The sequence below is a fragment of the Streptomyces sp. NPDC047042 genome, from assembly GCF_040644035.1.
Classification (GTDB): domain Bacteria; phylum Actinomycetota; class Actinomycetes; order Streptomycetales; family Streptomycetaceae; genus Streptomyces.
In genome coordinates this window covers 1-43,533 of the sequence record NZ_JBEYVP010000038.1, presented here as the reverse complement: position 1 = coordinate 43,533, position 43,533 = coordinate 1, and the positions used below count along the sequence as shown (strand labels likewise).

General features: G+C 68.5%; 43 protein-coding genes and 2 pseudogenes. 28 read left to right on the top strand and 17 right to left on the bottom strand.

Features of this window, described 5'->3' with window-relative positions:
• Positions 1-219 precede the first annotated feature (219 nt).
• From ABZ855_RS36355 to ABZ855_RS36335, 5 genes are all read left to right on the top strand, one after another.
• The gene (locus ABZ855_RS36355; protein ID WP_360814244.1) at positions 220-510 is read left to right on the top strand and encodes a hypothetical protein; all 291 of its coding nucleotides are present in this window, start codon (positions 220-222) and stop codon (positions 508-510) included.
• A 151-nt stretch (positions 511-661) separates the two neighbouring features.
• Positions 662-1,156 carry a DUF5949 family protein gene (locus ABZ855_RS36350; protein ID WP_360814242.1) on the top strand — a complete coding sequence of 165 codons (495 nt, stop codon included), beginning with the start codon at positions 662-664 and terminating at the stop codon, positions 1,154-1,156.
• 143 nt (positions 1,157-1,299) lie between these two features.
• Positions 1,300-1,809: a hypothetical protein gene (locus ABZ855_RS36345; RefSeq protein ID WP_360814240.1), complete on the top strand. Its 510-nt coding sequence runs from the start codon at positions 1,300-1,302 to the stop codon at positions 1,807-1,809.
• 136 nt (positions 1,810-1,945) lie between these two features.
• Positions 1,946-2,419, top strand: a complete 474-nt coding sequence (locus ABZ855_RS36340) for a tyrosinase family oxidase copper chaperone (protein ID WP_360814238.1) — start codon at positions 1,946-1,948, stop codon at positions 2,417-2,419.
• Positions 2,403-3,272, top strand: a complete 870-nt coding sequence (locus tag ABZ855_RS36335) for a tyrosinase family protein (protein ID WP_360814236.1) — start codon at positions 2,403-2,405, stop codon at positions 3,270-3,272. Before ABZ855_RS36340 ends, ABZ855_RS36335 begins: the two co-directional genes overlap by 17 nt.
• Positions 3,273-3,357: 85 nt before the next feature.
• Here ABZ855_RS36335 and ABZ855_RS36330 read toward each other — a convergent pair whose 3' ends face one another.
• Positions 3,358-3,645, bottom strand: coding sequence for a chaplin (locus ABZ855_RS36330; RefSeq protein ID WP_360814234.1), 288 nt, complete (start codon positions 3,643-3,645; stop codon positions 3,358-3,360).
• A 238-nt stretch (positions 3,646-3,883) separates the two neighbouring features.
• On the opposite strand from ABZ855_RS36330, the pseudogene ABZ855_RS36325 reads away from it, so the two are divergent.
• From ABZ855_RS36325 to ABZ855_RS36300, 6 genes and pseudogenes are all read left to right on the top strand, one after another.
• Positions 3,884-4,174: pseudogene (locus ABZ855_RS36325) on the top strand (DUF2087 domain-containing protein); the annotation flags it as partial.
• 376 nt (positions 4,175-4,550) lie between these two features.
• Complete coding sequence (locus tag ABZ855_RS36320) at positions 4,551-5,759, top strand: ATP-binding protein (RefSeq protein WP_360814232.1); 1,209 nt, start codon at positions 4,551-4,553, stop codon at positions 5,757-5,759.
• A complete protein-coding gene (locus ABZ855_RS36315; protein WP_319207328.1) occupies positions 5,756-6,157 on the top strand; it encodes a roadblock/LC7 domain-containing protein in 402 nt (133 codons plus the stop codon). Before ABZ855_RS36320 ends, ABZ855_RS36315 begins: the two co-directional genes overlap by 4 nt.
• Positions 6,154-6,534 carry a DUF742 domain-containing protein gene (locus tag ABZ855_RS36310; protein ID WP_360814230.1) on the top strand — a complete coding sequence of 127 codons (381 nt, stop codon included), beginning with the start codon at positions 6,154-6,156 and terminating at the stop codon, positions 6,532-6,534. Before ABZ855_RS36315 ends, ABZ855_RS36310 begins: the two co-directional genes overlap by 4 nt.
• Positions 6,509-7,099, top strand: a complete 591-nt coding sequence (locus ABZ855_RS36305) for an ATP/GTP-binding protein (protein ID WP_360814228.1) — start codon at positions 6,509-6,511, stop codon at positions 7,097-7,099. Before ABZ855_RS36310 ends, ABZ855_RS36305 begins: the two co-directional genes overlap by 26 nt.
• A gap of 191 nt (positions 7,100-7,290) precedes the next feature.
• Complete coding sequence (locus ABZ855_RS36300; protein WP_360814358.1) at positions 7,291-8,607, top strand: cytochrome P450; 1,317 nt, start codon at positions 7,291-7,293, stop codon at positions 8,605-8,607.
• A 106-nt stretch (positions 8,608-8,713) separates the two neighbouring features.
• Here the strand turns inward: ABZ855_RS36300 and ABZ855_RS36295 are convergent, their stop codons facing one another.
• Both ABZ855_RS36295 and ABZ855_RS36290 read right to left on the bottom strand, forming a co-directional pair.
• Entirely contained in the window at positions 8,714-9,274 is a 561-nt protein-coding gene (locus ABZ855_RS36295) for a PadR family transcriptional regulator (RefSeq protein WP_360814226.1), read from the bottom strand.
• A gap of 59 nt (positions 9,275-9,333) precedes the next feature.
• The gene (locus tag ABZ855_RS36290) at positions 9,334-11,349 is read right to left on the bottom strand and encodes an NADPH-dependent 2,4-dienoyl-CoA reductase (RefSeq protein ID WP_360814224.1); all 2,016 of its coding nucleotides are present in this window, start codon (positions 11,347-11,349) and stop codon (positions 9,334-9,336) included.
• A 367-nt stretch (positions 11,350-11,716) separates the two neighbouring features.
• Between ABZ855_RS36290 and icmF the strand changes: the two genes are divergently transcribed.
• From icmF to ABZ855_RS36260, 6 genes are all read left to right on the top strand, one after another.
• Positions 11,717-14,944, top strand: a complete 3,228-nt coding sequence (gene icmF, locus ABZ855_RS36285; RefSeq protein ID WP_360814356.1) for a fused isobutyryl-CoA mutase/GTPase IcmF — start codon at positions 11,717-11,719, stop codon at positions 14,942-14,944.
• Positions 14,945-15,135: 191 nt separating this feature from the next.
• Entirely contained in the window at positions 15,136-16,221 is a 1,086-nt protein-coding gene (locus ABZ855_RS36280) for an S-(hydroxymethyl)mycothiol dehydrogenase (RefSeq protein WP_360814222.1), read from the top strand.
• Entirely contained in the window at positions 16,221-16,856 is a 636-nt protein-coding gene (locus tag ABZ855_RS36275) for an MBL fold metallo-hydrolase (protein WP_360814220.1), read from the top strand. The genes ABZ855_RS36280 and ABZ855_RS36275 overlap by 1 nt, the downstream gene beginning before the upstream one ends.
• A gap of 280 nt (positions 16,857-17,136) precedes the next feature.
• On the top strand, positions 17,137-17,499 hold the full coding sequence (locus ABZ855_RS36270; protein ID WP_327695012.1) for a bifunctional 3-phenylpropionate/cinnamic acid dioxygenase ferredoxin subunit: 363 nt from the start codon (positions 17,137-17,139) through the stop codon (positions 17,497-17,499).
• Positions 17,496-18,665: an FAD-dependent oxidoreductase gene (locus tag ABZ855_RS36265; protein ID WP_360814217.1), complete on the top strand. Its 1,170-nt coding sequence runs from the start codon at positions 17,496-17,498 to the stop codon at positions 18,663-18,665. The genes ABZ855_RS36270 and ABZ855_RS36265 overlap by 4 nt, the downstream gene beginning before the upstream one ends.
• 145 nt (positions 18,666-18,810) lie before the next feature.
• Positions 18,811-19,944, top strand: a complete 1,134-nt coding sequence (locus ABZ855_RS36260) for an aromatic ring-hydroxylating dioxygenase subunit alpha (protein ID WP_319207353.1) — start codon at positions 18,811-18,813, stop codon at positions 19,942-19,944.
• 30 nt (positions 19,945-19,974) lie between these two features.
• Here ABZ855_RS36260 and ABZ855_RS36255 read toward each other — a convergent pair whose 3' ends face one another.
• The 3 genes from ABZ855_RS36255 to ABZ855_RS36245 all read right to left on the bottom strand — a co-directional run bounded on the left by ABZ855_RS36255 (position 19,975) and on the right by ABZ855_RS36245 (position 22,519).
• A complete protein-coding gene (locus tag ABZ855_RS36255) occupies positions 19,975-20,538 on the bottom strand; it encodes an isochorismatase family cysteine hydrolase (RefSeq protein WP_360814215.1) in 564 nt (187 codons plus the stop codon).
• Between the two features lie 50 nt (positions 20,539-20,588).
• Positions 20,589-21,617, bottom strand: coding sequence for a S66 peptidase family protein (locus ABZ855_RS36250; protein ID WP_360814213.1), 1,029 nt, complete (start codon positions 21,615-21,617; stop codon positions 20,589-20,591).
• A 155-nt stretch (positions 21,618-21,772) separates the two neighbouring features.
• The gene (locus ABZ855_RS36245) at positions 21,773-22,519 is read right to left on the bottom strand and encodes an IclR family transcriptional regulator (protein WP_360814354.1); all 747 of its coding nucleotides are present in this window, start codon (positions 22,517-22,519) and stop codon (positions 21,773-21,775) included.
• Between the two features lie 201 nt (positions 22,520-22,720).
• On the opposite strand from ABZ855_RS36245, the gene betA reads away from it, so the two are divergent.
• Both betA and ABZ855_RS36235 read left to right on the top strand, forming a co-directional pair.
• Entirely contained in the window at positions 22,721-24,394 is a 1,674-nt protein-coding gene (gene betA, locus ABZ855_RS36240; RefSeq protein ID WP_360814211.1) for a choline dehydrogenase, read from the top strand.
• A 3-nt stretch (positions 24,395-24,397) separates the two neighbouring features.
• Positions 24,398-25,243, top strand: coding sequence for a methylenetetrahydrofolate reductase (locus ABZ855_RS36235; protein ID WP_360814209.1), 846 nt, complete (start codon positions 24,398-24,400; stop codon positions 25,241-25,243).
• 344 nt (positions 25,244-25,587) lie between these two features.
• Here ABZ855_RS36235 and ABZ855_RS36230 read toward each other — a convergent pair whose 3' ends face one another.
• The gene (locus tag ABZ855_RS36230) at positions 25,588-26,541 is read right to left on the bottom strand and encodes a class I SAM-dependent methyltransferase (protein ID WP_360814207.1); all 954 of its coding nucleotides are present in this window, start codon (positions 26,539-26,541) and stop codon (positions 25,588-25,590) included.
• A gap of 415 nt (positions 26,542-26,956) precedes the next feature.
• On the opposite strand from ABZ855_RS36230, the gene ABZ855_RS36225 reads away from it, so the two are divergent.
• Complete coding sequence (locus tag ABZ855_RS36225; protein WP_360814205.1) at positions 26,957-27,211, top strand: type II toxin-antitoxin system VapB family antitoxin; 255 nt, start codon at positions 26,957-26,959, stop codon at positions 27,209-27,211.
• Positions 27,211-27,630 carry a PIN domain nuclease gene (locus ABZ855_RS36220; RefSeq protein WP_360814203.1) on the top strand — a complete coding sequence of 140 codons (420 nt, stop codon included), beginning with the start codon at positions 27,211-27,213 and terminating at the stop codon, positions 27,628-27,630. Before ABZ855_RS36225 ends, ABZ855_RS36220 begins: the two co-directional genes overlap by 1 nt.
• Before the next feature lie 394 nt (positions 27,631-28,024).
• Here the strand turns inward: ABZ855_RS36220 and ABZ855_RS36215 are convergent, their stop codons facing one another.
• Entirely contained in the window at positions 28,025-29,356 is a 1,332-nt protein-coding gene (locus ABZ855_RS36215) for a helix-turn-helix transcriptional regulator (protein WP_360814201.1), read from the bottom strand.
• A gap of 191 nt (positions 29,357-29,547) precedes the next feature.
• On the opposite strand from ABZ855_RS36215, the gene ABZ855_RS36210 reads away from it, so the two are divergent.
• Positions 29,548-30,024, top strand: a complete 477-nt coding sequence (locus ABZ855_RS36210) for a hypothetical protein (protein ID WP_360814199.1) — start codon at positions 29,548-29,550, stop codon at positions 30,022-30,024.
• A gap of 127 nt (positions 30,025-30,151) precedes the next feature.
• Entirely contained in the window at positions 30,152-30,832 is a 681-nt protein-coding gene (locus ABZ855_RS36205; protein ID WP_360814197.1) for a class I SAM-dependent methyltransferase, read from the top strand.
• A 254-nt stretch (positions 30,833-31,086) separates the two neighbouring features.
• Here the strand turns inward: ABZ855_RS36205 and ABZ855_RS36200 are convergent, their stop codons facing one another.
• Positions 31,087-31,296, bottom strand: a complete 210-nt coding sequence (locus tag ABZ855_RS36200) for a DUF397 domain-containing protein (protein WP_360814195.1) — start codon at positions 31,294-31,296, stop codon at positions 31,087-31,089.
• Complete coding sequence (locus ABZ855_RS36195) at positions 31,293-32,120, bottom strand: helix-turn-helix transcriptional regulator (protein ID WP_360814193.1); 828 nt, start codon at positions 32,118-32,120, stop codon at positions 31,293-31,295. The genes ABZ855_RS36200 and ABZ855_RS36195 overlap by 4 nt, the downstream gene beginning before the upstream one ends.
• A gap of 106 nt (positions 32,121-32,226) precedes the next feature.
• On the opposite strand from ABZ855_RS36195, the gene ABZ855_RS36190 reads away from it, so the two are divergent.
• Entirely contained in the window at positions 32,227-32,487 is a 261-nt protein-coding gene (locus ABZ855_RS36190; protein ID WP_360814191.1) for a hypothetical protein, read from the top strand.
• Positions 32,484-32,684, top strand: a complete 201-nt coding sequence (locus tag ABZ855_RS36185; protein WP_360814189.1) for a hypothetical protein — start codon at positions 32,484-32,486, stop codon at positions 32,682-32,684. The genes ABZ855_RS36190 and ABZ855_RS36185 overlap by 4 nt, the downstream gene beginning before the upstream one ends.
• A gap of 249 nt (positions 32,685-32,933) precedes the next feature.
• Here ABZ855_RS36185 and murJ read toward each other — a convergent pair whose 3' ends face one another.
• Complete coding sequence (gene murJ, locus ABZ855_RS36180) at positions 32,934-34,520, bottom strand: murein biosynthesis integral membrane protein MurJ (RefSeq protein WP_360814188.1); 1,587 nt, start codon at positions 34,518-34,520, stop codon at positions 32,934-32,936.
• A gap of 258 nt (positions 34,521-34,778) precedes the next feature.
• Between murJ and ABZ855_RS36175 the strand changes: the two are divergent.
• Positions 34,779-36,752: pseudogene (locus tag ABZ855_RS36175) on the top strand (Tn3 family transposase); the annotation flags it as partial.
• 296 nt (positions 36,753-37,048) lie between these two features.
• Here ABZ855_RS36175 and ABZ855_RS36170 read toward each other — a convergent pair.
• From ABZ855_RS36170 to ABZ855_RS36150, 5 genes are all read right to left on the bottom strand, one after another.
• Positions 37,049-38,257 carry a DUF4241 domain-containing protein gene (locus ABZ855_RS36170; protein WP_360814186.1) on the bottom strand — a complete coding sequence of 403 codons (1,209 nt, stop codon included), beginning with the start codon at positions 38,255-38,257 and terminating at the stop codon, positions 37,049-37,051.
• A 528-nt stretch (positions 38,258-38,785) separates the two neighbouring features.
• Positions 38,786-39,415, bottom strand: coding sequence for a DUF6461 domain-containing protein (locus ABZ855_RS36165; RefSeq protein ID WP_360814184.1), 630 nt, complete (start codon positions 39,413-39,415; stop codon positions 38,786-38,788).
• Between the two features lie 254 nt (positions 39,416-39,669).
• Complete coding sequence (locus ABZ855_RS36160) at positions 39,670-40,611, bottom strand: transposase (RefSeq protein ID WP_360814182.1); 942 nt, start codon at positions 40,609-40,611, stop codon at positions 39,670-39,672.
• Positions 40,584-40,784 carry a hypothetical protein gene (locus ABZ855_RS36155; protein ID WP_360814180.1) on the bottom strand — a complete coding sequence of 67 codons (201 nt, stop codon included), beginning with the start codon at positions 40,782-40,784 and terminating at the stop codon, positions 40,584-40,586. The genes ABZ855_RS36160 and ABZ855_RS36155 overlap by 28 nt, the downstream gene beginning before the upstream one ends.
• A gap of 473 nt (positions 40,785-41,257) precedes the next feature.
• The gene (locus ABZ855_RS36150) at positions 41,258-41,683 is read right to left on the bottom strand and encodes a hypothetical protein (protein WP_360814178.1); all 426 of its coding nucleotides are present in this window, start codon (positions 41,681-41,683) and stop codon (positions 41,258-41,260) included.
• Between the two features lie 514 nt (positions 41,684-42,197).
• Here ABZ855_RS36150 and ABZ855_RS36145 point away from each other — a divergent pair.
• Positions 42,198-42,401, top strand: coding sequence for a hypothetical protein (locus ABZ855_RS36145; RefSeq protein ID WP_360814176.1), 204 nt, complete (start codon positions 42,198-42,200; stop codon positions 42,399-42,401).
• 1 nt (position 42,402) lies between these two features.
• A complete protein-coding gene (locus ABZ855_RS36140; protein WP_360814175.1) occupies positions 42,403-43,113 on the top strand; it encodes a hypothetical protein in 711 nt (236 codons plus the stop codon).
• Between the two features lie 183 nt (positions 43,114-43,296).
• Here ABZ855_RS36140 and ABZ855_RS36135 read toward each other — a convergent pair whose 3' ends face one another.
• On the bottom strand, positions 43,297-43,422 hold the full coding sequence (locus ABZ855_RS36135; RefSeq protein WP_360814173.1) for a hypothetical protein: 126 nt from the start codon (positions 43,420-43,422) through the stop codon (positions 43,297-43,299).
• Between the last annotated feature and the right edge of the window lie 111 nt (positions 43,423-43,533).

The window sequence follows — 43,533 nt, the reverse complement described above, 5'->3', positions numbered from 1 at the left end:
CCGACGGGAGCGCCGCCGCCCCTACCCCACGCCCCCGGGGCCGCGGTGCCGGGCCCACCCCCCCCCCCCCCCCCCACGGCTGTTCCTTTTCTCCGCGTGTCAATTTCGTTTGCGGGCCGCAGAAATTTCTGCGTACGGGGTTTCCGCCGGGACCGGGGCTCGTTAGGCACGGCGACAGAATTCCCTCTGGTGACATGAGTTGCCGAAGAAAGGAACACGATGAAGTCCCTGAAGGCTGCCGCTGTTGTTGCCGGATCCCTGGTCATCGCCGGAGCCGCCGCGCCCGCGTTCGCCCAGGACGCCGCCGACCTCACGCCCACCAGCCTCAACGGCGCCGTCGACACACTCGCCAAGGGCCCCATCGACGTCCAGCAGTTGATGCCGCTCCAGCAGCAGTCGAACGCTCTCGACACCGAGAACAAGGATTCGGTGCTCAACACGGTGAAGGGCGCGACGACCGCCCTCAACTCGAACGGCGGGCTGCTCGGCGGCCTTCCCCTCCAGGGCTGACACGAGTGGTGAAAGGACCGGTTCCGCCGCGCGGAATCGGTCCTTCGTGTTGTTCGACCCCGTCCCTCTTTCGTGTGGCTACCGGCGGGAAATCCCCCGGTCGAGTGAGAATGCGGCCGGGCGGGTCGAATACCGTCGATAAGGTTCCGCGGTGACCTCAACCTCAAGCGAAACGCGCCCTTTCCGCATCGCCGACCTGGGCACGCTCGTCGTGATGGCCTGGAGCGGTGAGGCCCCCGACGGCGACATGCCCTACCTCCTCGCCTACTCCCTCGGCGACGGCGAGGGCGGCCCGGAGGCCTCGGCCGTCGCCGTCGGGCAGCTCCTCGCCAACACCGGTCTGCCGGTCGGCGGCGACATCGTCGACGGCTCCACCCGGCCGAGCCTGCCGGTCAGCCTGCTCGTCCAGGCCGGTTCGGCCGTCGTCACCATGCCGCAGCTCAACGCCCAGTGCATTCCGCCCGCCGAGTGGCTCACCGCGGTCGCCGAACGCGGCTTCGCCTACCTCGTGTTCACCACCCGCCCCTGGCCCGAGGCCCAGCCCGGCCGGCCCATCGAGCCGGAGGCGCTGGCCGCCTTCGCGGGCGCCGAGGAGACCCTGACCGCCGCGGCCCACGTCATCCTCCCGGCCCGCAGCCTGCGCTGACGGCCGAGGGCACGAGGCGCGAAGTCCGGGCTGATCGGACGACTAATGCACCACTTGGGGGAATCTTCAGCTGATGCGGTTCCCAGGATCGTTACGCGGTACGGACGAACACCCCCCGATTCCTGAAAAGGACCGTACTTGCCATGAAGTCGACCACTCGAACCCTTGCCGCCGCTGTTCTCACCGGCGTGGCGGCTGCGGTGGGCGCCGCGGCCCCAGCCGTCGCGGCCGACACGGTCCCCGTGCCCGTCCCGCTGGACGGCGTCGAGAAGTCCCTCAACGTGAGCCTGCCCAAGGTCGGCGGCGAACTGCCGCTGCTGACGCCGGGCGTACCCGAGGGGCCCCGGTACGTCGAGGGGCAGATGATCCCGGCCAGCGCGCTGCCGCAGGTGCCGATGGGGGCCGCGCTGCCCGGTCTGTCGGCCGACGCGCCGCTGCCGCAGCTGCTCGGCAAGGGCTTCGACGAGGCGGGCGTCAGCGTCCCCGCGGCCGACCTGCGGACCCTGACCCCCGGTCTGTCCGTGGACACCCCGCTGACCGCGCCGAACTCGGACGTGTTCGGCCTGCCGACGCTCAAGGAGCCGCAGGCCGCCGTCCTCACGCCGCTGCTCCAGACGGCCCCCACCGGCGCCCTGGGCCTGGGATCGATGTAGCACCGCGGGGACACCGGCCGAGCACCGGACCTGACGAACTCGACTCTCCGGGCCCGGCGTCGACACCCGGGCCCGGCCCGGTCACCGGGCGGTCGGCGCATCCGAACGAACCGAACGAGGAGATGGGGAGAGAGAGTTGTTCGTCAGCGGAGAACCGCGGGGCCCGGGAGGGCCCCGTCCCTGTTCCGGAACACGGCGGGACGCGCTGCGCGCCCTGTGCGTGTCGGCCCTTGCCCTGGCCGTCGTCCCGGTCGTCGCCGCCGCGTGGCCCCGGCACGGGCGGGGCGAGGACGAGACACCGACCTTCGACGAGACGTACCGGGGCCGCCGGCTGCGCGGTATGAGGACCGACGCCGTCGGCGCGGAGCACCTCGACCACATGGCCCAGGCCCTGCGCGCGAGCGGCGACGGGCGGTGGCACGTCACCGTGGACGGGCGGCCACTGCATCTGATGCGGCGCGCGGACGGGACGTATCTGAGCATGGTCGACCACTACCGCTCGTACCCCACGGCCCTGGAGGCGGCGCGTGCCGCGGTCGACGAGCTGGGGCCGGGGCGGCAGTTGACGGTCGTCGGCAGCGAAGGGGGCGGTCGTGGCGTACACGCGTAAAGACGTCAGCACGCTGACGCGCGGTGAGCGGCGGCGGTTCGTCGGGGCGCTGCTGGAGGTCAAACGCCGGGGCGAGTACGACGAGTTCGTGCGCACGCACATCGAGTACTACGTCTCCGACGGCGAGAAGGGGCTGCGTACGGCCCACATGGCGCCCTCCTTCCTGCCCTGGCACCGGCGGTTCCTGCTCGACCTGGAGCAGGCGTTGCAGCGTGTCGACCCGTCGGTGACGCTGCCGTACTGGGACTGGACCCGGGACCGTACGACGGCCGGGGCGCCCTGGAGCGAGGATCTGCTCGGGGGTACCGGGCGACCCCTCGACCAGCGGGTGATGACCGGGCCGTTCGCCTACGACCAGGGTGACTGGACCATCAAGGAGAGCGTGACGGACGGCGAGTTCCTCACCCGGGACCTCGGCCGCATCCGCGACCCGCTCACGCTGCCGACCCGGCAGGACCTGGACGCGGCTCTCGACGATCCCGTCTATGACGTGTCGCCGTGGGACTCGACGTCGGCGAAGGGGTTCCGCAACCGGCTCGAGGGGTGGGGGAGCGGGCGGGGGCCCGTTTCCTGGCGCAACCACAACCGTGTTCACCGCTGGGTCGGCGGGCACATGGTCGGCGGTGCCTCCGTCAACGACCCGGTCTTCTGGCTGCACCACGCCTTCGTCGATCTGTGCTGGTCGCGCTGGCAGCTTCGGCACGGGGCCGGGGCCCGCTATCTGCCCGACCGGCCGCCGCGCGTCGGCGACCCGCAGCGCGGCCGGGTCGTCGCCCGGCACGAGACGCTGCCGCCGTGGGACGTGACGCCGGACCAGCTGGAGGACCACAGCGGGGTCTACCGGTACGCGTAGTACGGCGGACCAGGTGAGGTACGGATACGGAAGAGCCCCGACGGTGGGTCCGTCGGGGCTCTTCCGGTGCTTGCCGTACGGCGTGTCAGCTGCCGTAACCGCCGGGGCCGGGGTTGCCCTTGTGGTCGTCGTGGCTGACGTTGGCGCAGGTGTTGCCGAAGGCGGGGTTCAGCAGACCGATCACGCTGATCGAGTTCCCGCACACGTTGACGGGCACGTGGACCGGGACCTGCAGGACGTTGCCGGACAGGACGCCGGGCGAGCCGATGGCCTCGGCCTGGGCACCCGCGTCGGCCGTGGCCATACCGGCACCGCCGAGGACGACGGCACCGGTGCCGAGAGCGGCGACGGCTGCCTTCGCGATGCGAGACATCACGTTCTCCTTTGGTTCGATGAGTGCGGGCGCTCGACTCGCGCCCGCACTTCCCCTACAACGCGCCCGCTCACGCCTGGTAACGGCGTTCAGCCGGTCGTCACCCTTTTCGAAGAGCGTCCCGGCCCGACGGTGACGAAAAGTGGTGGGCGGTTCCTCGCGCACCGGTTAGCCTCCGGTCATGGCATCCGACCGAGCCGAGCAGAACGAGCGGCAGCAGAACGAGCGGCAACTGACCGAGAACGTGTTGCGGACCTTCGTACGGGAGGGGGGCTCACTCGTGCGGCTGCCCGCCCGCTGGAGCCGGAAGCTGATCGTGCTCCGGCACATCACCGAGGAGACCTTCGAGCCCGGGGTGGAGTACGCCGAGCGGCTCGTCGACGAGCGGCTGCGGGTGTGGTGCGAGGGCGCGAGCCGGATCGACCATGTGACGCTGCGGCGGTATCTGGTGGACCTGGGGCATCTGCGGCGCAGCGGGGGCGTCTACTGGCGGCCCGCCGAGTCGGACCTGAGCGCCGGCGCCGCCTGAGAGTTCGCGGTACACGCCCGTTTCCCGGTAGGCGGAAAGCCAGGGGGGCGGGCTTTCGCGTGTTCGCGTCCGGAGGACGGCAGCGGTCGACGGTAGCGGTCGATGAATGGCGTGGGTTCTTTCGCGGATCCTGTGTGAAGGTCTGCAAGTAACCGTAAGCGGAACCTTTTTGACGCCCACTTGACTGTTAAGATCATCCCACTTTCAGTAGGCTGAGGCGCGTCAAGCGCACGGGGGCAGTCTCTAAGGGCCCCACGCGAAGGAGTGGCTGAGTTGGTCCGCCGGTAAGGTTCGCCACCGGGCAAGGCCCGAGTTCCAGGCCAGGACCCAACGGACTGCAACTGCTCCTGTCGCAAGGCGACTTGAAGAGAGTCTCATGACGTCATTGATCCAGGATCCACTGCTGTGGATCTTGCTCGTGGTCTTGGTCGCTGCGGTCGTCGCAGTGATGCGGGCCCGTAGAACCAACATGGCGCTCCGCAGGAAGACCAACGACCTGCAGAGCGCCCGCGAAGCCGCCCAGAGCGAACGCGACCGCCTCTATGCGGAATACACCCAGCTGAACGCACAGCACGCGGGCGACCTCGCGGCGGTGCGCAAGGATGCGGAGGAAGACACCAAGGCCGTACTGAAGTCCGCCATGCGGACGCTGCAGGTACTCGCCGACGAACAGCAGCTCATCATCGAGAAGTCGCAGCGCCGCTACGGCGACGACGAACAGGTCCTCGGGGACCTGATGATGATCGACCACACCAACAGCCAGTTCGGCCGCCGGGCGCAGGGCATCGCCGTGCTGTGCGGTGGCTGGCTCGGCCGGCGCGAGAACACCGCCTCCGTGTACGACGTGGCCCGCAGTGCCCAGGGCCGCATCAAGCACTTCGACCGGGTCACCATCAACACCCAGGTCAACGTCTCGGTGGCCAGCCGGGCCGTCGAGCCCGTCGCGGTCGTCCTCGCCGAACTGCTGGCCAACGCCACCAACTACAGCGCGCCCGGCACCCGCGTCGACATCAACATCCAGGCCGTACCCACCGGGGTCTGTCTGATCGTCGACGACGCCGGCCTCGGTATGAACACGGAGGAGAAGGCGCGCGCCGGCGCCCTGCTCTCCCCCCAGGCACCGGTCGACATCACGAGCCTCGGCGACCCGCCGAAGTTCGGCTTCGCCGTGTCCGGGATGCTCGCCACCCGGTACGGCTTCAAGGTCTCGGTCGATTCGGTGTCCCCCTACGGCGGCGTACGGGCGGTGATTCTCTTGCCTGAGAACCTGTTGACCACGGACGTTCCCGAGCCCGAGGGCGGGCGTGCGAAGGCGGAACCCCAGGCCGAGGCACCTGCCGCGGCCCCGCAGCGGCTGACCCCGGTGGCCACGCCGGGCGGCCCGCCGCGACCGATCGGAACGACCGCCGGCGGCCTGCCCAAGCGGCGGCGCCGCGGCAGCCCGGTCGCGGTCGTGCCACCGCCCCCGGAACCGGCCCAGCCGGAGCACAACACACAGGTGACGGCCTCACGCATCGGCGCGTTCCAGCGCGGAACGCTGCTCGGGCGGGACACGACGACCATGGAAGGACCACAGGACCAGTGAATCCCGATCTGTCGTGGGTGCTGAACGATGTGCTGCAGGTGCGCGGCGCCCGTCACGCGATCCTCGTCTCGGCCGACGGCCTCCTCCTGGAGCGGTCCAGCGACATCGAACGCGACGAGGCCGAGACCAACGCCGCCGCGATGAGCTCGATGCAGTCCCTCAGCCGGGCCGTCGCCCCCTTCGTCGGCTACGGACAGGGTCTGTGGAAGCAGACACTGATCGAGTACGACGGCGGCTGGATCTTCCTCATAGCCGCGGGCAGCGGCGCCTACCTCGCCGTGTCGGCCGCACTGGACGTCGACATGGAGGCCATGTCGTTCCGGATGCAGCAGCAGGTGGGGGCGCTCGGCAAGGCGATGACCACCCCGCCGCGCCAGAACGCCGGTGCCGACGCATGAACGCGCACGGCGAGGACACACCGGTCACGGTCACCAGCGACTTCGTCCGGTCGTACGTCATCACGGGCGGGCGGACGCTGCCGACCGCCGATGAACTGTCGCTGCACACCCTGGTCACGCTGGCCCCCGACCGGGAGGTGCCGCTCGGCGCCAGCCCCGAGGTACGGGCCATCTGGGACCTGTGCGGGGGTGGCTACCTCTCCGTCGCGGAGGTCGCCGCACACCTCTCGCTGCCGGTGGGAGTCGCCCGGCTCCTCCTCACCGATTTATTCGAACAGGGTCATCTCCTGCGCCGTGCCGCGCCCCCACGCGCCCAGTCCGTCGACAGAGGAATCATCGAAAAGGTGCTGCATGGACTCGAATCGCTCTACGGCTGAGACGATCTACGTCTCAGACGCGGTCACCACCACCGCGAAGATCCTGGTCGTAGGGCACTTCGCCGTGGGCAAGACCACGTACATCGGCTCGCTGTCGGAGATCGCCCCACTGCGCACCGAGGAGAAGATGACCCAGGCGTCCGCCCACGTGGACGACCTGAAGGGCGCCCCGGACAAGGTGACCACCACGGTCGCGCTGGACTTCGGCCGGCTCACGCTCAGCGACGAACTGGTGCTGTACCTGTTCGGTACGCCCGGTCAGCAGCGCTTCATGCAGCTGTGGGAGGACATGGCCCGCGGCGCCCTCGGAGCGCTGCTCCTGGTCGACCCCTCCCGGCTGGCGGAAACGTTTCCGGTGATCGACCTGGTCGAGAAGTACGGCCTCGAGTACGCCATCGCCGTCAACACCTTCGACGCGGCGAACGAGTTCGACGAGGACGAGATCCGCGAGGCCCTCGACCTGCTGCCCGACACCCCGGTCGTCTACTGCGACGCCCGGGACCAGACGTCCTCGGCGATGGCCCTGATCGCCCTCGTCCAGCACCTGCTCACCCGCGCGGCCTGAGCCCCCGTCCCACCCTTTCGGGCCCCTCCCCGCACAGGGGGTCCGGACAGGGGACCGGGACCGGAGCCGGGCAGCGCGACAAGGTTTTTCCTCACCCCCGTCCCCCGCCCCCGAGGCGCGGGGAACCCTAAGGAACCTCCATGGACACACAGCACGCGGGTGCCACGCCGAGCGCTCCCGCCAGATGCCCCATGCACGGCGCCGACTTCGCCGCCGAACCGCACCGTATCTACGACCAGTTGCGCGCCCACGGCCCGGCGGCCCCCGTCGAGCTCGCCCCGGGCGTGGACGCCACGCTCGTCGTACAGCACGAGATGGCCCTCAGGGTGCTCCAGAACACCACCCTGTTCGCGCGTGACTCGCGCCGCTGGACCGCGCTGAACGAGGGCCGGATCTCCCTCGACAGCCCCGTGCTGCCGATGATGGCGTACCGGCCCAACGTCCTGTTCACGGACGGCGCGGTGCACCTGCGGCTGCGCAAGGCCGTCACCGAGAGCCTCGCCAAGCTGAACATCAGCCGGATCCGGCGGGACGTCGAGCCCATCGCCGACTATCTGATCGACCAGTTCAGCGAGCGCGGGCGGGCGGACGTTCTCAGCGACTACGCCAAGCTGATCCCGCTGCTCCTCTTCAACAAGCTGTTCGGCTGCCCGGCCGACATCGGCGACCGCCTCACCACCGGTATGTCCGCCATGTTCGACGGCCAGGACGACGCCCTCAAGGGCATCGAGATCGTCGCCACCTGCCTCCAGGAGCTGATCACCCTCAAGCGCCGCGAGCCCGGCGAGGACGTGACCTCCTGGCTCATCCAGCATCCCGCGGGCCTCAACGATGAGGAACTCAGGGACCAGCTGATCGTGCTGATGGGCGCGGGCCTCGAACCTCAGCGCAACCTCATAGCCAGCGCCCTGCTCCTGCTGCTGTCCGACGGCCAGTCGGGGCGCGACAGCGGCATGCTGGTCGAGGAGGCCATCGAGCACGTGCTGTGGAACAACCCGCCCATCGCCAACTACGCGACGCACTACCCGTTGCAGGACGTCGACCTCGGCGGCGTACCCGTCGACGCGAACACCCCGGTCGTCATCAGCTTCGCCGCCGCCAACAGCGACCCGGCCCTCAACGAGGCCCGGCAGATGGCGAGCAAGGGCGCGCACCTGGCCTTCGGCGCGGGACCGCACGCCTGCCCCGCCAAGGACCCGGCGCAGGTCATCGCGCTCACGGCGATCGAGAAGATCCTCAACGCGCTGCCCGACCTGACCCTCGCCGTCCCGCAGGAGAGCCTGCTGTGGCGCCCCGGCCCCTTCCACCGCGCGCTGGCCTCGCTCCCGGTGCGGTTCAGCCCGACGCCGGCCACCCGGATAGCGGCGGCCCTGCGCAACCAGGCGCCGCTGCCGGCGGCCGAACCGGTGCACCGCCCGGCCCCGCAGCCGACGCCGGCTCCGGCGGCCCGTCAGGAACAGCGCAAGAAGGGATTCTGGAGCTCATTCCTTGACGTCTTCCGGCTCTGACGGTCAACTGCCCACCCATTTACGTGAATTGAGCCGGCCGGACGGAACCGGGTTCTGCCGACCGGCGTGAGCGCCCTGTGTCCGAGCCGGCCTCGGGACGGGGCGCTCACGTGGTTTCGTCGGGCAGTTCCGCGAACTCCGTCAGGGCGTGCGTGAGCCACTGGGTCCAGAAGGTCTCCAGGTCGATGCCCGCGCGCAGGACCAGGTGCTGGAGACGGTCCTGCCGGTTTCGCGGGGCGTCGCCGCCGGGCTGGAAATCGCGCTTCTCGATCTCCTCGTACTCCGCCAACTGGCGTTGGTGCAGGGCGAGATGGCGGCGCAGGTCGGTCTCGATGCCCTCGGTGCCGACGACCGCCGAGGCGCGCAGGCGCAGCAGCATCGTGTCCCGGTGGGGCTTCGGGTCCTGGGACGCGGCGGTCCAGCGGGCCAGTTCGGCGCGGCCCGCCGGCAGGACCTCGTAGCTCTTCTTCTGTCCCCGGGTCGGCTGCTCGGGGGCGGGCAGGGCGCGGATGTGTCCCTCGGTCTCCAGTTTTCCCAGCTCGCGATAGATCTGCTGGTGCGTCGCCGACCAGAAGTAGCCGATCGACCTGTCGAACCGGCGGGTCAACTCCAGCCCCGAGGACGGCTTTTCGAGCAGGGCGGTGAGGATCGCGTGCGGGAGGGACATGGCTCAATCCTAGGGACGGGTGGGCGTGAGAGGCCTGTGCCGGCGGGCTCGTACGGCCGTCAGAGTGCCGCCGCCAGTTCGGTGCCCTGCTTGATGGCCCGCTTGGCGTCCAGTTCGGCGGCCACGTCGGCGCCGCCGATCAGGTGCACATTGCGGCCGGCGGCCAGCAGCTCGTCGTACAGGTCGCGGCGCGAATCCTGGCCGGTGCACAGGACGACCGTGTCGACCGGCAGCACGGTGGAGGTGCCGTCGACGGTGACATGCAGACCGGCGTCGTCGATCCTGTCGTACCGCACGCCCGGGACCATGGTGACGCCCCGGTGCTTGAGCTCGGTGCGGTGGATCCAGCCGGTGGTCTTGCCGAGCCCGGCGCCGACCTTGGACTCCTTGCGCTGGAGCAGGTGGACGCTGCGGGGAGGGGTGGGGCGCTCGGGTGCGGCCAGTCCGCCCGGGGCGCGGTAGTCCATGTCGACGCCCCAGGCGCGGAAGTACGCCGCCGGGTCCTCGCTCGTCTTGTCGCCGCCGTCGGTGAGGAACTCGGCGACGTCGAAGCCGATGCCGCCCGCGCCGAGGATCGCGACACGGTCGCCGACGGGCGCGTTGTCGCGCAGCACGTCGAGGTAGCCGACGACGCTCGGGTGGTCGATGCCGGGGATGTCGGGGGTGCGGGGGGTGACGCCGGTGGCGACCACGACCTCGTCGTAGGCGGTCAGATCGGCCGCGGCCGCGTGGGTGTCGAGGCGTACGTCCACGCCGTGCGCGTCGAGTTGGTGGCGGAAGTAGCGCAGGGTCTCGTCGAACTCCTGCTTGCCGGGGACCTTGCGGGCGACGTTCAGCTGGCCGCCGATCTCGGGGGCGGCGTCGAAGAGGGTGACCTCGTGGCCGCGTTCGGCGGCGGAGACGGCACAGGCGAGGCCGGCGGGACCGGCGCCCACGACGGCAACTCGCTTGCGCAGCTTGGTCGGTGAGAGGACCAGCTCCGTCTCGTGGCAGGCGCGCGGGTTGACCAGGCAGGAGGTGATCTTCCCGCTGAAGGTGTGGTCCAGGCAGGCCTGGTTGCAGCCGATGCAGGTGTTGATCGCCTCGGGGCGCCCCTCGCCTGCCTTGTTGACGAAGTCGGGGTCGGCGAGCATCGGGCGAGCCATCGACACCATGTCCGCGTACCCGTCGGCGAGCAACTGCTCGGCGATTTCAGGGGTGTTGATGCGGTTGGTGGTCACCAGGGGGATGCCGACCTCGCCCATGAGCCTCTTCGTCACCCACGTGTACGCGCCGCGCGGCACCGAGGTGGCGATGGTGGGGATACGGGCCTCGTGCCAGCCGATGCCGGTGTTGATGATGGTCGCGCCGGCCGACTCGACGGCCTTCGCGAGGGTGACCACCTCGTCGAGGGTGGAGCCGCCGGGGACGAGGTCCAGCATCGACAGACGGTAGATGAGGATGAAGTCGTCGCCGACGGCTTCGCGTACGCGGCGGACTATTTCGAGGGGGAAGCGGGTGCGGTTCTCGTAGGAGCCGCCCCAGCGGTCGGTGCGGTGGTTGGTGCGGGCGGCGATGAACTCGTTGATCAGGTAGCCCTCGGAGCCCATGATCTCGACGCCGTCGTAGCCGGCGCGGCGGGCGAGGACCGCTGCGCGGGCGTAGTCGTCGATGGTCTGCTCGATCTCGGCGTCGGTGAGTTCGTGCGGGGGGTAGGGGCTGATGGGGGCCTGGAGGGGGCTGGGGGCTACCAGGTCGGGGTGGTAGGCGTAGCGGCCGAAGTGCAGGATCTGCATCGCGATCTTGCCGCCTGCCTGGTGGACGGCGGTGGTGATGGTCCTGTGCTGGTCGGCTTCGTCGTCGGTGGTGAGTTTGGCGCCGCCTTCGGCTGGGCGGCCGGCGTTGTTGGGGGAGATGCCGCCGGTGACGATCAGGCCTACGCCGCCTCGGGCTCGGGTGGCGTAGAACTCGGCCATGCGTTCGAAGCCGGCGTCTGCTTCTTCGAGGCCTATGTGCATGGAGCCCATGAGTACGCGGTTGGGGAGGGTGGTGAAGCCGAGGTTCAGGGGGCGTAGGAGGTGGGGGTACTGGGTCATGGGGGTTCCTCCGGGGGCGGGGTCGGTTCTGTCTTTGTAGGGGATGGGTGAGGGGTTGTGCAACTAGTTGCATAATGGCGTGCGGCACAGTGGTGTGCGGGTGGGTTGTTTTCGCCCCCGCCGCCCCTACCCGTCCCATCCCGTTCCTGGGGGCTGCGCCCCCAGGCCCCCCTTTCGGCCCTGAAGGGGCCTCGTCCTCAAACGCCGGACGGGCTGGGGGTGCGGGGCGGCGTCGGAGGGGTGTCGGGCGGGCTGGACCAGTGCGCCTTTCGGCATTTACTTGGACGTCCTAGTATCCTGTTTACTAGGACGTCCTAGTAAATCTGCAGCCCGCGCTCCGATGCTCTTCGGGAAGGCCTCCATGACCGTGAACGAGCTTCATCGTCCCGTGCATCCTGTCCGTCTGGTCACCGCCTCCGCGTTGTTCGACGGGCATGACGCGTCGATCAACATCATGCGGCGGATCTTCCAGTCCCAGGGTGCCGAGGTGATCCATCTGGGGCACAACAGGTCCGTGCGGGAGGTGGTGGACGCCGCGTTGGAGGAGGACGCGCACGGTGTGGCCGTCTCCTCCTACCAGGGCGGGCATGTCGAGTACTTCGAGTACCTCGTCGAGTCGCTGCGCGGGCAGGGGGCCGAGCACATCCAGGTGGTCGGGGGCGGTGGCGGGGTCATCGTGCCCGAGGAGATCGCCCGGCTGCGCCGCAACGGCGTGACCATTTTCTCGCCCGAGGACGGGCAGCGGATGGGGCTTGCCGGGATGGTCAACTCCGTGGTGAAGGACTGCGACTTCGATCTCTGGGAGAGCAAGGCCGTCGATGCCGCCGCCGTGCTGACCGGTGACCGGTTCGCCATCGCCCGTGCCATCACCGGTGCGGAGCTGGGCAAGCTGCCCCCCGAGCTGCTGGAGCAGGTGCGGACAGCTGCGTCGGCGCGGGTCACGCCCGTTCTCGGCATCACCGGTACCGGCGGCTCGGGCAAGTCGTCGCTGACCGACGAGCTGGTCCGGCGGTTCCGGGTCGACCAGCAGGACAAGCTGCGGATCGCGGTGATCGCCGTCGACCCGACCCGGCGGCGGGGCGGCGGAGCGCTGCTCGGCGACCGGATCCGGATGAACTCGCTCGACGGCAGCCGTGTCTTCTTCCGGAGCCTCGCCACCCGCGGCAGCCATGAGCTGCCCGAGCACCTGGCCGACGTGATCGACGTCGTGAAGGCGGCCGGGTTCGACCTGGTGATCGTGGAGACGCCGGGCATCGGGCAGGGCGACGCGGCGATCGTGCCGTACGTCGACACCTCGATGTATGTGATGACGCCGGAGTTCGGCGCCGCCTCGCAGCTGGAGAAGATCGACATGCTCGACTTCGCCGATGTCGTGGCGATCAACAAGTTCGAGCGGCGCGGCGCCAAGGACGCGATGCGTGACGTGGGCCGGCAGCTGGTCCGTAACCGCGAGGCCTTCGGTATGCGGCCCGAGGAGATGCCGGTGTTCGGCACCTCCGCCGCCACCTTCAACGACGACGGCGTCACCGCGCTGTACCAGCACCTGCGCGACGGTCTGGCCGAGCGGGGGCTCCCGCTGTCCGAGGGCGACCTGGCGCCGGTCTCCGTACGGCACTCCTCCGGCATCCGGCGTGTCGTGCCCGCCGAGCGGGTGCGCTACCTCGCCGAGATCACGGAGGTGGTCCGCAACTACCACGCCCGTACCGAGGAGCTGGCGGAGGCGGCTCGGCGGGTGCAGCGGCTGGACGCCGTCAAGGGCGAGCTTGTCGAGGCCGGGGCGGAGGTGGGGGGTGTCGAGGGGTTGCTCGCCGATGCCCGCCGGAACCTTCCGCACGAGGTTGGGGACCAGATTCTGAACTGGCCCGCGGTCGTGGCCTCGTACAGCGGTGACGAGCAGGTGGTGAAGGTACGGGACCGGGAGATCCGTACGCGGCTGAACCGTGAGTCGCTGTCGGGGAACCGGATTCCGCGTGTCGCGCTGCCCGCCTTCACCGACCACGGCGAGCTGGTGCGGTTCTGGCGCCGGGAGAACCTGCCCGGGCTTTTTCCGTTCACCGCCGGGGTGTTCCCCTTCAAGCGTGACGGTGAGGACCCGGCGCGGATGTTCGCCGGGGAGGGCGACCCGTTCCGTACCAATCGACGGTTCAAGCTGCTGTCCGAGGGGCAGCCGGCGACCCGGCTGTCCACCGCGTTCGACTCGGTGACGCTGTACGGCCGGGACCCCGACGAACGTCCCGACATCTACGGCAAGGTCGGCACGTCCGGCGTCTCCGTGGCCACCCTGGAGGACATGAAGGCGCTGTACGACGGGTTCGATCTCGTCGCGCCGACCACCTCCGTGTCCATGACGATCAACGGACCGGCGCCGACCGTCCTCGCCTTCTTCCTCAACACCGTCATCGACCAGCAGCTCGAGAAGTTCCGGGCGGCGGAGGGGCGGGATCCGTCGGTGGAGGAGGCCGCCGAGCTGCGCGCCCACGCGCTCGCGAACGTGCGCGGCACCGTCCAGGCCGACATCCTCAAGGAGGACCAGGGGCAGAACACCTGCCTGTTCTCCACCGAGTTCAGCCTGCGGATGATGGCCGACATCCAGGAATGGTTCATCCAGCAGAAGGTCCGCAACTTCTACTCGGTGTCCATCTCCGGCTACCACATCGCCGAGGCCGGGGCGAACCCGATCAGCCAGCTCGCCTTCACCCTCGCCAACGGATTCACCTACGTCGAGGCCTACTTGGCGCGCGGGATGCACATCGACGACTTCGCGCCCAACCTGTCCTTCTTCTTTTCGAACGGGATGGATCCGGAGTACTCCGTGCTCGGCCGGGTCGCTCGGCGTATCTGGGCCGTCGCCATGAAGGAGCGGTACGGGGCGGGGGAGCGGAGCCAGAAGCTGAAGTACCACGTCCAGACCTCCGGGCGCTCGCTGCACGCCCAGGAGATGGACTTCAACGACATCCGCACCACCCTGCAGGGCCTGATCGCCATCTACGACAACGCCAACTCCCTGCACACCAACGCCTACGACGAGGCCGTCACCACCCCGTCCGAGGAGTCGGTGCGGCGGGCGCTGGCGATCCAGCTGATCATCAACCGCGAGTGGGGTCTCGCCATGAACGAGAACCCGCTCCAGGGGTCGTTCATCATCGACCAGCTCACCGACCTGGTCGAGGAGGCCGTGCTCGCCGAGTTCGACAGGATCAACGAACGGGGTGGTGTGCTGGGCGCCATGGAGACCGGCTACCAGCGCGGACGCATCCAGGACGAGTCGATGCTGTACGAGCAGCGCAAGCACGACGGCACGCTGCCCATCATCGGCGTCAACACCTTCCGGCGGCCCGGAGGCGAGGGCGCGCCCCAGGAGGTCGAGCTCGCCCGCGCCACGGAGACGGAGAAGGAGTCCCAGCTCGCGCGCGTCCGCGACTTCCAGAACACGCACGGAGCGGAGGCCGCCCAGGCGCTCGCCCGGCTGAAGGAGGCCGCCGTCAGCGGCGACAACGCCTTCGAGGCGCTGATGGCCGCGGCCAGGGTGTGCACACTGCGCCAGGTCACCGAGGCGTTCTTCGAGATCGGGGGCCAGTACCGGAGGAACGTCTGAGGGACGGAATGTCTGAGCGGGCGGAACGTCTGAGCGGACGGTTCCAGGACCTCCCCCGGGAACCGTCCAGAAAACCTCCACAACCTTGACCCTCGCTCGGCACTCCCGGATGCTGTGTTGCGGCACATGAGATGTGTGCCGCAATGAGCAACATCGCACCATCCGGGTTCTGTATCAGCCGAGGAGTGGCCATGACTCACCAGGTCCGTGCTGTCGTCGCGCGGGGGAAGGGCGCCCCTGTCAGCCTGGAGACGATCCTCGTGCCGGACCCCGGTCCGGGCGAGGCGCTGGTCAAGATCCAGGCCTGCGGGGTCTGCCACACCGACCTGCACTATCGCGAGGGCGGGATCAACGACGAGTTCCCCTTCCTGCTCGGCCATGAGGCGGCCGGTGTCGTGGAGTCGGTGGGGGAGGGGGTCACCGATGTGGCTCCCGGGGACTTCGTGATCCTCAACTGGCGTGCGGTGTGCGGGAATTGTCGGGCGTGTCTGCGTGGGCGCCCGTGGTACTGCTTCAACACGCACAACGCCAAGCAGAAGATGACCCTGCTCGACGGGACGGAACTCTCGCCGGCGCTCGGGATCGGCGCCTTCGCCGAGAAGACCCTCGTCGCGGCCGGCCAGTGCACCAAGGTCGACCCGGCCGCTTCGCCCGCTGTCGCCGGGCTGCTGGGGTGTGGCGTGATGGCCGGTATCGGTGCCGCCATCAACACCGGGAACGTCGGTCGCGGTGACACGGTCGCCGTCATCGGCTGTGGGGGCGTGGGCGACGCGGCGGTGGTCGGGTCGAACCTGGCCGGCGCCGCGAAGATCATCGCCGTCGACATCGACGACAACAAGCTCGCGACCGCGCGCACGCTGGGCGCGACCCACACGGTCAACTCCAGGGAGACCGACGCCGTCGAGGCGATCCGGGAGCTGACCGGCGGCTTCGGCGCCGATGTCGTCATCGAGGCGGTGGGCCGCCCGGAGACGTACAAGCAGGCCTTCTACGGCCGTGACCTCGCCGGGACCGTGGTCCTGGTCGGGGTCCCGACGCCGGACATGAAGCTCGAGCTGCCGCTGATCGACGTCTTCGGGCGTGGCGGCTCGCTGAAGTCGTCCTGGTACGGCGACTGCCTGCCCTCCCGCGACTTCCCGATGCTCATCGACCTCTACCTCCAGGGCCGCCTGCCCCTGGACGCCTTCGTGACGGAGACCATCGCGCTCGACGAGGTGGAGAAGGCGTTCGAGCGGATGCACGGTGGCGACGTACTGCGCTCGGTGGTGGTGCTGTGATGGCCGGCGGTGTCCGTATCGAACGGCTGGTCACCTCGGGCACCTTCTCGCTCGACGGCGGCACCTGGGACGTCGACAACAACGTGTGGATCATCGGTGACGAGAGCGAGGCGGTCGTCATCGACGCCGCCCACGACGCCGACGCCATCGCGACGGCCGTCGGAGACCGGCGCCTGACCGCCATCGTGTGCACCCACGCTCACAACGACCACATCGACGCCGCCCCCGCACTCGCAGCGCGCACCGGCGCCCCGATCCTGCTCCACGGCGACGACCTGCCGCTGTGGAAGCAGACCCACCCGGACCGGGAACCCGACGCGACGCTGGCCGACGGCCAGGTGATCGAGGTCGCGGGCGTCGCGCTGACGGTTCTGCACACGCCAGGCCATGCCCCGGGCGCGGTCTGCCTGTACGCCCAGGGGCTGGGTGCCGTCTTCGCGGGCGACACCCTCTTCAACGGGGGCCCGGGTGCCACCGGGCGCTCCTACTCCCACTTCCCGACCATCGTCGACTCGATCCGGGACCGGCTGCTGACCCTGCCGGGCGACACCGTCGTATACACCGGGCACGGGGACACGACCACGGTCGCCGCCGAGGCGCCGCATCTCCAGGAGTGGATCGACCGCGGTTTCTGACCGCCGCCTGGCTGTCGGATGCCTGCCTGGTGCTTGCCTGGTGCCTGCCTGCTCAATGCCTGCTCAATGCCTGCCCGATGCCCCCTGAGCTGCTTCGACATGCTCGGGCGGGCATCGGGCTCGCTTGGTTTCTCGTTGTGCAATGTGATGTTGGTTGTGCAGGGCGCAACCCGAGGGGATGGCTCATCCCGCTCCCTGGACTTCTTGACAAGGGTTCAGGGCGCCCTCAGACTGGCGTTGCGCTTACCGCAATCCGTTTCGCTATACGCACCGAGGTGTCATGATGATTCCCGCGTGCCGACTCGCGGATCTTCCGCGAGGTGAGGCCTTCCGGCTCGACATCGACCCGCCCGTCTCGGTGTTCCACACCGACGACGGCGAGGTCTTCGCCATCGACGACACCTGCACCCACCAGGATGCCTCGCTCGCCGACGGCTGGCTGGAGGGCTGCGAGGTGGAATGCCCGCTGCACGCCTCGAAGTTCGACCTGCGCACCGGCGCCGTCGACTCCCCGCCGGCCAAGCTGCCGGTGCGGACACACGAGGTCGTCGTCGAGGACGGCATGATCTACGTACGGGTGTCCACGGACGCCCCCAACCTGCCCCCCTGCATCGCGTCCCGGCTCGCCGGGGGTCCCGCGTGAGAACGGTGGCCGTGGTGGGCGCCTCGCTGGCCGGACTGTCGGCGGCGCGCTCCCTGCGCAAGCAGGGCTATGACGGACGGCTGGTTCTGATCGGCGACGAGGCTCACCGCCCGTACGACAGGCCGCCGTTGTCCAAGGAGTTCCTGGCCGGAACCCTCGGCGAGGCGGATCTCGGACTGGAGACGGACGGCGAGGACCTGCGCGCGGAGTGGCTGCTCGGCACCCGCGCGATCGGCCTCGACCGCACCGACCGGTCCGTCCGCCTCGCCGACGGCCGGAACGTCCGCGCCGACGGCATCGTCATCGCGACCGGCGCCGCCGCCCGCACCCTGCCGGGTGCCGACGGCCTGACCGGCGTGCACACCCTGCGCACCCTCGACGACGCCCGCGCCCTGCGCGACGAACTGGCGGGCGGGGGACGGCTGGTGGTGATCGGCGGCGGGTTCGTCGGCGCGGAGGTCGCCTCCACGGCGTACGGTCTCGGCCTTGACGTGACGGTCGTCGAGGCCGCTCCGACACCGCTCGCCGGACCACTCGGCGAGACCATGGGCGCCGTCGTCTCCGGCCTCCACGCGGACCACGGCGTACGGCTGTTGTGCGGGGTCGGCGTCAAGGGGCTCAGTGGCGAGGGCCGGGTGGACGGCGTGCTGCTGGAGGACGGGCGCAGCGTGCCCGCCGACATCGTCGTCGTCGGGGTCGGCGCGCGGCCCTGCGTCGACTGGCTGGCCGGGTCCGGGGTCGCCCTCGAGAACGGCGTCAAGTGCGGCGCGGACGGCCGCACCAGCCTCGCCGGGGTGGTCGCGGTCGGTGACTGCGCCAACTGGTACGACCCCCGGGTGGGGGCGCATCGCCGGGTCGAGCACTGGACGGGGGCGCTGGAGCGGCCGGCTGCCGCCGTGACGACGCTGCTGGCTGGGGGTGCGGTGGAGACGGGGGTGCCCCGGCCGCCGTATTTCTGGTCCGATCAGTACGGGGTGAAGATTCAGTTTGTCGGTCATGCGGGGGTCGCTGACAGTGTGGCGGTGGAGGAGGGTGCGGTCGGTGACCGTGACGTCCTTGCCGTTTACCGGCGGGGCGGGGAGCCGGTTGCCGTTCTCGGGATGAATCAGCCTCGGCTGTTTGTGCGGTGGCGGAAGCAGTTGAGTGTTTTGCCGGGGGTGCGGTGAGTCGCCTGCGGGCCGGTGGGGGCTTGTCGCGCAGTTCCCCGCGCCCCTGTCGGGCGCGCCCCTTCGGGGCGCAGCCCTCAAGGGCGCTACGTCATAGCTAGTTGATCCATTTACACGACCACGACGTTTCTCCGAGGAGTGCACTGTGACCTCGACCGGTCTGCCCGACAGTCTGATCGCCACCCTGCCCGGCTCCTCCTACACGGACGCGGGGGTCTTCGCCCAGGAGCAGGAGCGCATATTCGAGACCATGTGGTTCTGTGTCGCGCGCGCCTCCGAACTGGCGAAGCCCGGAGCCTTCCGTACCGTCGACGTGGGCCGCGAGAGCATCCTCGTGACGCGCGCCCGGGACAACTCGATCCGCGCCTACTTCAACGTCTGCCGGCACCGTGGCGCCAAGCTGTGCACGGAGGAGGCCGGCGAGGTCAAGCGGGCCTTCCAGTGCCCGTACCACGCCTGGACGTACGGCCTGGACGGCAAGCTCGTCGCCGCGCCGAACCTGACCAAGATGCCGGATGTCGGGCGTACCGAGTACGGGCTGGTCAGTGTGGCCGTCCGGGAATGGCTCGGCTATGTGTGGGTCTGCCTCGCGGAGAACCCGCCCTCCTTCGAGGAGGACGTCATCGGGGAGGTCATCGGGCGGCTCGGTGACGTCGAGTCGATCGAGCACTACGACATCGACAACCTCTCGGTCGGCAAGCGGATCGTCTACGACGTGAAGGCCAACTGGAAGCTCATCATCGAGAACTTCATGGAGTGCTACCACTGCGCCACGATCCACCCCGAACTCACCGAGGTGCTCCCCGAGTTCGCCGACGGCTACGCGGCCCAGTACTACGTGGGCCACGGCGCCGAGTTCGGCGGGGAGATCCAGGGGTTCACCATCGACGGCTCCGAGGGCCTGGACCGCATCCCGGGTGTCGCCGAGGAGCAGGACCGCCGCTACTACGCGATCACCATCAAGCCGCAGGTGTTCATCAACCTCGTACCCGACCATGTGATCTTCCACCGCATGTACCCGGTGGCCGCCGACCGCACGATCGTCGAGTGCGACTGGCTGTACCTCCCGCACGTCGTCGAGACCGGCAAGGACGTCAGCCGGTCCGTGGAACTCTTCGACCGGGTCAACCGCCAGGACTTCGAGGCCTGCGAACGCACCCAGCCGGGCATGCACTCCCGGCTGTACGCGAAGGGGGGCGTCCTGGTCCCGAGCGAGCACCACATCGGCGCGTTCCACGACTGGGTGACCGAGCGACTGGGCGGCGGGGGACGCGGCTAGGGGTGGGGCAAGGGGGTCCGGACGCTCCCGCTATCGCGGGGCGATCGCCTTGAGCCAGTCGTCGACGGCGAAGACATCCGCCCACTGCGGGAACAGCTTCTCGGTGAGCATCCGATGGACCTCGGCGTCGGTGTCGAGGCAGGCATCCGCCAGGACGGTGAGGCCGAAGTCCAGGTCGATGGCGTGCCACAGGGTGGACAGCACCACAGCACTGGTGGCGATGCCGGTGAGAACGAGGCTGTCGACATCGCGGGCCCTGAGCACCAGGTCGAGGTCGCTGCCCGAGAACGCGCTCCCGCGCCTTTTGGTCACCACGATGTCGCCCTGCTGGGGCGCGACGTCGTCATGGATCTCGGTGCCGGGGGCACCCTCGGTGAACAGGCCTGCCCGCACGGCGTTCGTCATCACCTTGTTGCGAGGGCTGACTTCTGGATCGCCCGGCCGTAAGCCGAGCCGCACGTAGATCACGGGGATGCCGGCAGCCCGGGCACCGTCGATCGCCCTGCGCAGGCGCGTCAGATATCCGGAACCGTCGTCGGCAATGGCCACGACGTCCCGTTGGACGTCCATCACCAGAAGTGCGCTGTTCGCCATGCTCGCCTTCCCTTCCTCGTCGGTAAACACCAATGGAACGTCGTGGAACGTCAGAGCAAGGCCTGCACCAGCTCGCTACGGCTCGATGAGTGGACGATCCGGCCGTGTGCCCCGTTGACGATCGGCATGTAGGGCGGAATGTGGCCGCACTCGACGTCGGCGATGATCGGCACGTTCAGCGAGCCGAGAGCGTCGAGGACAGCCTCATGGTGGCTGAGGGTGCTGTGGTTCGGTGCGCTGCTCCGACCGACGAGGATCGCGTTCGCGCGGTCGAAGAATCCCGCGATCCTCATGCCGTGCAGGTTCCGGCAGAGCGTGAAGACGTCGCTGCCGGCATCCTCCACGTACACGAGGAGCCCGTCCGGAGCCTCGTCGCGGGCGAAGGAGGTGACATCGAGGTAGCTCGTCCCCGCAAGGTTGCACAGCGCCTCGATGCAGCCCCCGATCAGCCTTCCCTCGGCCTCCACGTCACCGGGGCCGTCGAGCCGGGTCCACGTGCCGACGGCGTCGAGTGTGTATTCACGTACCTCGGGATTGCCGACGAAGTCGTCGAAGCCCGTGGTCCGGTGGCGGCCGGGCGGGTACTGCGTGAACCGGTGGCCCGCGGGTGCGGCAACGATGTCGAGCCACGACAACAGTCCCTCGGAGACGCGGTAAGGCGTGTCCATGAGGTTGTTGCCGTGGAGCGTCGCTGTCCCGGTGAGCAGGGTCAGCGGTGTCATCAGGAGCGAGATGTCGGAGAACCCGACGAGCCAGGTCGGCTCCGCCTCGCGCAGCCGGTCCCAGTCGAGCAGCGGAATCAGATCGATCGCGGTCTCTCCGCCCCATGGCGGCACGACCGCCCGGACGGTCGGGTCGGTCAGCATCGCCATCAGTTCACTCGCGCGGTCGGCGGCCGGGGCACTCACGTGCCCCGAGCCGTCCATGTACTCCCCGACGACGACCTCATACCCACGAGCCCGCACCTCACGGACAGCGACATGGAGCCGCTCACGCATGTCCTTCGGGACTCCGCTCGAGGGAGAGGTCACGCCGACGCGGTCACCGGGGCGCAGGGGGCTCGGGTATCGAATTGACATGCGCGGGATTCTGGCACAGCGGCTTGCCCGATCGGCAACCGTTTTCTCCCCGGGCAACCAGCAAGTCACCAGGGGGCGCGGGGCTGTTATCTGATCTGCGGCTCCGCCGAGGGGCGTGATCAGCCCCCGCCCCACCGGCCGGCAACCCGCAGAACTCAGCCCAGATATCCCATCCGGTGACTGATCTCCCCCGCCCCCTTCACCAGCACCGGCGCCATCTCATGCAACCGCTCCGTCGTGAACCGGTACGACGGCCCCGACGCGCTCACCGCCGCGACAACCGCCCCCGTGTGGTTGCGGATCGGTGCCGCCATCGCGTGCAGGCCGATCTCCAGCTCCTCCTGCGTCCACGCGTAGCCCCGTTCCCGTGCCTCCGCGAGGTCCTTCTCCAGTTTTGTTTTTGCGGTGATCGTGTGCGGGGTCACCTTCTCCAGGCCCGCCCCGTTCAGCAGCGCGGCGCGCTCCTTCGCGGGGAGGTGGGCCAGCAGGATCTTGCCGCTGGAGGTGGCGTGCAGCGGGGTCAGCTGGCCGACCCAGTTGTACGCGCTGACGGCTCCCGGGCCGCGTGCCTCGAACAGGTTGACCGCGTAGTGCTCCTGCAGCACGGCGATGTTGACCGTCTCGCCGATGTCCTCCGCGAGCTGTTCGCAGACCGGACGGCCCTGCTGGGTGATGTCGATGCTGCCCGTCACCGCGCCCGCGAGACGCACGATGCCGAAGCCGAGACGGTACTTGCCGCGCTCGCCCGCCTGCTCCACGAGACCGCGTGCCTCCAGGGCGCCGAGCAGCCGGAAAGCGGTGGATTTGTGAACATCGATCTCGGCGGCGACCTCACTGACGCCTGCCTCGCCGCGCTGGGCGAGAATTTCCAGGACGCTGATCGCGCGGTCGACCGACTGCACTCCGCCGGCCTGTGAAGTGGACGTCTCGGGTTCTGTGCTGTGGTTGCTCACAGCGAAACTATACGCGCAGTAAACAACACTGCTGCAAGAAACAGCTCTGAAATCAAGACCTTGCATGTTGCGCGTCCCGCAACCTGGTGCGTATAGCGCGACTGGATTAGCATGCCTCGCGTATCTACGGCGCGAGCGAGACGAGAGATCATGGCTCCCCTGCAATACGACTTCGTGATCGTCGGCGGCGGATCGGCCGGCAGCGCACTTGCGAACAGGCTCTCCGCCGACCCGGCGAACCAGGTGCTGGTCCTGGAGGCCGGCCGTCCCGACTACCCGTGGGACGTCTTCATCCACATGCCCGCGGCCCTCACCTACCCCATCGGAAGCCGCTTCTACGACTGGAAGTACGAGTCCGAACCCGAACCCCACATGGGCGGCCGGCGCATCTACCACGCGCGCGGCAAGGTGCTCGGCGGCTCCAGCAGCATCAACGGCATGATCTTCCAGCGCGGCAACCCCATGGACTACGAGCGCTGGGCGGCCGACGCCGGCATGGAGAGCTGGGACTACGCGCACTGTCTGCCGTACTTCCGGCGCATGGAGAACTGTCTCGCCGCCGACCCCGACGACGAGTTCCGCGGCCACGACGGCCCCCTCGTCCTCGAACGCGGCCCCGCCACCAACCCGCTCTTCGGCGCCTTCCTCAAGGCCACCGAGGAAGCCGGCTACGCGCCCACCGACGACGTCAACGGCTACCGGCAGGAGGGCTTCGCCAAGTTCGACCGCAACGTCCACCGGGGCCGCCGGCTCTCCGCGTCCAAGGCGTACCTCAAGCCCGCCCGGAAGCGGCCCAACCTCACGGTCAAGACGCGTGCGTTCGTGAACCGCGTCCTGTTCGAGGGCAAGAAGGCCGTCGGCGTCGAGTACCAGCGGGGCAAGGGGGCACCCCAGCAGGTCCGCGCCAAGGAGGTCATCCTCTGCGGCGGCGCGATCAACTCCCCGCAGCTCCTCCAGCTCTCGGGCATCGGCAACGCGGAGGAGCTGAGCGCCCTGGGTGTGGACGTCGTCCACGACCTTCCCGGGGTCGGCGAGAACATGCAGGACCACCTGGAGGTGTACGTCCAGTACGCCTGCAAGCAGCCCGTCTCCATGCAGCCGTATCTCGCGAAGTGGCGCGCCCCCTTCATCGGCCTGCAGTGGCTGTTCCGCAAGGGTCCCGCCGCCACCAACCACTTCGAGGCCGGCGGCTTCGCGCGCAGCAACGAGGACGTGGACTACCCCAACCTGATGTTCCACTTCCTGCCCATCGCGGTCCGCTACGACGGCTCGGTGCCCGCCGGCGGCCACGGTTACCAGGTGCACGTGGGCCCGATGTACTCCGACGCCATCGGCTCGGTGAAGATCAAGAGCAAGGACCCGCGCGAACATCCGGCGCTGCGCTTCAACTACCTCTCCACCGAGCAGGACCGACGGGAGTGGGTCGAGGCGATCCGGGTCGCGCGCAAGCTCCTCAACCAGCCCGCCCTCGCCCCCTACAACGACGGCGAGGTCTCGCCGGGGGCCGAGGTGGAGACGGACGAGCAGATCCTCGACTGGGTCGCCAAGGAGGGCGAGACGGCTCTGCACCCGTCCTGCACCTGCAAGATGGGGCCCGCGGAGGACGACATGGCCGTTGTCGACCCCGAGAGCATGCGGGTCCACGGGGTGGAGGGCCTGCGGGTCGTCGACGCGTCCGTCATGCCGTACGTCACCAACGGCAACATCTACGCGCCGGTGATGATGATCGCCGAGAAGGCCGCCGACCTGATCCTGGGCAAGCAGCCGCTGCCGGCCTCGAAAGCGGCGTACTACCGCCTGCGCGACGCCGAACAGGCCGGGTAGACCTTGGCCGAGTCAGGACCGCGGGGGCTCCGGGAACTGCTGGAGCGCGTCCGCTACGAGGTGCTGCCCGCCAAGGCGACCGAGGAGAAGGTCCTCGCCCACGTACCGCGCGATGTCGTCGTCACGGTGACGGCGTCGCCGGTCAAGGGGCTGGAACCGACCCTCGACCTCACCGGTCGACTGGCGGCGCACGGTTACCGCGTCGTCCCGCATGTGCCGGCCCGGCTGCTGCGGGACGACGCGCAGCTGAAGGACGTCGTCGACCGGCTGCGGGAGACAGGCGTGAGGGACGTCTTCGTGCCCGCAGGTGACGCGAATCCGGCCGCGGGGTCCTACGAAGGTGCCCTGCCGGTGCTGCGCAGGCTGGGCGAGTTGGGCAGCCCGTTCGCGCACGTCGGCGTCACCGGATACCCCGAGAGCCATCCGCTCATCCACGACGATGTCACCATCCAGGCGATGTGGGACAAGCGCGAGCACGCCACGTACATCGTCAGCAACCTGTGCTTCGACGCGCGGGTGCTGGGGGAGTGGGTGGGGCGTATACGGGCGCGGGATGTCTCCCTGCCGGTGTACGTGGGTGTCGCGGGACCCGTGCAGCGGGCCAAGCTGCTCTCCATGGCCACGAAGATCGGGGTGGGCGAATCGACGCGCTTCCTGACCCGCCACCCGCTGTGGTTTCTGCGGTTCGCGGCGCCCGGCGGCTACTCGCCGGAGCGGCTGCTTTCGCGGGCGGAGGGCGCGCTGACGGCACCCGGGGCGGGGGTGGCGGGGCTGCACCTGTTCACGTTCAACCAGGTGGCGGAGACGGAGCGGTGGCGGCGCGCTGTGCTGGAACGGTTGGGCGGCTGAGGGTCGCCTCGTGGGCGCACTGGGTGCGGTGCGTTACTGGGGGCTGTTGACGGTGACACCCTGGCCCGGGCGGTGGGCGCATACCTGGCGGTACCGGGCGGTGGGCGCCTACCTGGCCGAGCGGCACCGCGCCGCCGCCGAGCCCGTCTCGGCGCCGACGCGCCGGACTTCAAGGGCGGCAAGCTGCCCACCCCGTCGACCAGTGATCACACCGTAGAGGAGGTCATGGCGGCCCGACGGCCGCCATGCCTCCGCTGCCACTCTCCGTGCCCTGCCTGCTCTTCCGTCCTGTCGGCACGGGGACGGGGCAGGCCCGGCGTCGGTCTTCTTCGGGGCGAAGCCCGTTAGGCCGAGGCCCTCAGATACCCCGAGTGCGCCACATGACCGAGGAAGGTGAACCGGGTCTCGCCGGCCATGTGCTTCTCGAAGGCCTCTTTGATGCCCGGCCACTTGGGGTGACCGAAGTCGTCCAGGACGACGATGCCGCCGGGCGCGATGATCTGCTCGGCCCACTCCAGGTCCGCCGCGACACCGGCGGCGGAGTGGTCGCCGTCGACGATGATCACGCCGTAGGAACGGTCGGAGATCAGGGCGCGCACCTCCGGATCCTCGGAGAAGCCCTGTTGGACCCGGGCCGCCGCACCGGCCGCGCCCGCGAGCGCCAGGTTGACGCGCACCGCCGAGCCCTGCACGGGGGTGCCCGAGGCGTCGTCGCGCATGCTGGCGCCGGGCTGCAACTGGGTACCCGCGAGCGGATCGACGATCGTCAGCTTCGGTTCCCGACCGGCGCGCTCCAGCATCCGGATCAGGGCCGCGCCGAACATCCCGTACAGGGTGCCGATCTCCAGGACCTCGTCGTTCGGCGGGTCCAGCAGCGGTACGGCCGACAGTTTGCCGACGATGTTCATCGTGCCGCCGGCGATCCGGCCGACCCCGAGCGCCTCCAACGCGATGAGCAGCCGGAACGCCTGGGCGACATTGCGCGCGGAGCCGTCCTTGTCCCCGGTGACCTGCGTCAGCTCGTCGATCGCCTGGTCGATGTGGTGCGCGGACGGCATCCGGGCCATGCCGCGTCCGGTGCCGTCGAAGAACAGTTCCAGGGGGCGCAGGCGGCTGCGCGATTTCTGCAGTTCCTCCTGCAGGTTCTTCAGTTCCTCCTGCAGCGCCGCATCCGAGGTGTTCCGGACCGTCGAGTAGTCCCGGAGGGCGCGGCGGACATGGCGCTCTATGCGCTGATCTATGAGGTCGGCTAAAGGGCGCAGAGTGCGCCGGGCAGTTCTGCTGGTGAGAAGCGGCATTTCTGGATGCTAGGGCGCCCACAGCTGGCCCACAACTGTCGGAAGCCCCCCACATGCGAAGCACACACGACGTCTGGGCCACGGGACGCTCACCCTCGATTCGTCAGCGGGACTGGGTGGTTGACCAGTTCGACAGTTCGCCCGTAGTGTCCTCGGGCCTTTCGAGGTGGGCCGTCGCGTGACGCCGCGGGTGCGGCGGGTTCCACGGGCCCGGAGTGCTGCCGAATGGTTGGGAGGGCGGTGAGCCGCTGCCAGCACTTTTGGCAAGCCCCCAGACACAGGCAGAGCCCGCAATCAGGACGACCGTCTGCCTCCCACATGAGGCGGCAGCGCGACCTCGACCAAAATGATATCTACTTCCGCTGGTCAATGGTATCGTTTTCGTGGCGCACGTCTTCGTGAAGGGACCATCCGCATGGCCAGAACCGTCATCGACCTCGACGAAGACATGGTCATCGAGGCCATGCGCATCTTCGGCACCAAGACCAAGGCCAAAGCTGTCCGCCTCGCCATGGAGGACGCCGTCAAGAGGCACCTTCGACAGGAGGGCTTCGACGCCATCGAGGCCGGTGAGTTCGACTTCAGTGAGATCGTGGAGAACACCGGCCCCCGCAACGCCGACGGCTCTCTCAAACACACCGGCGGCGGCGACGGAGCCCGGGTCGCCTGATGCAGGACGGCTACCTGGTCGACAAGTCAGCCCTGGCCCGCTGGGTGAAACCGAACGTCAAGGACGTACTCAAGCCCCTGCATGAGCGGTACCTCCTCGCGGTGTGCCGACCCACTGAGTACGAGATGATCCACTCCGCACGGGACAGCTCAGAGGCCACCCGGATCAGCGCCTGGCTCCACGCCTTCGACTACCTCCACACCGACGACCGGACCTTCGCCCGCGCTCTGGAAGTCCAGCGCCACGCTCTCAACGCGGGCTTCCACCGAGTGCTGTCCCTCCCGGACCTGCTGATCGCCGCCACGGCGGAACTGCACCGGCGGACAGTCCTCCACTACGACGGCGACTTCGACATGATCGCCTCCCTCACCGGCCAGCCCAGCGAATGGGTCGTACCGCCCGGCAGCGCCGACCGCTGAGCGGATCGAGGCCTCCCGCCTCTCAGCTGCTCTCGGGGCGCGGGTACATCCATTGAGCTCACTGGGGGCTGCCGCCCTCGGCCGGCTACTTGGGCCCGCCCTGTCAGACGGTACGGACCGGCCGGGTTCTTGGAATCTGTGGAGCGGCTGGTGCGGGTGGCAGGCATCAGCCACCGGCGCCTGGCCACGTGGGTCACCAGGTCCGAGCCGAGACAGGCGTCAACCTGCGGTACGAACACACGAGTGTGAAGGGCGGTCGATCGGGGGATGGTCGCGCGTAGCCCGGCGCCGCGCTCGTAGCCGCTGCACTGACGGAACGCCTCGGCCGAACAGTCGAACTCCACGAGATCGGCGTGGCGAGGGGCGCGGCAGGCGCAGCGTTACGGGCGCACCTTCACACTCCTCCTGGACTGTGTGACGCCTGGCCGCCGGGAGCGCCTGACACCACGGCGGTGAGTTCCCGCACGCCGGCCGTGCGGGGATGCCGGGCGGTCAGGTCCGTGACGATCTGTCTGATCGAGGACCGGTCCCGTACTTCACCGGGGCTGACTCGGACGGCGGCCAGCAGTTCGGTCGCGGTCTGTTCCGGCTTGCCCAACTGCCACCAGGCGCGCGCGAGGTCGGTGTGCATACGGCTTCGGCGCTCGGCGGTCGCGAACTGCTGGGGCCGCAGGTTGCGGCCTGCTTCGAGTGCCGCGCCCGCGTCTCCGAGCGCCCAGTGCACGCCCACCGCGTACAGGTCGACGGCCGCACCGGTCAGCGGGAACAACCGCCCCTTAGGCACCTGCTGCGGAAGCCGGCGCCCGGCACGGTGTGCTTCCTCGATCATTGCGAGAGCCTGGTGTCGGTCTCCGGCCACAGCTGCCGTGTATGAGGTGGTGCACAGCATCTGGGCGTACGCGGCGGCCTGCGCCGAGGTCGTGAGCCCGGTGGACTCCACGTCTGCGGCGGCTTTCAGCATCAGTCGCTGGGCGGCTGCGGGCTGGTCCTGGTGGCGCAGGACGATCGCCAGCTCACGGGCGGCCGCTGCGGTGACGAGTGCGGAGCAGGACAGGCCCGCGTACGTGATGCCCCGGTCGGCGGTCAGCCGGGCCTGCTGATAGCGGCCAAGCTTACTGAGCAGCTGAGACGCCAGGGTGTAGGAGGCGGAGAGCCTCGCGTAGCCCAGTTCCGTGCGCGACCGGGCAGCGAGATGCCCGTCACCGAGTAGCCCCGAGAGCTTCCCGGCGAGCTCGGCGTGTCGACCACCATCGAACAGTGCGCGGGCATCAGCGAGTTGGGAGTCGAAAGGGGCAGTCCTGCCACTGGGTTCGGGTGTTCCGGCGAGGGCGTCATCTACTCCGAGGAGTAGATGGGCGGGGACTGCTGCCCCGGCTGCTGCGAGCAGAGTGCGGCGGCGCATGGGGTCCTCCTCGGCGTCACACGGACCGTCCGACGCCACTCTAGTGGCGGCGAGGACCCCGGTGCCGGTAATGCCGAGTGCTTCCGTCAGGACGTGTGACGGCATCCCTACGGTGTGAGCCGCCTGCCTGAGCAGTTCGAGGTCGGCGACCCGGCTGCGTGTCTCCAACCGCGACACGGTGGCAGCCGAGCACCCCAACCGGCCGCCGAGGTCTGCCTGCCGCCAGCCGCGCTGGACACGGCCCATGCGGATGAGGCCTCCGGGCGCGCGTCGTTGGATGAGCGTGCGGGCCTGCGTTGACGTCCATAACGGATCGCTGGGCATGCTGCCCTCCACGCGCCACGAGACGGGGGCTATCACCGTAAAGGGGACATGCCAGGGCCGTCGAGGGCGTGTGCACGATCTGCAAACGGCTTGCACAGCCTGGGAGTTGACCACCACGACGCGCTGCGAGGTGGTGCCCTTCCCATAGCGCCCCGCAACCCCGTGGGGCCCGCAGAAGGAGGACAACAGGCATGGCTATCGCCCTGGAAACCCCCGTCCCTGCACCGGCCGCCGGACTGGAGGCGTCCCCGTTCAAGGACCCGCGCTCATCCATCACCGCGGAGCTGTGGAACAAGCAAGTCGCGCTCCTGATGCGTGACTACCCCTACGACGAGGTCATGGCCACGCGCGTACTCGGCCAGGCATACGCGTACCTGCTCACCGCCATGGCCAGCCGCGGCAAGGCTCTGGGCCTGACCCCCGGCCACATCGTCGACATCGGCGTCCACACGGTCATCCTCGACACCGTGGCGTACGCCGACCTGTGCGACCGGTACAACGGCGGCGCGTTCCTGCACCATGTCCCGCTCGCCGACATGAAGGCCGATGGGTCGGTCATGCGCACCGCACACGCGATTGCGGTGATGGGCTTCGAGGTCGACCTCCCACTGTGGCAGGCGGACGCGGCCGAATGCGGTCCCTGCCACCCGGGCAGCGACAGCCACTGACCCGCAGTCCGGTCGGGTCCGCTCTCGCGAGGGTGGACCCGACCTCGTGGGGCAGCGGCCGACACCGCTTCCAGCGAATCAAGCGGGATAGCCCTGGCGATCACGGACAGCCCACCAGGATGGGGCCGTGACACTCTCCCCATCCTCAACAGCCCCCACAGACAGCCCGCACGGCATCGTGAGCCGCTTCCACTGGGACTGGTATCAGCGCGCGGAGCCCGGACCCGATCTCCTCGGCGACATCGCGGACCGGGTCGTGGTGGAACTCGGCGCCGGCTCCGGACGACAGGCGGCCCACCTCGCCAACGTCCACCGTCCAGCCCGCGTGGTGGCCGTTGACCGCGACCCCGCCCAGCACCGACGCGGTCGTGAACGCTTCGGGGACATCTCCCGCCTCGACCTGGTGCACGACGACGCAGCCAGATACATGGTCAAGCACTCCGGAATGTTCGACGTCGCGTACTGCGTCTTCGGCGCTCTCGACTTCACGGACCCCAACACCCTGCTGCCGGCGATCGCCGACGGACTGCGGCCCGGCGGACTGCTCGTCTTCTCCACCCTCGCGCACTACCGCAACGGCAGCCCTCCCGAGACGGAGTCCCGGCCCGCCGAGATCCTTACACGCCGGCCGGACGGTACACCGGCCACCATGCTGCGCTGGGTCCTCGACATCCCGGTATGGCACAAGCTCTGCGATGAACACGGTTTCGAAACCGCCCATACCGACACCATCTACGACCCGGGCAGTACACACGAACCACCCATCACCACACACGTGTTCCGTGCCGTGCGACGAAGGGCAGACTAGAGTCACACCCGCACGGCCCGCGGAGAGAGCAGCGCGTCGTCGACTTCGCGTACGACACCCGGCGCTGTCTGTCCGCCTCCTGAACAGAGACGACGACATCACCGAACCGTGACCCGCCGCCACGAACCACGTCGAGGCACCTCGGGGGCGTTCTGGGTGTGGTGAGCGTTACTGGGGGCTGGCGCCCTCAGACGCCCGGTTCGGCTACTTTGACCGCCAGGGGCCCGGCGAGTGGCTCGCCCGTACCAACCTTGTCAGACGGTGTCGAACCTGCCGGCCTTGATGCCCGCCACGAACGTGACGAACGAGGCGGTGGTGAAGTCCAGTACCGGACCGGTCGGGTTCTTGGAGTCCCGGACGGGGACCACGTCGTGAGAGCCGGCGAGGTTTGCGGCGACCGCTATGCAAGCGCCGCCGTTGTTGCTGTACGAGGACGTGAACCAACGCGGGGACTTGGTCGTCACGACATGCCCTTTCGTAGCTGCTCGATCATGGCCACAGAAGCCGCCTGAGAGAGCGCTTCGGCCTGTAGTTGATGGTAGGCCGTCAGCATGGGCAGCACGAATGTGCTTTCCCGCTCGAGATGCCCCCGGTGCGCGGACTCGGCGTAGGACACGAGCGAACGGTCCGGCAGAGTCAGAATGTAGAGCGGCAGGTCAAAGGGTCGACGGGCGCCCATGCTGAACGGGGCGACCTGGAAGACGGTGTTCGGCAACTCGGCGAACTCCGCCAGTCGCGCCAACTGTGCTTCCATGACGGGTGGTTCGCCGATGGGAACGCGGATGCAGCTCTCGTCCAGCACCACGAACACCATCGGCGGAGGCGTCCGCCTCAGCGTGGCCTGACGTTCCGCGACGAGTGCGACCCGCTCGTCCGCTTGGTCGCTCGTGATCGCGCCCCGTTTCACGGCGCTCTGCGCGAGCACCGTCGCGTACTCCTCTGTCTGGAGCAGACCGGGGATGACGCCGACCTCGTACAGTCGGATCTCCGCCGCCTGCGCTTCCTGCTCGACAAACTGAGGGAAACCTTCCAGCAGGCCCGCGTTCCGCACCTTGCGGAAGGCGCGTTCGAACCTGTCGCCTGTGCCCAGAGCCCTGTCCGCACTCCGCGCGAGGCGCAAGGTTGGAAGTTTGCGGCCGGTTTCCACCGACGAGATATGGGTGCTGGAGTACCCCATCTGTGCTGCCAGCTCTTCCTGCGTCCAGCCGCGTTCCTCGCGTGCAGTGCGCAGTCGAGCCCCGAAGGCAGCCTGAGGTGAGCTGTCCGGGGCCAACTCCTTGCGGTTCACAGTTCTTTCCTCAACCTTTCGTCCACGCCAGACAGGTTGAATGGTTCCCGCCTGTGGGTCACGCTGAAACACCTTGGTAGTGGAACGACTACGGAGAGGAGTGGTTGTGTCTGGAGAGAGTGTTCTCGCACAAAGGAGAGAGCCCCCACCTGCACCGGCCCTCGGCGCACTCGTGGTGGACACCAGCTGTGAAGGCCGAGTTGGGGAGTTCCGTGGAATCACCGGCCCGTACTGGTTCCTGCGGCCGGTGTGCGGCGGAACCGAGTGGGAGGCGAAGCCCGAACACGTCCGCCCCGTCACACCCACCGAGCGCCTCAGCGCCAGGACGGCGCGCGAGAACGCCAGAAGCCGGGGAGAGGTGGCGTGACCCACAACAACACCGCCGAGCCTGCCGGTTCAGCGGCGCTCTCTGGACTCGTCGAGTGTCCGGGCTGCCAGGAACTCGACCGGGCCGAAGCCGTCGCCAGAGCGGAACGGGACGCGAGCAAGGTGACGGACTGCCGCGTCTTGCGCGCTCGGCACCAGGTCGGCTCTCAGTGTGTCGCGCTGGGGCCGCCGCGATAAAGGCCGCGCCGCACGCCAAAAGCGGGCTGATCAGCCTCAAGTCGAAGCTGCGCCGCCGGGCGGAGGAGATCACCGACGCCGAAGCCCCCGTTCCCCTCACGGTAGTTGTGGAGGTCGAGCCGAAGCAGTCTGCCCCCCTCGACTGCGCGCTCTCCGACCGCCCGGCCGGGCGTCGGCGCGGGCCCGGCCAGATCGGCATCACGGTCTATCCAGCACCTTTGCCGCGGGTGCTCAGCCGATGCCGGGCGGTCACCCGAGGCCCGGCAGGCTCCGCAGCTCACTGATCTTCAGGATTCGTGCGAGCAGCACGAAGACCAGGAGCATCGTGAGGCCTCCTGTGGCAAGGCCCAGCGCGGGTGCCCAGGTCGTCGAGGTGACGGTGTTGGAGCATGAGCGGGCCACGAACCAGCCCAGCGTTCCCGCCGCGAGGGCAGAGGCCGTCAGCTTGCCGTAGGTGCGGCAGAGTCGCTTGCCGTCCAGCCGGCCTTCGAGTCGTCGTCGCAACAGCAGCGCGGTGATGAGCAGGCCGAGGGCGTACGAGGCGGCGTAGGCGCCGGCCAGGCCGGTGACGGCCCATCGCGGGGGCATCAGCAGATGGCAGGCGGTGGCCAGGGCAATGTTTGCGGCACTGATCCACACGGCCATCCAGAACGGCGTCCGGGTGTCCTCGAAGGCGTAGAAGCCGCGCAGCAGCATGTACTGCGCCGAGAAGGGGATCAGGCCGAGTCCGAAAGCCTGGAGCATCTGGCCCAGCGGCACGATGGATGCCGGATGGGCTGCTCCGTGAGCGAAGATCGCCTGCGCCATTTGCGGGCCGAGGGCGACGAAGAAGAAGGCAGCGGGAACGATGACGACACCACTGATCCGCAGGGCTCGGGAGAGGTCGCCGCGCATGTCGTCCAGGCGGTGTTCGGCAACGGCCTGGCTCATTCGCGGCAGCAGGGCGGTGACCAGCGAGACGGTGATGACGGACTGCGGCAGCGACCAGATGGTCTGCGCGTAGGTGTAGGCGGAAAAGCCCACGCCGCCATTGGGTAGCGCCGTGTCCGCGGCGGAGGCGTAGCGGGTCACCACCGTGCTGGCCACGAGGTTGGTGAGGACGAACAGCAGGGTCCAGCGGGCCGCGCTGATGCTCTTGCCCAGTCCTGTGCCGCGCCAGTCGAAACGTGGGCGGAAGCGGAAGCCGGCGGCCCTGGCGAAGGGGATCAGGGCAAGAGCCTGGATCGCCAGGGCGAGTGTGGTGCCCGCGCCGAGCAGCGTGACCTGGGTCTGGGTGATGTCCTGGACTGAGGCCGGGACGGTCATCATGCCGAGGTATACGCCGAACATGGAGATCAGGACGACGTTGTTGAGGACAGGTGTCCACATCATCGCGCCGAACTTGTTCCGGGCGTTGAGCACTTGGCCCAGGATGCTGAACAGTCCGTAGAAGAAGATCTGCGGGAGCAGGAACCGGGCGAAGACCACCGTCAGCTGAAACGCTTCGTGGTTGGCTGGTGAATCGCTCTGATAGAGGCTGATGATCTGCGGCGCCGCCCAGACGGCCAGCAGCGTGCCAATTCCCAGCACGGACATCGTAAGGGTGACCAGACGCTGCTCGAAGGCATGTCCGCCGTCCGGCTCCTCCATCCTGGCCCTCACCAGCTGCGGTACCAGTACGGAGTTCAGCGCGCCGCCGATGAGCAGGAAGTACAGGCTCGCCGGCACCACGTTGGCCTGGTTGTACGTCGTAGCGAGCAGTCCCGTGCCGAGTGCCCCGGCCTGTAGGACTGTTCTCAGCAGGCCCGTTGCCCGGGACATCACCGTTCCTGCTGCCATCAGCATGGACGAGCGCATGAGCCCGCCCTTTGCCGGGCCAGGCTTCGTAGCGGCGTGCCGCCCTCGCTTCTGCTTCCCGGGTAATCGCGTTCTCGCCGCGCCCTGCGTCCCCTCCACCATGTGCCTAATCTAGGCCGTGTTCTCGTATAGCTGCCGCCACCCGTCATGTAGCAGAACGTGATGGCCCGGGGGTGCGGTTCAGCGCTTCCCGTCCCCGTTAAGACCGGTGATCGACACTCTGTGGAGATCCAAGTTGGTTGAGGTACGGAGGCGTGGGTGCGGCAGGTATGGGAGCCCGAGGACCTGATCGAGGTCTGGACGCTTCTTGAGGACGAAGTGGTGCGGCTGCGAAACAAGACCGGGGCGAATCGGCTGGGCTTCGCCCTGATGCTGAAGTTCTTCGAGGTCGAGGCGCGGTTCCCTGAGAATGCGGGAGAAGTTCCGGCGCCTGGCGTGGCGTACGTGGCCCAGCAGGTGAAGGTACCGGCCGAGGAGTGGGCCGCGTACGACTGGCAGGGCCGGGCGATCACCCGGCACCGCACGGAGATCCGTACGGCTTTCGGATTCCGTGCGATCACCGAAGAGGACCAGGAGTGCCTGGCGGAGTGGCTGGCTGAAGAATTGTGCCCTGTGGAGCTCTCGCGTGAGCGTCTGATGGCGGCGGTGGTGGCCCGGTGCCGCAAAGACCACATCAGCCGCCGGCCCCGGCGAAGGTACAGCGGCTGGTGGGCCGGGCGATCACGGACTTTGAAGCACAGTTCTGCCGCAGCAGGGTGGAGCGGATCTCATTAACCGGGACGTCCACTACGCCGCGCTGGGCCAGCCGCAGGACTCCGGCGAGTTCATCACTGCTCTGCAAGACCGGCTCCGCACCTCGCTGGACCGTTTCGAGCAGGCGCTGGCGGAGGACACGACGGGCAGGGTGGCGATCGTGAAGAAGCACGGCGAGCCGTGGATTCGGGTCTCCCCACGGGCGAAGCAGGAGGAGCCGGAGAATCTGGTGGCCGTCCAAGGCGAGATCGAACGGCGCTGGGGCACCATCGACCTCCTGGACATCCTGAAGTACGCCGAGTTCGGCACGGACTTCATCGCCGAGTTCACCTCGGTGGCTACCAGAGAGAACCTGTCCAAAGACGTGCTGCGGCGCCGCCTGCTGCTAGTGCTGTTCGGGCACCAACATGGGCATCAAGCGGGTCGCGGTGATCGGCAAGCACGGCGAGTCCGAGGCGACACTGCGCAGGGTGCGGCACCTGTTCGTCAACCGCGCCAACATGCGCGCGGCCCTGCGCAAGCTGGTGAACGCCACCTTCGCCGCCCGGGACGAGATGTGGTGGGGCACCGGTACTGCGTGCGCCTCCGACAGCGCAAGTTCGGCGCCTGGTCCTCGAACCTGATGACCGAGTGGCACCAGCGCTACCGCGGCCCCGGCGTGATGATCTACTGGCACGTCGAGCGGAAATCGGTCTGCATCTACTCCCAGCTCAAGTCCTGTTCGGCCTCCGAGGTCGCCTCGATGATCGAAGGTGTGCTGCGGCACTGCACCGACATGGAAGTGGACCGGCAGTACACCGACACCCACGGCGTGTCCATCGTCGGGTTCGCCTTCGCCCACATGCTCGACTTCAAGCTGATGCCAAGGCGGAAGAACATCGGCTCCGCGAAGCTGTACCGGCCGGCGGCCGGGCAGGACGAAAAGTGGCCGCACCTCGCGCCGGTGCTGTCCACCAAGACGATCAACTGGGAGCTGATCGCCCAGCAGTACGACCAGATCGTGAAGTACGCAACCGCCCTCCGCCTGGGCACTGCCGAGGCCGAGCAGGTCCTGCGGCGCTTCACTCGCGGCGGCCCCAAGCACCCCACGTACCAGGCGATCGAAGAGTTGGGGCGCGCGGTGCGCACGGCGTTCGTGTGCGACTACCTCGCCAACGTCGAGATGCGCCAGGAGATCCACGAAGGGCTCCAGGTCGTGGAGAACTGGAACTCCGCGAACGAGGACCTCTTCTACGGCAAGGACGGCGACCTGGCCGGGGCAGACAAGGAATCCCAGGCGTCAGCATGCTCGCGCTGCATCTGCTCCAGTCCGCTCTGGTCCACGTCAACACGCTGCTGATGCAGCAGGTCCTCGCCGACCCGAAGTGGGCCGACACCCTCACCGACGCGGACCGGCGCGCGCTCTCCCCACTGTTCTGGACGCACGTGAATCCGTACGGACGGTTCGAGCTGGATATGAACCGCCGCCTGGATCTGGACCTGGCCACCCGCGCCGTACCGGGCCCGCGCACTCTCCAGGAGGAAGGGGCTGCCGTGCCGGGGTGAGGTATGGACCAGGTCCAGATGCGGGCCGCAACGCAACCAGGGAGCCGTTGTAGGGCACGGCGACGTCGATGCGTAGTACCGCTGGCGAGCCTGACGTCCTTCGGGAAGGCGTCCACCAGGCCGAAGTCGGTGATCGATTTGTCGAGCTTCTCAATCGCCGTCTGCACTCTGGAGGTTCGTCGTGGTCTCAGTCTTGGGCAGTGCGGCCTCGCGCCGATGGTCGGCGGTCCTTACTCTCCCCCGCCGGCGGAATGGAGCTGGAAGTCGACGACGACGCAACCAACCTGTCCGTCATCGGTGCGGCCGATCCAGACGGGGTAGGCCCCGTCGCCCTGGCCGGCACGGAAGGCGATGAGGTTCGGCTCGGGCTCTGTGCCGGGCAGTTCGACGCTGAAATGGCTGTCGCTGTCAAGGGGTATGAAAAGGTCCTCGTCCAGCTGGTCCTCGATCACCGTCCGCGTCGCATCCATGAAAGCCGCTGTGCCGGTATCCACGCCAACCCCGTAGAACTGGCCCTCGCCGAGCAGCCCCAGGTCCTCGTCGGGCCGGAGGGCCATTTCCCACTCGCGGGGCGGGATGTCCAGGAACGTCACCCTGGCTGCGGCGACACCGGCCCCGCGTGTCGTGCGCAAAAGCGACAGCGTGACGGGGAACTCGCCCAGTGGCACAGCGACGGTCCGCGGGTCTCTGATATAGCCGGGGTCCGAGACCGCCAGCTGCCCTGACGTGATCCGCAGCAGGCCGGCGTCGACGGGCTCGACCACGGCCGGCCCATCCGAAGTGTCGCGCGTGCTCGGACTGAACAGTTGCTCGATCCCGGTGGCGCGCAGCGGTCCCGACCCTTCGTCCACCGACGCGTCGCGCAGGATTACGGTCGTGGCGGGCTCGTGTCCCTGCTGAGCGAGGAACGGCGCGAACACCTGCCAGTCGCCGAATTCCGGTGCGGGGCAGAGGAAGTCCTCGACGGGCGCCGCGAACCGCCGCACGGGGTCGCTCGACGGGCCTGATGTTCGAGCGTGCAGTGGCTCTGTCGACGCTCCCCTCGGCCCGGCGAACTCGGACTTCACCTCGACCTGCCCGTCGGCCGAGACGGTCGTGGTCTCCTGGACAGTCCACTTCCCGGACGCGTACTCCTGCTCGTTGGAAAACTGCCATCGCGTGTTCCAGCGAACCAGCAACATCCCCGTGTGGTGCGGCGTGAGGTCGGTCATCTGCATGCACCAGGACCTGTCGTCGAACAGATACACACGCCACTTCCCGCGCGGCCAGCGTTCGACCAGTGCCAGCGGTCGCTCCCGCGCGGACAGCAGAACCGCGTAATCCATCCCGGCAGCATGCTTGCGTGCCGCGAGCGCGCGTGACATCGGGTCCGGATGGGTCATTCCCCGATAGGAACCCCACATCTCGCCGTACGACACATCAAGACTGTCGAAGATCACAGCCGCGCATCTCCCCCCCGTGGCATCAGCCACCCCCGAGCAGTGGCGCTCGACGGGTGACCCCTGGCGCAACGCCCTGCCCTTCCGAAACGTCGTTGTGCCGCAGTCTGCCACTGAGGTGTGACACAGAGGATTGTGGGAGGCCCGCACCCTGGAGTTACCGACGAAATGGGCCGCCCCAGGTGACGAAACACAGTCGGTTCGGCGGGCCCCATCGGTGATGCGTGCGTTCGCTGTCCGCCGACATTGAACCCAGCCCAGGGGCGATCCTTGCCATCCAATCCAGTCGTCGCAGGTCACGACATTGGAAGCAGGGCCAATGCCACAGAGTCGCTTTGACAACGAAGCTAATCGCCGCAGGTCAACGAATTCCGTCGGTTGCCCACAGAGACGGGAGTGGCTTTGTCCTCGAGTTACGGGCTCTGTCACAGATCTTGGGGAGCAAATACGGAGAGTTACCATTGGCGCTTGAGTCTTGAGATCGACGATCTTAAAACTCAAGCATTGTGATTGGAGCGAGGTGGGGTCTTACAAGATCACAACAGCCCCGGGCGGAACCGGTCCCTCACCCGCGTAGGTGTCGCCCAGTGGTGCCGACGGCGCGTCGTCCTCGGCGAGCGTCAGGCTGAGCCAGGGCCTGGCGAGGGTGGAGTCGTCCAGGGTGATGCCGAGGTGGTCGAGGATGAGAGCCACCACGGGCGCCATCCCGGCGCCCTCGCCGTCGTGCGCAGCGAGCGCCGCCTCGACCCGGTCCCACCAAGGCGTGGCCTGTTCGGGCCGGGTGTAATCCATGCCGGGCTCGAAGTTCTCGACACACTCGCCGTCGCGCCAGTGCTGAAAGACGTCCATGCCGTCGGTGGTCGCCATGCTGTACGTCTCGGTGCCCCGGGAAAGCTCCGCGAGTGGTCCGTTCAAAGAACCGATGTCGCCGTCCTCCTCGACGCAGAATGTCCACTCACCGAGCCTGCCGGCCCGCAAGAGCGAGACTCCCTCGTCGCCCGAGACAAGATCCGAGGCAGTTTCCCAGTCGAGCAGGCGCGCCTGGTCCGGGTCGGCCCCGTACCGGGTGAGAACCTCCTCGGGGCTCAGGCCGCGAGTAAAAGTGACGCACACCCAGGCCACCGCCCAGCGGAGCGAATCGACCGCGTCTGTCTTCATGTTGCCTCCGTCGTTCGCTTCGGGTTCCGCTCGCCGGGGCCGGAGGGTTCTCGGCCGTGCGCGCCGCGACGAGGAGTTCGGCTCAGCTGCCAGATGCAGGTGTTGCCCTCGACCTCAAGGTCGTGCAACCGTTCGATTTCTAGAGGCTGGGTGCGAGCCCCGGTCGCTCCGTCGGCAAGTTCGCCCCATAGCCTCCGCGCACTACTGGTGATCCGTACACGGCGGTCGTGATGCGGGAGGGGTGGTCGCGGAGGTTACTGCAGGATCAACTTGCGGAGTAGTTCGAATCCGGCACGGCCGTAGAGCTGCCTCTTGATTTTCTTGATGCGGTTGACGGCGCCTTCGGTGCCGCCGGAGCTCCAGTGGAGGGTGAGGCCGGCGGTCACCGCGTTGAGGTCGCGCAGCAGGTGGCGTGCGAAGTTGGTGAGGCCGGGGAGCCGGTCGGTGTCGACGGCGTCGATCCAGGCGGGGAGTGTGGGGCCGAGGCGGTTGGTGAGGATCTCGCCTAAGGCGCGGACGTGCTCGGCGGCGGAGTCCAGTTCGGGGCAGCGGGCCAGGACGTTCTTGAGCGCGGTGCGTTCTTCCTCGCTCAGGGTCGTGGGGTGGCGGGTGAGCCAGCCGGTGACCTGCCGGACCGTGGGCGGTGGAGGAGAGGCCTGTGCTGGTATGGCGCGCAGGGTGGCGATGTAGGCGCGGACCATCTTGTAGGTCACCGGGGCGTTCTCGGCGAGGAGCTCGCGATGCAGGCGCGTGACGCTCGTGCAGCCCGCGGCGAACCGCCGTTCCAGGTAGGGCTTATCGCGATGGGTCTCGCCGCAGGTCAGGACGGTGGAGTAGATCTGTCCGCGACGGATCGCGAAGTCGTCCACGCCGAGCACGCGCGGTGTTGTGAACTGGGGGTCGGGCAGCGCCATGACCTTGCGCAGCAACGTCATCCGCCCGACGGGGAAACCGAGTTGGCCGGCCAGCCGTGCGCCAGCCCGTCCGGCGAGGGCGAGCCCGACCCGTTGCAGGACGTGGCCGAGCCGCGAGGTGAAACGCGCGTACGGCGCGGTCAGCCGTGTGAACGGCTCGGCGAACGTACGGCGCGGGCAGTTGGCGACGGTGCAGAGGAACCGGCGGACCGTCAGCCGGATCACGACGCTCTGCCCGGCGAGCGGCAGGTCCTTCAGCCTGCGCCGGTAGGAGTCGTGCACGCGGTCCGAGAAATGCCCGCAGTCCGGACACGCGGCACCGGCCGCCGGCCTCTTGCCGCGATGTCGACCGTGCCGAAAGCCGCGGTCGCCTCGACGACGTCCTTTTCGCCGATCCCGTCGAACACCAGTGAGTCCCAGAACACCTTGTCGCCCTGCATGAACAGCACCGTCACCAACCGCTGCCGGACCCGCCCGCGAGAGCAACAGACCTGACGGAGCGTCAATTATGGTAGCCAGCCGGAGGGGCGTACGCGGTCTCATCCGAACCCGGGCACTCACAATCGAACACCGATGTCACCCTCTGCGACCGGTCCCCAAGATCTGTGACAGAGCCGAGTTTCGACAGCACGTTCAGCTCGATGGGAGGCGCTCGATTCACCCCGGGGCCGATCTTCACGAGATTGGACAGCACCCGGCAGACGCCCTGATTCGACCGTGCCACAGGGCCGCCACACGCCTCAGGGGCAGCCGACCTGATGGCGGTTGGACGTCACGCCGCACACCTCGCTGTAGGGGTCGCCCGGAGCCGCTGTCCCGTTTCTCGCAGAGTTGTTGGACATTGACCGTTTGTCGCTCAAGGTTCAGCGCGTGCGCCATCGAACGTGGGTCACCACGGTGTGGGCCTTCCGGAGTTGGTGGCTCAAGGTCAACGCAGCAGTTCCTGCAGGGTCGCGCGGGTTTCGGCTATCCGCTGCCTCCAGGCTGCGCTGCGCAGGGTGGCGAGGTCCCATGCGACGACGGGCTCGGCGCCGCTCGCACAGTATCCGTAGACCGAGGAGGCAATGTCCTCGGTAAGGAGGTGGTCGTAGTGGAACGACCCCTCGAAGCCTGCCCAGGCCACGGCTCGGCCGTCCGCGCACAGGCGGCGCAGGGCCTCGCACGTGTAGGTGGACAGGGCGAGTGAGGTGTCGTGGAAGGTGAGGTCGTACGACATGAGGCCGTGCGACGCGATCGCTGCCGGCTGCTCCTGCAGCATGCAAGGGCGCACCTTGTCGGGTGTGAGTCCGGCAAGGTGGAACGTCTGCGGCGGCAGCGGTTCGTTGCCCGCACCGATGACGAACACGGTCACCATGGCGGGACCTGCGAAGCAGAGACTTTCTTGTACCTCGTTCACGGTATTTCTTTCTTGCTGTTCACGGCTTGGCATCCTCAGTCTCGCAGGGGAACGAGGCGTGCCCCGGGTACTCTCCGAGCCTCCGAGGGGGTGTCCTGTGTGCCACCGGGTGCCGTCGGAACTCGTGAACAATCCGATCCCGCCAGGCGGTCCAGGTGCCTTTCGAACCGCTGTCGAAGTGCTGCCCAATCTCGTGTACAGAGCCAACGGAGCGACTGACCGCCTGGCTCGCAGGCTTCCGCGTCCCCGCCGTCTAAGAATCACCCGCGATGAAATCCTGAACCCCATGGCCTACCGCAGCCGCCACCGCCTGTCGGTAAACGTAGGAATGACGACAGGCGCCCCGGGCGTCCAATGAACCCATACTTTCCGGGGCCTCACGAAGGCGCGGATCCAATCAGATCCGATGACGGCTGGCGACAGGGTTTGATGACACCTCGGGTCCGATGTGCCGACAGGAACGAGGAAGTACGTGGTCAACCTGGTTTACAAGCGGGTGTCGACCGACCAGCAGTCGACCGACCGTCAGAACCTCGTCCTGGACGAGGCCGACATTGAGGAGCCGGTGGTCTTTGAGGAAGAGGGGGGCACCTCCGCCGCCTTCACCCGCTGGAGCCCCGAAGTTCGGCGACCTGCTGACGTACGCACGGCCGGGCGACACCGTGCACATCTCTGAGATGTTCCGCCTTGTACGCGGCACCCAGTACATCCTCGACGTGCTTGGCGTCCTGCACCGTGACCGCCTCGCCCTGCGCATCCACGACGGCGCGTTCTCAGCCATGGATCTCACCGCCCGCCACCCGCGCACCGGAGAGCTCCTGTCCACCGTGAAGTTCATGGTGCAGACCCTCGCTGCTGCCGGCGAACTTCAGCGCGACCTCCAGCACGAGCTGACGTACGCCGGACTACGGGCTGCCGAGGCGAAGGGCAACAAGGGCGGACGCCGCCCGGCAGTCACGGCCGGGAAGACCAAGGGCGTGTGCGCCGCGTACCTGGAAGGCCAGTCCATCGCCGCCCTCTCCCGCGATCACAACGTCAGCCGCGGCGCCATCCGCACCGCCGTCGCGGACCTGCTGCCCGAGTACACGCCCGTTGACGCGGGCACCCTGGCCCCGGAGCTGTCGGTGGTCCTCGACATGCCGGGGAAGGTGGCTGACTTCCTCCGCGCCGCCGATCTGGCACCCGTCGAGCGCGCCGTGCTCGACCAGGGCGTGACCGTACGGCGCGGCCAGGGCTACACCTTGCGTCCCGGCCCAGCGCAAAGCCCGCCGCGAGTACGAGAACTGCGTCAATCTGCATGCCCCCACTACAGATCTCGGAGGTCAGTCACGCTCCGCTACATGACGGGTAGCGGCAGCTATACGAGCACACGGCCATCTACGGCGTAGAGATCACCATCATGGGTTTTTCCCCGAGTTCTCAGGTCGGCCCGCAATCCCCCAGTCGATGCAGTACGGCGAATGGAAACTCCGGGCCGTGGCGTCATGCAGTACGCAGGTGCGTCAGGCCGGGAGGGTTCTCCCTGCTTGTTGGCGTCCGGATCACGCGGTGCCCGCAGTCCGCCGGGCAGGTCAGGAAGCTGGGACAAAAGCGGGGTACCCCGGCAGCCGGGCCACGTCCCAGCCCCCGGCGACGTCACGCAGCAGCAACCGCATCGTCTCCGCGAACGCCGGGAACTCCTCCAGCGTGCTTGCCATCTCCCAGCGGTGCCTAAGAGGTCCTAACAAAGGCGTTGGACGTGGCGGTGGGTGATCAGACAGGTGGCGAGGCCGAGGAACGCTTCGTGGATGTCATCGCGTCTCTCCCAG

Bases quoted from the DNA above. Each gene is read 5' to 3' on its own strand.
- ABZ855_RS36355 (WP_360814244.1), top strand. From the start codon at position 220: ATGAAGTCCCTGAAGGCTGCCGCTGTTGTTGCCGGATCCCTGGTCATC.
- ABZ855_RS36345 (WP_360814240.1), top strand. From the start codon at position 1,300: ATGAAGTCGACCACTCGAACCCTTGCCGCCGCTGTTCTCACCGGCGTG.
- ABZ855_RS36330 (WP_360814234.1), bottom strand. From the start codon at position 3,645: ATGTCTCGCATCGCGAAGGCAGCCGTCGCCGCTCTCGGCACCGGTGCC.
- ABZ855_RS36320 (WP_360814232.1), top strand. From the start codon at position 4,551: ATGACGTCATTGATCCAGGATCCACTGCTGTGGATCTTGCTCGTGGTC.
- ABZ855_RS36310 (WP_360814230.1), top strand. From the start codon at position 6,154: ATGAACGCGCACGGCGAGGACACACCGGTCACGGTCACCAGCGACTTC.
- ABZ855_RS36305 (WP_360814228.1), top strand. From the start codon at position 6,509: ATGGACTCGAATCGCTCTACGGCTGAGACGATCTACGTCTCAGACGCG.
- ABZ855_RS36300 (WP_360814358.1), top strand. From the start codon at position 7,291: ATGCACGGCGCCGACTTCGCCGCCGAACCGCACCGTATCTACGACCAG.
- ABZ855_RS36295 (WP_360814226.1), bottom strand. From the start codon at position 9,274: ATGTCCCTCCCGCACGCGATCCTCACCGCCCTGCTCGAAAAGCCGTCC.
- ABZ855_RS36290 (WP_360814224.1), bottom strand. From the start codon at position 11,349: ATGACCCAGTACCCCCACCTCCTACGCCCCCTGAACCTCGGCTTCACC.
- ABZ855_RS36280 (WP_360814222.1), top strand. From the start codon at position 15,136: ATGACTCACCAGGTCCGTGCTGTCGTCGCGCGGGGGAAGGGCGCCCCT.
- ABZ855_RS36275 (WP_360814220.1), top strand. From the start codon at position 16,221: ATGGCCGGCGGTGTCCGTATCGAACGGCTGGTCACCTCGGGCACCTTC.
- ABZ855_RS36270 (WP_327695012.1), top strand. From the start codon at position 17,137: ATGATGATTCCCGCGTGCCGACTCGCGGATCTTCCGCGAGGTGAGGCC.
- ABZ855_RS36255 (WP_360814215.1), bottom strand. From the start codon at position 20,538: ATGGCGAACAGCGCACTTCTGGTGATGGACGTCCAACGGGACGTCGTG.
- ABZ855_RS36250 (WP_360814213.1), bottom strand. From the start codon at position 21,617: ATGTCAATTCGATACCCGAGCCCCCTGCGCCCCGGTGACCGCGTCGGC.
- betA (WP_360814211.1), top strand. From the start codon at position 22,721: ATGGCTCCCCTGCAATACGACTTCGTGATCGTCGGCGGCGGATCGGCC.
- ABZ855_RS36230 (WP_360814207.1), bottom strand. From the start codon at position 26,541: ATGCCGCTTCTCACCAGCAGAACTGCCCGGCGCACTCTGCGCCCTTTA.
- ABZ855_RS36225 (WP_360814205.1), top strand. From the start codon at position 26,957: ATGGCCAGAACCGTCATCGACCTCGACGAAGACATGGTCATCGAGGCC.
- ABZ855_RS36220 (WP_360814203.1), top strand. From the start codon at position 27,211: ATGCAGGACGGCTACCTGGTCGACAAGTCAGCCCTGGCCCGCTGGGTG.
- ABZ855_RS36215 (WP_360814201.1), bottom strand. From the start codon at position 29,356: ATGCCCAGCGATCCGTTATGGACGTCAACGCAGGCCCGCACGCTCATC.
- ABZ855_RS36210 (WP_360814199.1), top strand. From the start codon at position 29,548: ATGGCTATCGCCCTGGAAACCCCCGTCCCTGCACCGGCCGCCGGACTG.
- murJ (WP_360814188.1), bottom strand. From the start codon at position 34,520: ATGCGCTCGTCCATGCTGATGGCAGCAGGAACGGTGATGTCCCGGGCA.
- ABZ855_RS36165 (WP_360814184.1), bottom strand. From the start codon at position 39,415: ATGAAGACAGACGCGGTCGATTCGCTCCGCTGGGCGGTGGCCTGGGTG.
- ABZ855_RS36150 (WP_360814178.1), bottom strand. From the start codon at position 41,683: ATGGTGACCGTGTTCGTCATCGGTGCGGGCAACGAACCGCTGCCGCCG.
- ABZ855_RS36140 (WP_360814175.1), top strand. From the start codon at position 42,403: ATGTTCCGCCTTGTACGCGGCACCCAGTACATCCTCGACGTGCTTGGC.
- ABZ855_RS36135 (WP_360814173.1), bottom strand. From the start codon at position 43,422: ATGGCAAGCACGCTGGAGGAGTTCCCGGCGTTCGCGGAGACGATGCGG.